This window comes from Paraburkholderia sp. Tr-20389, assembly GCF_017104565.1.
GTDB lineage: Bacteria > Pseudomonadota > Gammaproteobacteria > Burkholderiales > Burkholderiaceae > Paraburkholderia.
In genome coordinates this window covers 115,343-172,017 of sequence record NZ_JAAGPD010000005.1, presented here as the reverse complement: position 1 = coordinate 172,017, position 56,675 = coordinate 115,343, and the positions used below count along the sequence as shown (strand labels likewise).

Here is a 56,675-nt window from a genome sequence, read left to right as displayed (position 1 = left end):
GGCTGACGGTGCTGACGGCGTTCCAGGACGTCGAAGACAACCTGTCGTCGCTGCGCATCCTCGAACAGGAAATCACGGTGCAGGAACAGGCTGTCCAGTCCGCCCGGCAAGCGCTCGATATCGTCACGAACCAGTACAAGTCCGGCACCGTCGATTACCTGAACGTGCTGACGGCGCAGACCACCGCGTTCACCGCCGAGCAGAAGCTCGCGAGCATCGCGGGTCAGCGCATGGTGTCGTCGGTTGGACTCGTCAAGGCGCTTGGCGGCGGCTGGGATGCGTCGCAGATGAACCGCGAGACGGGCGATATCGCGGCGCCCGCGCCGGCTTCCGAGCCTGCGGCGCCCGCCACCCCCGTCGCGAAAGCATCTGCCGCAGCCGGCTGATCGCCCCCGTTATCCGCACCGACGCAAAACGGCCGCCATGCGCAAACATGGCGGCCGTCGTCTTTCGAGGCAGCGGAAAATTCAGTGCATGAAGGTCAGTGCGACCTGGCCCGGACCCATCGGACGTCCGAGCAGATTCAGCAGACCCGCTAGATTGTCGACGGCGTCGGGCGTCGTGCTCGCGATGCCCGTGAACGACGTCGACGCTTCGCTGACCGTGCCGTGACCGTTGAGCAGCAACGGACCCTTGGTCGTCGACAGATCGAGCGTGCCCGACGCGCCCTGCGCCTGAAACACCACGCGATACGATCCGAGCGGTTTCACGCGCGAGACGCGCGAACTCATGTCGCTCAGCGTGACGATCAACTGGCCGAATGCCTGGCGGTTGAAGCTGCGCCAGTCGGTCCATGTGAGCCGCACGTCGCCTTGCAGATCGAGTGTGTTGAACGGCGCGCCGAGGCCCGCGAGCAACGAGGCCGGCACCGCAATGCTGCCGCCCGACAGCGTCGCGCTGCGCAGCGTCGCATCGACGAAGACGGGGTCGGGCATCGCCTCGCTCTGCCGCATCTGCATCCGCACGCGACCCGTGAACAGCGGCCAGAACGACGTGCGCCATTCGATGCGTCCCGGCAGCAGCGTCGCCGCTTCCGCGCCCGGCCCGGCGGCGAGCATCAGCGAAGCTGAGCCATGCCACAGCGACCCCGACGGGTCGACGAGATTGACATGCCCTTTCGTCGCCTTCGTGAACTGGGGCGTGACCCACGCGGCGGGCGCCATCACCAGCAACACCAGTACGTTCGCGATCAGCGCGACGACGAGCCAAGGCAGCGCGGCGCGCAATCGCCGCATCCAGAAACTCATGCGTGATCCCGTGGCAGCGCCGTCATTTGATGATGGCCGGTTGCAGCGATGCCGTCAGATCGACCTGTCCGTCCTGCTTCAGCGCCGTCACGTGCGCCTCGGAGACCTGCACCTTGAACTGCTTGCGCGCGTCGTCGAGCCATTGCGTCCAGGCGGGAAACGACGCGTTCTTCAGCTGGATCTGCACCGCGTTGCCGAGCACCTGCACCTGCGTCGCCGACAGGCCGTGATCGCTCAGCGACGCAGTGAGCGCGTCCTTCAACGCGCCGCCAGTCGGCGCCACGCCCTGAGCCGCCGCCGACAGCGAGCGCGCCTCGTTCGCTTGCGCCGTCATCTGCGAAAGCTGCCGCTGCAGGCTCGGGATCGATTCGCGCAGCCGCGCGCGGCCGTCCTGCGCAGGCGCCCACAGCACCGACCAGACGATGACGACTGCCAGCACCGCGCCGCCCCACGTCAACAGCCCTTTTTCGCGTACCGTGCGCGCTTCCCAGAATCCGGCCCACGTGTTCAACAGTTCTGCTTTCATTGTCCGTTCCTGATGGTCCACTTGCCGGTGTTGCTGTCGATTGCACCGTTCAGGCCATTACGCATCAGACGCTGCTGGAAGTCCGGGTCGATCTTGACCTCGGGCTTGAACGTCACCTCGATGCGCCGGTCGTGATAATCGAGCGCGGCAAGGCTGTTGACGGGAATCGGCCCGAGCGAGCGCGCGAGGCCATCCGCCAGCGACAGAAAATCGTCCGGCGACAGTTCGCCCGCCGCCACCCGCAGTTGCTGCAACTGGCGCGCCATCTGATCAGGCGCATCGAGCACGACCGTCGTCTTCGGAAAGGTGTTGAGCAGCAGTTCCGTCATCTGCGCGCCGATCGCATCGCGCTGCCGCGACAGCATCAGCCATTGAACATTCGCACCGATGATCGCGACGACCACCGTGGCCGCCAGCAGCCACAGCGGCAAGCGCAGACGGCGCAGCGTCGCGCGATCGAGCCGCCACGGCTGCACGGCGAACTCGAACTGAGCAAGGTCGAACCGGCATTGGATGGCATTGCGCGCGAGCGTCTCGAACGACAGAGGCAATGCGCCCGCGACGGACGGACGTCCCTTCGTCGTCGACGACATGCGCGGCTCGCTGCCGGGCAGATCGACGAGCGTGTACAGCGTGACGGGCGCATTGCCCGCCAGCGCCGCGACCGTCGCGCCGACAGCCGCTTCGGGCACGGCCAGTCCTTCGCCGAGCGGGCCGCGCGCGAGCGCCAGTTCGACGCGAGGCGGAGCGGTATCGACGGCACCTTCGCCGAGCACGGCAGCCGTAGACGACACCACATGCCCGAGCACGGCGGCAACGACGGGCGCGATGCCGACAGCGGCCGGTTCGTCGAGCGGCGGGGCCGAATCCGCGCCGGCGGCCACGGCTTCTTCCGCGCGCGCTTCCGTCGCGGCCATCGTGCTCACCGCCGGCTGCGGCAGACAACGCGCGACGGGCACCGCCTTCACGTTGCGATGACCCGCCGCCGCGAATGTCTCGAGGACAAAGCGGAACCAGCCGCGGTCGACGATCGCGAGCACATGACGATTGCCGTCCAGCGGCTTCGGATCGAGCGCGATGTGCGTGGTCTGCGGATCCTGAATCAGTTGATCTTCGACGACGTTCGGCAATGCCTGACGCAAACGCGGACCTTTGAGCGGCGGCACGGTTGCGGCCAGCATCAGACAGTCGCGCGCGGCGAGCATCAGCACGGTCGCGCTTGCGCGCGGCAGCAGGCCGGGCGCCGAGCGGCCGGCGCGCTGGATGCGCCCCGATTTGTCGAGCAGCAGAAACGGCAACTCCGGCAGTTGCCATTCCTGCGACGGCACCGCCGGATCACGCGGCGGCAGAAGAACGATCAGCGTGCTCAAAGGCCACTCTCTCGGGAAAATGCGTGGTTCATAGTTGGTCTCGTCCCCATACGATACGCGTCGTATGCGTCAGTGCGTCGCGATAGACGAGGGTGGTGCGGTCGACTTCGGCGCGCTCGTGCTCGACGCGTCCGTGGACGAGGAAGTAGCTGGTATTGACGTCGAGCTGGTTCGGATCGAACACGAGCTGCTGCACGCCGGCGCCACGCAATGCGAGCTGCACATCGCCGACGTTGTGAAAGAACACCGTCTCGCGACGTGCGACGAAGGCCTGCGCACTCGACAGACTCATCCCCGGCACGACGGCCGCAACCACTTCCGCGGGCGCGGTATTCATGTTGACGGGCGTCGCCGTGGGCAGCACGGTCACGAAGGGACGCAGGCGCGCGACGGTCTCCGGCGTGAAGCCCGGCACATCGAGCAGCGAATCGACGCCCGTCATCTGGAGCGGCGCGACAGGCGCGTTCTCGTCGGCGTCTTCGAGGCCCGGCTGATTCGTGTAGTTGCCGCCGCCCGCCGCGCCGCCTTGCACTTGCGTGGGATCGACGGGCGTCGTGGGGTTGGCCGCCGTCTGAAAACGCGTCGCCGATTGCCGCAGTCCCGCGCGCAACTGCAGCGCGGTGTTCTTCGCGAGTTGTCCGTTGATGCCGAGCAGTTGCAGCAAGCGCTGAAACGCCTCGACCTGCTGGATGTTCAACGTCAGCGCGCCGGGCACGGCCGTCGACACCAGATTGCGCAGATTGAACTTGGCCTGCGCGTCCTCGATGGAGCCGGAGATATAGGTGGCCGCGCCTTCCTGTGCGCGCACCTCGCCGATCTGGCCGAGAAAATCCGAAAGCCGCGTCCGCGCAATCGGCACGCCCCAGACGCCACCGAGCCACGTAACTCCCGCCGATGTATCGCCTTCCGAACGCAGAATCAGGCGCGTCCAGTCGAGCGCGCCACGCGACACCCAATGCGCCTGCGCGAGCAGCCGCTGGTTTTCGATGCGCCGGATCTGCACCTGCTGCCGCCACAGCATGCCGGAGACGAGAATGGCGGACAGGGCGACGACCAGCAGCGCACTGATGATGGCAGCGCCGCGCTGAGCGGAAGGAGTCGAACGGGAACGGGCAGGGCGAAAGCGCATGATCGAATCTCACTCTCCCACGAGAAAAACCCGCGTCACGGGCCGCGCGAGCGAATTCGCGCCAATGCTCACCTCCAGCCCCGTCACCGACCTCGGCAACGGCGCATTGCCGAGCTGAGGCACCTTCAGATTATTGTCGTTCTCCGTGATCGCCGACTGCACGTCTTTCATCTGTGTCGTCCAGCCGATTTTGGGCACATACAGCCGCGCGGAAATCGCGCCGACACCGCCCATCAAAGGCACGGCGTTCCAGTCACCGTTTTCCGCCCCGCCGAGCGCGCGGCGTACGTCGCCGATATTCGCCAACGGCGGCGACGCATAGCGGATGATGCGCCCTTCCATGATCCGATACCGCACCACCACCAGCCGCGGCGGCGCACCCGGCGTGCGCATGTACCGCACGATCTGCAATGCATTGCCATTCACCGCGACGGCGGGTTCGCCCGCTTCGTCGTCGGAAGCGGCGTTGCGCACGTCGATGCGCATCTGATCGAAGAACTGCGCGAACACGCGCTCGTCTTCCATCGCATTCGTGATCGTCTGCCGCCCGCGAATGATCTGGTCCAGTCCGCGCCACGAGAGCACCGCGATGACGGCCAGAATCGCAATCGCGACGAGCAGCTCGATCAGCGTGAAACCGCCCGCTGTCTTTTTCGACAGCAGCGAACGGCGAACGCGCGGCACCTCGTGCTCAGAGCGAGCGATTCGTTTCATTCGCGATCACCGTCACCATCTGCGCGAGGTTGCCCGGCCGTCCGGGCGACGTCACCGACACCTCGACGCGTCGAAACACCGGATTCGGCGTCGCGCTCACGTTTTCCGTGCAAATCAGTTGCAGGTTGCCCTGCGAACAGTCGAAACTTTGCGACCCGATTTCAGGCCATCCGTGCGTCAGATGCAGCTGGGCGAGCGCGTTGTCCGCGCTCCAGCCCGCCAGCAGCCGCCGATGCAGATCCGCTTCGCCCGTCGCGAGACTGCCGACGGCGCGCAGCGAAGCGGCCAGCGCCACCGCGATGATCGTCAGCGCCACCAGCACTTCGATCATCGTGAAGCCTGCGGCCCGGCGTCCGCTCGCGTTATCCACAGCGCCGCGCAAGCGGCGAACCCGAAGCGCACGCACCATCAGCGCACCTCGTAACGGCCGTTGCCCGTGCCGACGATCGTCACGCGTCCCACGGCCGAAAACAGGGTGACCTGCACGGGCGTATCGATGCTCTCGGTGCCGAACACGATGCGATCCGACTGTGTGTCGGAACCGGGATAGTCGATCGCCACGCCCGTCACGCCACCTTCCCAGCGACGCGGTCCGAGCAGGTCATCGCGCAACGGCCGCCAGCCGTCGTTCGTGTGGATATCGAAACGAAAGCCGCCTTCGAGCGGCAACCACGAAATAGGGCGCGCGCGTACCTGAGCCTCGTCGCCCGCCGATTCGAACAGCAACGCGAGCCGCTGCGCTTCCTCGTTCAGATCCGTGCGCGGATTACGCGTCAGCGACAGCGACGCAAGCGACACCAGCAAGCCTGCGATCACCAGCACGACCAGCATTTCCAGCAGCGTGAAGCCGCGCTGGCGGCCGCCCGATGCCGTATGCGCCGGACGCGCCGGCATTCGCGACGCGTGCCGCCTCACGCAGCCGCCGGCGTCATCGACACTGACGGTCTCGATAAACGTGAGGGGCATGCAGTCGTGCAGTCGCATGGTGCCGGTAGCGATCTCTGTCGATGCAATGAGCGCAATGAATTCCGGCGCCGCTTATTGCCACGAGCCGACGTCGGCATCGTTGCCTTCGCCGCCCGGCTTACCGTCCGCGCCGTAGCTGAACACGTCGATCTCGCCATGCACGCCCGGGTTCAGGTACTGGTACTGATTGCCCCACGGGTCGTTGGGCAGGCGCTCGAGATAGCCGCCGTCCTTCCAGTTGTTCGGAACCGGGTCGGTCGACGGCTTTTCGATCAGCGCGCGCAAGCCTTGCTCCTGGCTCGGATAGCGGCCGTTGTCGAGACGATAGAGTTTGAGCGACTGCATGATGGTGCCGATGTCCTGCTTCGCGGCGACACGGCGTGCTTCGTCCGGACGGCTCATGATCTTCGGCACGATCAGCGCAGCCAGAATGCCGAGGATCGCAATCACGACCATGATTTCGATCAGCGTGAACCCGCGTTGACGACGTGTGCGCACGCCCGCGCGCAAGGCCGCGATCTCGTTGCGGCGAGTGGTCCACATTTGCATAGCTTGCTTCCTCTCCAGGATAAAGGGTCGATCGGTCGGGCGTCACGAAATGCGCTGAGAATGCGGCACTCTGCACGCCCGGTCGGTCATTTTAATGTCATGCAGTTGAAGGGTTTCCGTCCGCCGGTCCCTATACCGCAAAATTCACAATAATCCGTACAATGACACGCATGAACGCACTCCAGATCCGCCTGATTTCGCTCGCCGTCTTCGCCGTGTTCTGCGCGACGCTCACTTACTGGATCGTCGCGCTCACGTCGCATGGCGGCGCGCCCGTGCCCGCTGCCGCCGTGCGCGCGCCCGTGTCGACGGACCAGGCGGCTGTGCTGTTCGGCGGCCAGCTGACCCGCACTGCGAATCAGGACATCCATCTGTTCGGCATCCTCGCACTGCGCGAAGGCGCCGCTGCGATCATCAGCACGGGCGGCGAACCGCCGCGCGCCGTATCGCTGGGCAGCACCATCATGCAGGGCGTGAAGCTCGGCGAAGTGCGCGCCCGCTCGATCATCATCGACCGCAACGGCTCCCACTCCGAAGTGTTTCTTCCCCAGAACGCACCCGGCCCCACCATCTACGTGCGCTGATTTCATTCTCTGCCGCGCCGATGCAACCTGAAAGCGTCGGCCCGGCTTGCAACTCTTTCTCGCGCTTACGCCCGACGGCACCGCCGGCGCCGTCACTGCACCAGGTTGTTCAACTCGATGATCGGCAGCATCACGGCCAGCACGATCACCAGCACCACGCCGCCCATCGCCAGAATCAGCAGCGGCTCCAGCAGACTCGTCAGGAACATCGTGCGCCGCTCCAGTTCGCGCGCTTCGCCTTCGGCCGCGCGGTCGAGCATCGTCGTCACGTCGCCGGTCGCTTCGCCCGAACGGATCAGGTGCACGAGCACGGGCGGAAACGTCTTCGTGTTGCCGAGCGCGCGCGACAGCGACGTGCCTTCGCGCACGCGCACGATGGCATCGTCGATGTTGTCGCGCATCGCACGATTGCTGAGCGTTTCGCTCGCGGCCTGCAGCGCGCGCAGAATCGGCACGCCCGCCGCCGTCAGAATGCCAAGCGTGCTCGCAAAGCGCACCGTGTTGTAGCCGCGTACGAGCTTGCCGAAAAGGGGCGCCGTCAGCGTCCAGCGGTCGAACGCGAGGCGCGGTCCCGGCTGCGCGAGTATCGAGCGCACGACATACACGACGACGACCACGGCGATCAGCATCGCCCACCAGTAACTCCGCACGAAGCCTGAGAGCGCCATCATCATGATGGTCAGAAACGGCAGTTGCTGCTTCGTGCTCGCGAACACGTTGACGACCTGCGGCACCACATAGCTCAGCAGGAACGTGACGATGCCGAACGCGATGATGGTGACGATGGTCGGATACGTGAACGCTAGAACGATCTTCTGCTTGAGCGCGTTGCGTTGCTCGATGTAATCGGCAAGACGCGACAGCACGAGTCCGAGCTTGCCCGTATGCTCGCCCGCCGCGACGAGCGCGCGATAGATATCGGGAAAGTCTTTCGGATGCTGCGACAACGCATTCGCGAGCGAATGACCGCCCAGCACTTCCGCGCGGATCGCGGCCATCAGTTCGCGAATGTAGTCACGCTCGGATTGCTCGGTGAGCACGGAGAGCGCTTCATCGAGCGGCAGGCCGGCGATCAGCAGACTGGCGAGCTGCCGCGTGAGAATCGCCTGTTCGCGTTGCGACAGTTTGCGTCCCAGCGAAAGACGCTGGCTGCGTTCGCCGCGCGTGCGCGTCGCCGCGGGTTCGACGACGAGCGGCGTGAGACCTTGCGTGCGCAACTGCGTGCGTGCGCCGCGCGCGCTGTCGGCATCGAGCACGCCTTTTTGCGCCTTGCCTGCAGCGTCGATCGCTTCGAAGCGGAATGCCGGCATGCGCTCAGACCCCGCCCGTCACGCGTATCACTTCTTCGAGCGACGTCATACCCGACGCCAGCCACCGTTCGCCGTCCTCGCGCAAGGTGCGCATGCCTTGCTGGCGGCCGGCTTCGGCGATCTCGGCATCGGCGGCATTGCGGTGGATCAGCGCGCGAATCGGTTCGTCGACGTTCAGCAGTTCGTACACGCCGCGACGGCCCGCGTAACCCGAGTGCCCGCACTTATCGCAACCGACGGGATGCCACACCTTGCGGCCGCCTTCTTCCTCGCGCGGTTCCTTGCACACGGGACACAACCGCCGCACGAGACGCTGCGCCAGCACGCCGAGCAGCGACGACGCGAGCAGATACGGCTCGACGCCCATGTCGGTCAGACGCGTGACGGCGGAGGCGGCATCGTTGGTGTGCAGGGTGGCGAGCACGAGGTGGCCCGTCAGCGATGCCTGCACGGCAATCTGCGCCGTTTCCAGATCGCGGATCTCACCGATCATGATGATGTCGGGGTCCTGACGAAGAATGGAACGCAGCGCGCGAGCGAAGGTCATGCCGATCCGCTCGTTGACCTGCGTCTGGCCGATGCCCGACAGATCGTATTCGATTGGGTCTTCGACGGTCATGATGTTCGTCGTCGCCGTTTCGAGCCGCGACATCGACGCATAGAGCGTGGTCGTCTTGCCCGAACCTGTCGGGCCCGTCACGAGCACGATGCCGTGCGGACGCGAAATCAGCTTGTCGAATTGCCCGAGCGTGTCGGACGCCATGCCGAGCGCTTCGAGGTTCAAGCGCTGCGCGTCTTTTTCCAGCAGACGCAGCACGGCGCGTTCGCCATGGCCCGTCGGCAAGGTCGACACACGCACGTCAACGGGCCTTCCGCCGACGCGCAACGTGATACGGCCATCCTGTGGCAGACGCTTCTCGGCGATGTCGAGCTGCGCCATGATCTTGATCCGCGAAATGAGCGCGCCGTGCAGCGCCTTCTTCGGACGCACGACATCGCGCAACGTGCCGTCGACGCGAAAGCGCACCACCGATGCGTTCTCGAACGGCTCGATGTGAATATCCGATGCCTGTTCACGCGCTGCCTGCGTGAGCAGCGCATTGATCATGCGGATGATCGGCGCGTCGTCTTCGGATTCCAGCAGGTCTTCGACTTCGGGAATGTCCTGCATCAGACGCGACAGATCGACTTCGCCTTCCACTTCGCCGACCACCTGCGCAGCGCTGCCGTCCTGGCGCGCATACGCCTGGTTGATCGCTTGCGCGAGTTCGTCAGCCGGTATGCGCACGACGGATATCGCGCCGAAATTGCGCACGACTTCGGCAAGCGCCGCCTGGTTCGTGCGTTCGCTGATCCAGACTTCCATCGAATCGGCGTGCTGATGCGCGACGAGTATCTGGCCGCTTTTCGCGAAGCCGTACGGCACGAGCCGCGCGGCGAGCGGAGAGGGCGCTTCGCGTCCCGCCTCGGTGGCGGGCGTTTCCGGCACGCCGCGCGCGTCGTCCGATGATCCGGCAGACGCGTGCGGCCCGGAAAGCGGCGTCGAACTCACGGCTGCACCTTTTGCGTACCCGTGGCCGGTTGCGCCGGCACGGTTTGCGCGGGCTCGACCTGCAGCGGTTGCGGTTGCGCTTGTGGCTGGACTTGCGGCTGAACCTGCTGCTGCACTTGCGGTTGCTGCGGCACGCCCAGCACCTGTTCACGCCGCATCTTGTCGAGATCGAACAGATTCAACGTGGAACCACCTTCGTTCGGGCCAGCCGGCATCGGCGGCACCACGGGATCGTCCTTGTCCTTGATCAGGTTGTTGTCGGACTTGTACGCACCCGTCACACCCTGAATGTAGTCGTAGCGGTTCGCCGTCACCGCTTGCGCCGTCGCACGGTCGGCGATGATCACCGGACGCAGGAACACCAGCAGGTTTGTCTTCGCGCGGGTCTTGTTTTCCGAGCGGAACAACTGGCCGATCCACGGAATGTCGCCGAGCAACGGCACCTTGCTGTTGGTGACCTGGTAATTGTCCTGCATCAGGCCGCCCAGCACGATGATCTCGCCGTTGTCGGCGAGCACGGTCGACTGGATCGAGCGCTTGGTGAATTCCGGGCCGGCCGGATTGGTCGCCACGTTGGTCGTGCCTGCCACGATCGCCGAATCTTCCGTGTACAGCTGCAGCTTCAGGATGCCGCCGTCGGTGATCTGCGGCTTGATGTGCAGCGTCAGACCGACGTCGATACGATCGAACGTGTTGAACGCGGTGGTCGCCGTGCTGCTCGTGAGGTTCGAATACGAACCTGTCTGGATCGGCACGTTCGTACCGACGACGATCTTCGCTTCCTGGTTGTCCAGCGTGATGAGGTTAGGCGTGGACAGCACATTGGCGTCGGCCGTCTGGGACAGCGCCTGCAGCAACGCGCCGAGACCGTTCACGCCGAACAGGTTGTGCACCCAGCCTACGTTCAAACCCTGCTGGAGATTCTGCGCCGCCAGCGCACTCGCTATGCCGCCCGTGGCCGCTGCCGCCGTCAGGTTGACGATGCTGTTGCCGCTGCCCGTGGCAAGGTTGGTGCCCGCGAGCACGTTGCCGCTGCCGATCTGCCACTGGATACCCAGGTTGGCGTTCGTGTTCGAGTTCAGCTCGACAATCAGCGCTTCGATATAAACCTGCGGGCGGCGCACGTCGAGCTGGTCGATCACGGTGCGCAGGTTGCGGTACACGGGGTCGGACGCAGTGATGATCAGCGAGTTCGTCGACGCGTCGGCCTGGATCATGCCGCCGGGTTGATTGTCCTCGTTGTTGCTTCCTTCCTTTTCGCCGAGAAAGTCGTTGTTGTTGTTACCCTGGCCGCCATAGCCGCCGCCGGCGCCGCCACCCAGCGGATTGCTGCCCATCGACGACGACTGCCCGCCCATCGAACCCGACGGCAGCGGCGGGTTGCCGGCGGTGCCCGTCGACGACGGCGAGTTGTTCTGGTTGAACGAGTTCGCAGCGTTGTTGCCGCCCGAAGACGACGACGATTCGTTGCCGCCGCCGCCCTTGCCGAGCATGCCGCGCAGCGTCTTCGCAAGACGCACGGCGTCGGCATTGCGCAACGGCACGACGTGCATGTTGCCGGGCTGGCCGGTTGCGGCATCCAGCTGCTTCGCAAGCGACTTCGCCGCCGCGAGACGCCCCGCGTTCGACGCACGCAGCAACAGCGAATTGGTGCGCGGATCGGCCTGAACTGAAACCTTCAGCGTCGCGTCCGTGTTGCCGATTGTGCCGGGGTCGAGCATCTTCGCCATTTGCGTCGCGACGTCGATCGCGTTTGCATTCTTCAGCGGCACGACCTGCACCTGCTGGCCCGCTGCCGTATCGACGCCCGCGATGATCTGCGCGATGCGGCGCACGTTGTCTGCGTAGTCAGTGACGACAATCGTGTTGTTCGACGGATAGGCCGCAACCGTATTGTTCGGCGAGATCAGCGGACGCAGCACGGGCAGCAGGTTGTTCGCCGATTCGTTCCTCAGCTGGAACACCTGCGTGACGACCTGATCGCCGCGCGCCGCGGGTGCATTGCCGACATAGGTGGGTACGCCTTGCAGCTTCGCGTCGGCTTCGGGCACGACCTTCAGCACGCCATGATCCTGCACGAGCGAAAAGCCCTGCATCCGCAATGCGGACTGCAAGGTTTTCAGCGCCTGATCTTCCGGAACAGGGTTTTCGGAAACCAGGTTTAGTTGTCCTTTCACGCGCGGGTCGACGATGATCGTCTTGCCCGTGGCCGCGCCAATCGCCCGCGCCACCTGATCGATGTCGGCGTTCACGAAATTGAGCGTCACCTGTGCGTGAGCGATCTGCGAGGTGATCGTTCCAGCGACCAGCAACGCCATCGCGACGCGACGCAATGCCATACGATTTCTTCTCATGGATATGGTTTCGAAGCCGACGTTGTGATCCGCCGACGGTCATGCACAGTGGACGACCGGCCGACACCAATCGTCCTCGGTCTGAAAAGGCTCTTCGTGGCAATCAGTGCCAAGAATGCCTTGCCTCCCTGTAACCGAAAACAACGAACAGTAACAGCTTTTCGTGTCGGAAATGTCACAAAAGGGCCGAGCCTCGTGAGATTCCTCTAACGTTTGCGCTCTGGAGACCATCCAATTGCGCAAGTTGTTACGCCGTTGAAAGTTTTGCGCTTTCTCTGGTAACTATTTTCGGGCCCCCTTTGGCCGCAAGTTACTGACTTATGTCGGCTGGCCAACTTTGAGGCGCCGTGTCATGCCGGTATCATACGGGCGGATCGACAGTTCGAGTATCCCCTGCGCAACGGGTTTTCCCGAGGGGAAGCCCGCCAGATAAGGGTTTCGAGTCGTCTTTACCGTTCCATTGTTTAGGAATCAAATATAGTTCGTCATCTTGACCGATGAAGCTGACCGCCATCACTTTCGCCGTAGGATTCGCAGCGCTTTTAGGCGCCGGTTCCGCACGCGCCGACTGCTTCGACGAGGCGGCCAGCTACCAGAAGGTCAACCCATTGATTCTTCGCGCCATTGCCTGGCAGGAATCGCACAACCGTCCCGCAGCAGTCCACAAGAACGCCAATGGTTCAACCGACTACGGCGTCATGCAGATCAACTCCGTTCATCTACCTGTGCTGGCGCAATACGGCATCTCGCAAGGGACGCTGATGGAGCCGTGCAAGAACGTGTACATCGCCGCGTGGCATCTGCGGCAGAAGATGAACAAGTACGGCAACACGTGGGCGGCCGTCGGTGCGTACCATTCGGAAACACCGTCGCTGCGCGACGAATACGCGCGGCAGATCGTCGCCATTCTGCGCAAGTGGAACCTGATGCCGGCCCGATAGTTGGGCCTCTTCGTCCGGAAGCGCGGTCGCTGCATTCCAGTTGATGCACAATGCGGCTTCGTGCTGCTGCCGTCCCGCGTCCACTCGAGCGTCCGACGCGCGCATGCGTCATTCACCTTCAAGCTTTCCGTACCGCGATGAATCAGCCGCTTTTGCCCGTCACCGTGATCTCCGGTTTTGTGGGCGCCGGCAAGACCGCGCTCGTCGAACAGATTCTGTCGAACCGCAACGGGCCGCGCGTCGCCGCGATCGTCACCGATCTGGCCGCCGTGCGCCTCGATATCGACAATGCTGTGCCCGCATCCTCGCCGACGTTGCGGGTCGATTTGCCGAATGGTTGTGCCTGCGTCCAGGCCGATGAGGATCTGCTCGAACAGTTGGCCGGGCTCGCATCGGAAGATCGCTTCGACGCGTTCGTCATCGAAGCCGCCGCGACCGACGAGCCGATGAACGTCATCGAGTCGATGCTCGAGGATGAATCGTTGGCGACGCTCGTACGTGTCGACACCGCTGTGACCGTGCTCGACGCTGCCGGTTTTCTGCGCGACTATGCATCGACCGATGCGCTGTCCGAGCGCGGCCTCGCCGCTTACGAAGACGACGATCGCACGATCGTCGAAGTACTGATCGAACAGGTCGAGTTCTGCGACGTGTTCGTCATCAACAAGGCGGACCTCGTATCCGCCGACGATCTCGCGCATCTGCAAGCCGTGCTCGCCGCGCTCAATCCGCGTGCTGCGCAGATCGTGAGCAGCTATGGCAATGCGCCCGTCGAGGAAGTGCTCGGCACCGCGCGCTTCGATTACGATGCGACGTCGAACGCGGCAGGGTGGCTTGCATTGCTGCACGATCCGTCGAGCCATGCAGACGAAAGCGTTGGGCGAGGTGTCGGGCACGTCGTGTATCGCGCGCGTCGACCGTTCCATCCCGAGCGTCTCTGGGCGCTGCTGCACGAAGAGTGGAAGGGCGTGCTGCGCGGCAAAGGTTTCTTCTGGCTCGCGACGCGCAATGAGATCGGCGGCTCGCTGTCGCAAGCGGGCGGTGCTTGCCGGCCCGCGCCTGCGGGCACCTGGTGGGCTGCGCAGGATCGCAGTGAATGGCCCGAAGGCGATGACGAGCTACTCGAAGAAATCGCTGCGGACTGGTATGGCGATGCCGACGACTTCACGATCGGCGACCGTCGCCAGGAACTCGTGCTGATCGGCGTCGATATCGATCCGGCGCAATGGCGCGCGAAGTTCGATGCCTGCCTTCTGACCGACGGCGAATATGCGTTGGGCGCTGAAGGATGGCTCGCGCTCGCCGATCCGTTCCCCGCATGGGACCTCGAAGACGACGACCACGACCACGATCATCATCACCATCACGACGATGACGGCCATGATCACCATCATCATCACTGAGCGCGATGAAAGCGTGATTCCGCACGCATCATAGAAAACGCAGACGAAAAAAAACCCGCCAATGGCGGGTGTCAACAACTCAAGCTGCTGAAGCTTAGCGCTTGTTGACTGCGTCCTTGAACGCCTTGCCAGCCGTGAACTTGACGGTCTTTGCAGCCGGAATCTTGATGGTTTCGCCCGTCTTCGGGTTGCGGCCCGTACGTGCTGCGCGCTTGCCCGAACCGAAGCTGCCGAAGCCGATCAACTGGACTGCATCACCCTTCGCCACAGCCTTCTTGATGACTTCAAGCAGCGTGTCCAGCGTTTCGCCGGTTTGAGCCTTGCTGGCGCCCGTCTGACCTGCGACGGCGTCGATCAGTTCCTGTTTGTTCATTAAGGTTCCTTTCTGGTTTAGGTTGACACGAACAGCGCGAACGCGCCGATTATACGTGCGCGCGCCGCGCCGTCGAGCAGCGACGGCTCGGGAATACCCCCGACTCCCGCGGCGCGCCAGGCACCGCGCAGAGCACCGTGCTGCCGCTTCCCTCGCGGCGCTTGCTATGATAGCGCAGCGCAAACCCAATCTGGATAAGGGTTTCGAAGAATTACACGCTGCAACGCCTGATACAGCATGGAAAACAGCATTTTTGCCATGTCGGGCATCGAATAGATGCGATCCGCGTCGCCGGAAGCCCTGTCAGCGTTGGTTTTTGCCAACGTTCGGCGCCTGTCGAAGTGGCTCCGAACCCCGTCTGGAGGGGCTTTGACGGGTGCCGGCAGATCATCTGCGGTGCAGATCGATGCGTTCAGCCAGCGCTTCGATGCCGCCCGATTCTCTTCCTCGCATAGCATTTCATCGCGCATGACCGACCCGCTCGTTCCCGCCGTCCTTGCGTTTCGCGACAACGGCACGCCCTATTCGCCGCTCCACGACGACATCTATCACAGTGCCGTCGGCGGCCTCGCGCAGGCCGAATACGTGTTCCTGAACGGCAATGATCTGCCTTCACGCTGGCAGAAACGGCGCATCTTCACCGTGCTGGAGACGGGCTTCGGCATGGGCATCAACTTCCTCGTGACGTGGGCGGCGTGGCGTGCGGACCCCGATCGATGCGAGCGGCTGCACTTCGTGTCGACAGAAAAACACCCGCTTTCACGTAAAGATCTGATCGCGGCAACTACCGCGTCCGTTGCGGATGCATCGATCGCCGCACTCGCGCAGCAGCTCTCCGACGCATGGCCGACGCTCGTTCCGGGCACGCATCGGCTCGAGTTCGAAGAAGGCCGCGTGACCCTCACGCTGGTTTTCGGCGACGCCGTTCAGACGCTGCCCACGCTCTGGCTGCGCGCCGACGCGTTCTATCTGGACGGCTTCTCGCCCGTAAAGAACCCCGAGTTGTGGACGCCGGCGGTCTTCAAGTCGCTAGCCCGACTCGCCGGCGACCAGGCGACCTTCGCCACTTACACGAGTTCGGGCGATGTGAAACGAAGCTTGCAGCAAGCCGGTTTCGAGTACAGAAAAGTCGATGGCTTCGGGTGGAAACGCGCGATGCTCGTCGGACGCTTTGCGCCGCGCTATCGCGTGCGACGTCACGAACCGCCGCTGCCGCTTGCCGTCGACGAACGACACGCCGTCGTGATCGGCACGGGACTCGCGGGCTGCGCGGCAATCGACCGGCTCACGGCGCGTGGCTGGCGTGTCACGTCGCTCGAACGGCATGCGGGTGTCGCGCGCGATGCATCCGGCAATCCCGCAGGCGTGTTTCATCCGATGATGTCGCGCGACGACAGCGTCGGCTCGCGCATCACGCGCGCGGGCTTTCTATATGCGTTGCGGCAGTGGTCTGCGCTCGAGCGTCGCGGACATCGTCCATTGCGCGGTCCCGAAGGTCTGCTGCAAATTGCCGCCGACGAAGAGGAAGCGTCCGCGATGGCGCACACGTTCGCCTCGTTCGGCTGGCCGCGTGAGTACGTGACGCCCGTGACTCGCGACGATGCACAGCGCATCGCCAACATGCACGTCGCGCGAGGCGGCTGGCTGTTTCCACACGGCGGCTGGATCGATCCCGCATCGTTGTGCGCGGCACAGTGCGAGGCGGCGGGGGGCTTGCTCGAACGGCGCTTCAATGTCACCGCGGCGCGCATCGAACGCTTTGAAAATCAATGGATTGTGTTCGACGACGACGGCATCGCGATTGCGAGTGCACCCGTCGTCATCTTTGCGAACGCGCATGAAGCGGCGCGCATCGCCGGCTTGCGACATGCGCCGACACGCAGCGTGCGCGGCCAGTTGACGCTGTTGCCCGCCGACGCCACCAAGGCGCCGCGCCTGCCCGTTATCGGCGAAGGGTATGCGTTGCCGCTGCCTGGCGGCGTCACGCTGACGGGCGCGACGTACGACATCGACGATCCCGACACTCGCCTGCGCGACGACGCGCACATCGAGAACATCGAGCGGGTTGCGCAGATGCTGCCCGACATGCGCGACGCGATGAATACGCATGCACCTTCGACGCTAACCGGGCGCGTCGCGTTTCGCTGCGTGACGAGCGACCGTCTGCCGATGATCGGCACATTCGCCGACGAAGCCGCCGCAACCCGCGATGCCGGCAGATTATGCGGCGCCTGGCCGCTGGATCTGCCTCGCGCGACCGGATTGTACGGCGCGTTCGCATTCGGATCGCGCGGACTCGTGTGGGCGTCGCTCGGCGCGGAGCTGATTGCTTCGCAGATCGAAGGCGAGCCCTGGCCGATCGAGCGGGATCTCGCCGAGGCGCTCGACCCTGCGCGCTTTCTGCTGCGTGCGCTGCGTCAAGGCACGGCCTGCTGACTCGAATCCTGTGGAAAAGTTATCCACGGCGCACTGTGGATAACCTGGGAAATTGCAGGCGAAACTCGTGTGGAATCGATGTGGACGTAAACGGGGTAACTCGACAGACGTTAACGCAGCCCCAAAAGTTATCCTTCGAACCCAAACCGGCGCGCACATCAAACACATCCGGTTATGCGTTCGGCAAAGCGCTGATTCGTATCGGTAAACCGGGGTTATCCACAGAAAAGCAGGGGCTTTGTTAACTTCTACTACGTATACATACAGGTAAACCTATTGTTGAGAAGCCAGTGGCCGGTCGGCCGGCCGGCAGCGGGCATCATCCTTCTGTACAGAACCGCACTTCCCAGGCAAACCGTTCTGTCCATACTCGACCGATAACCGGAACGCTCGGGCGCAGCGAGACTCAAACGCAGACACCCGCCAGCTTGCTTTGGGAAGACGTATCCAGCCTTACCCACAGCGCCAGGAACGGGCCGTTTTCAGCCGAAATGCGCGCTTTTTCCGGTCGCTTTTTCCTGTTGTCATCTAGTTAGCGTACGTTTTACCGCTTTGAGCGCTTGTTCGACGCTTTTCCGTCAAGCGCAAAGAAGCTATGGCACAATCGCCGTTCTTTCGCGTCGTGTTTTGCCCCCGCAACCGACGCGCCAATGGAACGGTTGCCGGACCTCAAGAATCTGATTCAAAAGTCGACGGCGCTCTTTTCACTCACGTCGTGCCGCCCGTAGCCGTGCGGCATCGGCGTGGTCGTTTCAGTTTTTCATCCGATCGTTGACAACTCGCAACGCCGGCGAACGCGAACCGATCGCGGCAACGGATGCGGCCCGCGGCTTGCGTGCTGCCGGCGTCTGCCCGTTCGCGTTGTCTGCGGTTGCTGCAAAGGAGAAGCCACCACGATGAAGTCGGCGTTTTCATTTTTTCCAGGCTGGCCGCTCACGCCCGATGCGATTTTCTGGGCAGGCCTCGCGCTGCTTGCTGCCGGTCTCGTCGGCGAGCTGTGCTATCGCGCGTGGCATTTGCCGCGCATTTCCGGCTATGCGGTGATCGGTCTGATCGCCGGCGCGGCGGGATCGGGTGTGATCGACGCGGAATCGGCGAGCACCGCGCGTCCGCTGCTCGATGTCGCGCTCGGCCTGTTGCTGTTCGAGCTCGGGAGCCGGCTGGATCTGCGCTGGATTCGCCGCAATACATGGCTGATCGTGTCGAGCGTTGCGGAGTCGACGCTGACGTTCATCCTCGTGCTGCTGGTGCTGCTGTTCCTGAACGTGTCGACAGTGACGGCGCTCGTGCTCGCGTCGATCGCGATGGCGACCTCGCCCGCAATGGTGATCCAGCTGAAGACGGAGTTGCGCGCGGAAGGCCAGGTCACGCAGCGCCTGATGACGCTGACGGCGCTCAACAGCATGTATGCGGTGGTCATCGAAAAGCTCGCGGCGGGCTGGCTGCATCAGGAGGCGTACGGCAATCTGCTCGCGACGATTCTTCAGCCGCTTTATCTGCTGATCGGTTCGCTGATCCTCGCGTATCTGCTCGCGCGCACCATCACGTTCTTTTATAAGCGTGTGAATCTGCAGGACGAACACTCGTTCGTCGCGCTGTTCGGCCTCGTGCTGCTTGCAATCGCGCTGGCGCACATCTTCAAGTTGTCGACGATTCTCAGCCTGCTCGCTGCCGGCATCATCGTGAAGAATCTGGAAGCCCGTCCGCAATTGTGGCCGCAGCATTTCGGCACGGCCGGCTGGCTGCTGACGGTGATCCTGTTCGTGCTGACGCTGACGACCTTCGAATGGCGCGACATCGCGATGGGCGGGCTGGCCGCGTTGGGGTTGATCGTCGCGCGGCTGGTCGCGAAGCTGGTCGGCGTGCTCGCGTTCGCGAAACCGAGCGGATTGAACATGAAGCAGGGCGTGGCGCTCGGTCTTTCCCTGTCGCCGATGTCGGCGCTCGCCTATCTGCTCGTCGACGACACGTACCAGCTTTATCCGAATTTCGACCCGACGCTGCGCGCCGTCACGATGTGTTCCATCGTGGTGTTGCAGCTGGTCGGCCCGTGGCTCGTGTACCGCTCGCTGGCGCTCGTGGATGAACGCCGCGAGTGAAGCGGCGAGTCGAAACCCGCCGGTGCGATCCGGCACGACAGCACACAGGATTTTGATGCAGCTCGCGCGTCCGGCTGCAGCATTCGACAGTCACTCCGGCGAGGCGCCGCCAGCAACGGCTGCGCCTGCGCCGACATGAATCAGGAAACGCCATGTCACTCGAAGCCTTCGTCGATTCGAAACCGTTCACCTTCGGTGTCGAACTCGAGATGCAGATCGTCAACACCCATGACTATGATCTGACCAAAGCGGGAACCGACCTGCTCCGGCTCATCAAGGACGAAAAGATCCCGGGCAACATCACGCCGGAAATCACCGAAAGCATGATCGAGCTGTCGACGGGTATCTGCACGTCGCACGAACAGGCCGTCGCCGATCTGCGCACGATCCGCGACGTGCTGGTCGCCGCGGCCGACCGTCTGAACGTCGGGCTGTGCGGCGGCGGCACGCACGCTTTCCAGCAATGGAGCGAGCGGCAGATCGTCGACACGCCGCGCTTTCAATACCTTTCGGAACTCTACGGATACCTTGCGAAGCAGTTCACGGTGTTCGGCCAGCATGTGCACATCGGCTGCCCGGATGCCGACAGCGCGTTGTTCCTGCTGCATTCGATGTCGCGCTTCATTCCGCACTTCATCGCTTTGTCGGCTTCATCGCCGTTCGTGCAGGGCGTCGATACCGGCTTTCACTCGGCACGCCTGAATTCCGTGTTCGCATTTCCGCTGTCGGGCCGCGCGCCGTTCGTGCTCACGTGGGACAGCTTCGAAGAATACTTTTCGAAGATGGTCCACACGGGCGTCGTCAACAGCATGAAGGATTTCTACTGGGACATCCGGCCGAAGCCCGGCTTCGGCACCATCGAAGTGCGCGTGATGGACACGCCGTTGTCCGTCGATCGCGCGGCCGCGATTGCCTGCTACATCCAGACGCTCGCGCGTCACCTGCTGCTCGACAAGCCGTTGACGCCCAAGGAAGATGACTACCTCGTCTACACGTTCAACCGCTTCGAGGCTTGCCGCTTCGGTCTCGCCGGAACGTGTATTGATCCGCAGACGGGCGAGCGCCGCACGATTTCGGAAGACATCATCCACACCCTCGAGCGCATTGCGCCGCACGCGGACGCGCTGGGGTCAGGCAAGGCGCTCGAAGAAATCGGCGCGATTGCACGCGGTCAGGTGAACGATGCAACGTGGCTGCGCAGCGTGGTCGAACACGAAAAGTCGCTGCATGAAGCCGTTCGACAACAATGTCTGCAGTGGCGCGCGTGAGCCGGGCGATGCGGTGTGTTGCCTTTTTATCCGGCAAGCAACCGCGTTGCGAATGAGCGAACCTCGAATAAACCCGCTTTTTGCGGGTTTTTTTTATTTGCGCGATTTCCGGTAGCGCGTCCCTAAGCTTTTCTCAAAGTTTACGTATACAAACGTAGTAGTAGTTAACAAGCATTGCGTTTGCCTGTGGACAACCGAATAATTTCTAGCAAACTCAAGAGGCTGCGTAAACGATAACCACGCGGAACAGCCGTGCATCGCAAGCGGGAACCTGGGAGAATGATTCTCAGATTCGCTGCACCGCGCGTGTTATCAAGAATCGGCACACATGTCATCCCCTGTTTTATCCCGTAGTTATCCACAGATTGCATTGGATAACTTAGCTGTACGATTCGCCGCTCTCGAATAGAATGTCGTTTCTCGTCGTTGCGGCCTGCCTGAGATCACGCCGATGCGTGGCCTGACATGCAGGGATCGCAGCACATACGGAGCAGTGCAACGCCTGTGACAGCGGCCGGGACAGGTCCGCATCGCAGGAAATTTTTGAGATAGTAGGATTCGGCGAGCCGGATTTTCCGGCGAAGCTTCCCCCCACAGACTGCCGGCGCGCGGGCATCGGATATCGGGTGTCGACGGGCGACGGCATGCTGTCAACAACGAACGAAAGACTATGAGCGAAGGCGTATACGGAGAGCAGGCAACCGGGCGGGTGACCCACAGCCTGCTGCGACTCAGCACGGCCATGCGGAGCCAGGCATGGGAATGGGCGGAAGGCGCTGGTCTGACGCCTACCCAAGGCGAAATCCTGGTGCTGCTGATGCAGCGCAAGGGGCCGATGCGTCTCGGCGAAATCGCCCGTGAAACCGCGCTGACGGCCGCGACCACGAGCGATGCCGTGAGCACGCTCGAAAGCAAGGGCCTTGTGGAAAAGCGCCGAGCGCTCGACGACGGGCGGGCGCTTGCCGTGCGTCTGACGGCACGCGGCCGCACGGCTGCAAAGCGCGCCGCGCAATGGCCGGACTTTCTCGCGAAGGCGGTCGGCACGCTGCGCGACGAAGAGCAGTCGATTTTCTATCGCACGCTGCTGAAGACCGTGCGTCAGCTCGAAGTGCAAGGCCATATTCCGCCGCACCGGATGTGCGTGACCTGCACGCATTTCGAGGCGAGCAAGAACCCGAAGAAAACGCCGCATCGCTGCATGCTGCTCGATCTGTCGATGTCGGATACCGATCTGCGTCTGGATTGCTCGGTGCACGAAACGGCCGACGCCGCCACGCAGAAAAAGACCTGGAAGATCTTCGCGCAGCAAGGCTGAGTCGGCTAAACTGCGGAGCCGGCCGCCGCTCGCGGGTATTCGCGAACGGTGGCGGGTGAGCTTGCGCCGTCTTGCGCATCGGCAGACGACGTGTCTTCCGGCATGCCTTGGGGCGTGTCCAGTCAACCTGATGGTGGATTCGCCGATGCTTCACGAAGTTCTGGCCATACGCCACGTGCACTTCGAGGATCTGGGGAGTCTCGAACGGGTGCTCGGCGAACGCGGTCGTCCCGTGCGTTATCTCGACGTCGGCTTTGCGCGCATCGAGGCGCCCAACCCGGTGATGCCGTCGCTGATGGTGATACTCGGCGGCCCGATCAGCGCCTACGACGACGATCGCTATCCGACCATCGCGCCGCTCGTCGCGATGATCGAGAAACGCATCGCAGCCGGCCTGCCGACGCTCGGCATCTGCCTCGGCGCCCAATTGATCGCGCGCGTGCTGGGCGCGAAAGTCTATCCATCGGGGCAAACGGAAATCGGCTGGACACCGTTGACGCTCACCGATGCCGGCAAGCAGTCGCCGCTGCGTCATCTGGACGCGGCGCACACGTCGATGCTTCATTGGCACGGCGATACATTCGATCTTCCGCAAGGCGCCGTGCATCTCGCGTCCACGCCTGCCTGTGAAAACCAGGGGTTCGCGTGGGGCAAGCATGTGCTTGGCCTGCAATGCCACCCTGAAATCCGCACCGACCGTTTCGAGCCCTGGCTGATCGGCAATGCCGGCGAGATCGCGAGCCACGGCATCGATGTGCGCACGCTGCGCGCCGACACCGCGAAACACGGTCCGAAACTCGAAGTCGCGGCGACCCACATGTTCGGGGAATGGCTCGATCAAGTGGCCGGGAAATCCTGAACGTCGCCGATGAATGCCGTGGATCACCGTGTCTTGACCGTCGATGCCGTTTTGACCGGCAAAGTCGCGCCGCTCGGCGACGACGGCTCGAACAAGACGAGCGCGATCGCCAAGACGCGTGTGGATGGCCGCGTGTGGCTCGGAGAAACAGGACTCGAAGGTGATCAGCAGGCCGAACTCAAGATTCACGGCGGCCTGGAAAAGGCGCTGCATCACTATCCGTTCGATCACTACACGACCTGGCGACACGAATGGCAGTCAGGCGCATCCGGTCTCGCGACGCTCGCTCACCCCGGCGCATTCGGGGAGAACGTCAGCACGTCGGGACTGACGGAAGCGGATGTGTGCGTCGGCGATGTCTACCGCATCGGCGGGGCGATCGTGCAGGTTTCGCAGCCCCGGCAGCCGTGCTGGAAACTGAACCTGCGGTTCGCGCGCGCGGACATGTCGCGCGCCGTGCAGCACACGCGCCGCACGGGCTGGTACTACCGGGTGCTGGAAGCCGGCGAGATCGGTGCGGGCGACACGATCGAGCGGCTCGCGCGTCCGCATGCGCAGTGGAGTGTCGAGCGGCTGCTGCGCGTGCTCTATGTCGATCGCGACGATCGGCAGGCGTTGGAAAGCATGGCGCAACTCGACACGCTATCGCCGTCGTGGCGCAAGACGGCAACGAAGCGACTGGAGAGCGGCGAAGTCGAATCGTGGACGAAGCGTCTGGACGGACCTGCTGGCCAAAGCTGATTCGCGCCGCTGAAAACCGGTCATGGCGCGGCGCGCCAGGCCGTCTGCAGCATTTCAGACCCGGTGCTATGCTCGATCGCTCTTGAGTTTCGATGGGTAACACCCCAACCATGAGCGCACTTTTCACCCCGCTCACGCTGCGTAGCGTGACGCTGCCGAACCGCATCGTCGTGTCGCCGATGTGTCAGTACTCCGCCGAGCGCGGCGAAGCGACGGCATGGCACATGATCCACCTGGGCCATCTCGCTCTCTCGGGCGCGAGCATGCTGTGCATCGAGGCGACGGCTGTCGAACCCGATGGCCGGATCACACCTGCCGATCTCGGCTTGTGGGACGACAGGACGGAAGAAGCGCTTAAGCCGGTGATCGCCGCGATCCGCAAGCATTCGAAGGTGCACATCGCGATGCAGCTGTCGCACGCGGGCCGCAAGGCATCGAGCAATGTGCCGTGGGAAGGCGGACAACTGATTCCCGTCGCCGACGGCGGCTGGCTGCCGCACGCGCCGTCCGCGATTCCGCACAAGGCGGGTGAAGAAGCACCGCTCGCGCTCGACAACGCAGGTCTCAACCGGATTCGCGAAGCCTTCGCAGCGACGGCGCGACGTGCCGCGCGTCTCGGCATCGATGCGCTCGAAGTGCATGCCGCGCATGGCTATCTACTGCATCAGTTTCTGTCGCCGCTCGCCAACCAGCGCACCGACGAATACGGCGGCTCGCTCGAAAACCGCATGCGTTTCCCGCTCGAAATTTTCGATATCGTGCGGGCGGCATTTCCTGCCGACAAGCCCGTCGGCGTGCGCGTATCGGCTGTCGACTGGGTCGAAGGCGGCATCACGATCGAAGACACGATCGCGTTTGCGCAAGAGCTGAAGAAGCGCGGTTGCGATTGGGTCGATGTGTCGTCGGGTGGCGTATCGCCTTTGCAAAAGATTCCGCTCGAACCCGGCTATCAGGTGCCGTTCGCGAAGGCGGTCAGGGAAGCGACGGGCTTGACGACGGTGGCCGTCGGTCTGATCACGGACCCTGAGCACGCCAATCAATTGATCGAAAAGGGCGATGCGGATCTCGTCGCGATGGCGCGCGCGATGCTTTACGATCCGCGTTGGCCGTGGCACGCGGCCGCGAAGCTCGGCGCGACCGTCGAGGCGCCGCCGCAATACTGGCGCTCGCAGCCGCGCGACCAGAAAGCGTTGTTCGGCGACATTTCGTTCGGTCAGCGCTGACACGCGGCGTTCGATTGTCGATGCGGATCACGCATTGCACGCAATGCGATGCGGATCTGCGCGTCTGACGGTTGAACGAATCCACATCATCCGTGTACGATTTCGGTTGTGACGTTGCTTGCGTCACATGTCGACGCGGCGCCAGCAAGGCGCCGCGTTTGCTATCCGCGTCAGAAAAGCCATGCATCGCTGGAGATGGCGCGAAACGCGGAAGCATCGGCGAACAAGAGTTTGCTCATCCACCGTTCTACAAGGATTGATTCAATGAGTTCACGCAGGATCGCTGTGCGTCAATCGGGTGTGCACGGCAAAGGCGTGTTTGCACTCGAACCGCTCGCTGCCGGCGACCGGCTGATCGAATACAAGGGCGAACGGATCTCGTGGAAAGAAGCGCTGCGACGGCATCCCCATAACCCGGACGAACCGAATCACACGTTCTACTTCGCGCTCGATAGCGGTGACGTGATCGACGGCAAGGTGAAGGGCAACAGCGCGCGCTGGATCAACCACTCGTGCGCGCCGAACTGCGAAGCGGAAGAGATCGACGGGCACGTCTATATCGACGCGCTGCGCGATATCGAAGCCGGCGAGGAGCTGTTCTACGACTACGGGCTCGTGATCGACGCGCGTCAGACGAAGAAATTGAAGAAGGAATACGAATGCCGCTGTGGCGCGCGCAAGTGCCGCGGCACGATGCTTGCGCGGCCGGACAAGAAAGACGAGAAGAAATCGAAGAAGAAGAAGTGATTCAGGCGCCCTGCCGGACGTTCCGCAATGGTACGGCAGCGCGCTCTGGCGATGAACTTCAGAGATCGACCGGCGCATGCGCCGGTTTTTTTGTTTCGCGAGCCGGTTCGGCTTCGCGCAGCACGGCGCCCGTCGCGACGGGAAGCCGCACGATAAAGCGCGCTCCACCTTCGACGGCATCTTCGTAATGCACGCTGCCGCGATGCAGCGCCATGATGTCGTGCACGATCGCAAGGCCGAGGCCGGCGCCGCCGTCGACGCTGCTGTCGCTTTGCCCCTGACCGTCGCCGCGGAAGAAACGCTTGAACAGCTCGGGCTGCTGCTTGAGCGGCACGCCCGGACCGTTGTCCTCGACGGCGACTTCCGCCATCGCGACGCCATCCACGACCGATTGTGCGACCGTCATCGTGATGCGCGCGCCGTTGATGCGCGACGGCGGCACGTATTTCAGCGCGTTATCCAGTAGATTCGCGATCACTTCGCGCAGCAGCACAGGATTGCCGCGCGCGATCAACGGGTGATCGTTCGATGGATCGTCGAGCCGCTGGAAGCCGAGATCGACATGCACGGCGAGCGCACGCGGGACCCATTCGGCGCCCGTGTCGAAGGCGAGCGACGCGACGTCGAGATTGACGAAACGCGCGGCCTGTTCACCCGGCTCGGCGCGCGCGAGGGACAGCAGCTGGTTCGACAGACGTACCGCGCGATCGGCGGCGGCACGCAGCTCCTTGACGGCCGCGAGCGTCTGCTGCGGATCGCGCGCGATGGCAGCCTGCTCGGCGTGGAGCTTGATCGCGGTGAGCGGCGTACGCAGCTGATGCGCGGCGTCGGCGATGAACTTGCGCTGTGCATCGAGCGCGGACTTCAAGCGGTCGAGCAGGCCATTCAGCGCGCCCGTCAGCGGACGGATTTCGACAGGAACGAAGGTTTCGTCTACGGGTTCCAGCGACGTATGCGTCTGGCGGTTCAGCGAATCGGCGAGATCGGTCAGCGGGTTCAACTGCTGATTCACGACGCGCCACACGATCACCCAGCCCGCGAGCAGCAACAGCAGCAGCGGCATCATGATCGCAATCAGAAATTCAGCGGCGATGCGAAAACGATGATGCACCGGCTGGCCGACTTCGATGACGACGGGATTGCCCGTCGGCTGATCGACACGAACCTGCGCGACGCGCACCGCTGTGCCCTCGTGATGCGTCTCGAACACATACGCGTAGTGCATACGGCGCACGTTCGTGCCCTGCAGCGGCAACTTTGGGTCGCCGGCGATTTCGGTTTCGCCGTTGCTGATCCGGTAGACCAACTGTTCGACGGGGTCGGAGAACATCGCCTGCGCGAGAGGCGGCACGGTGATGGGCGCGTCGGGGCCGGCGATCTGGATCTGCTTCGAAATGGCTGTGGCGAGATCGGCGAGCGAACGGTCGACGACATGCTGCGTGTATTGCCACGCCAGCCAGTACGCGATGAGGCCGCTCATCAGCGCGAGCAGCGAAAGGGGAGCGGCGAGCCGGCGCAGCAACTGGCGGCGCAGGCTATTCGCGGCGGGATAGTTCATGGTCGAACCCGCGATAAAAGATTGACGCCGGCGGAGGATCTCGACGAACGCGCGACCCTGCCTCGCCGCTGCCGGGCTGAATGACACAGGCGGCCGCCGCGCATCGGCAGATGCGCTTGCGGCCGCCCGTCGGACAACCCGGACGCCGTCAGACCACAACGGTCTCGACGACTATTATGACGCCTGGCGGATTTCCTGGAGCAGATAGCCGAAGCCGCGCACCGTGACGATTTCGACGCGGCAGTTTTCGAGCTTCTTGCGCACACGGTGCACATAGACTTCGATCGCGGTGTCGCCGAGATCGCCGCCGAAGTGCGTCAGGTGATCCTGCAGTTGCGCCTTGCTGACCACGCGGCCATGACGCAGCAGCAGCATTTCGAGCACCGCGAATTCGCGCGGAGACAGTTCGAGCGGCTTGTCGTCGTTGAAAATGCGGCGATCGACACCCGACAGACGTACGCCGCCCAGCGACACTTCCGGACGCGGCATGTCGCCATGCGGTCCGCTGCGGCGCATCACCGCGCGAATGCGTGCTTCGAGTTCGGCGGGTTCGAACGGCTTCAGCATGTAGTCATCGGCGCCGGAATTGAGGCCCTGCACGCGGTCGTTCAGTTCGTCGCGCGCGGTCAGCACGATCACGGGCGTATGACGGTTGCTCTGGCGAAAACGCGAGAGCAGCGTCATGCCGTCGATGCCGGGCAGGCCCAGATCGAGGATCACGAGTTCGTGGCGGTTTTGCGTGAGGGCCTGTTCGGCGAAGATGCCGTCGTGAACCATGTCGACCGTGAAGCCGGCTTGTTCGAGACTGCTTTGGATGCCGCGTGCGATGGGGCGGTCATCTTCGATCAGAAGGAGTCGCATGGTTTTCGCTCAAGTACAATGGGTTTAGGCAAGAGGCACGCGGTTCGCCGGGGCGCCTGCTGCACAGAATGCCATGCGGCGTGCCGTTCGATGCGGCCTTCAACAGACCAGCCAGCCATGTCCGATATTACGATCTACGAACTGGAAGCCGCGATCAATTTCTGGCGTACCCGCTCGCCTTCAGCCGGCGACGAACTCGTTCTGTGCAAGGAGGCAAGCGCGCTCTCCAAGCCGTATGCGCTGATGATTGTACAGCGACAGACCACCGTGTCGCAGGAAGGTTTGGACGCGAACGCACGTACTGCATGGGATTCTTACGTGTCCCTTAAAAATGGCCTAAAGAAGTGAAGGTTTGGTGGCCTGATTACCTGCAATACGCTTTCAAATTCGGCGCAGCAGCATTTTTCGTGGATTCGACTGACTAGCTCGGTTGCATGGTTCTTGCCACTTCGTCTATGAACCGCGCAAGTTGCGCGTCGAGTTCAGTGACACCATCGAGGTCATGCGTTCGTAGCGTGATCTTCACCTCGTTGTAGACATTGAACCAATCTGGATGGTGGCCGATTTCCTCCGCCTTGATTGCAACCCGCGTCATAAAGCCGAACGCTTCGTTGAAGTCGCGGAACTTATATTCGCACTGAATCGCTTCGCGATCCGTGGATGCTCGCCAACCGTTCAATTCGCTCAAGAGCGCCGAGCGTTCGTCAACAGTCAATTTACGCGTCATCGTGCTTACCTGTGGTGTTGGCAGGAAGGGGCGTGTCAGTGGCGCCGACGGAGGCGTCAGACCGCACGTTCATTCTTCCACGAATACGCGCATGCCGTACGAGCCGCGAGTCTTCGATGTTGATCGCATCAGTTCGCAACTGCGCGAAACTGCGTGCGTAGCTCATCGAGGTAGGCAGCGAGCTCGAGGTCCAGGGTGGACGGTGTATGCCCGATGTCCCAGGTCGTTAGCCAGACGGAAACCGTGCGCCAAAGGTTCTGCCATCGAGGATGATGGTCGCGTCGGTCGATTTCCAAAGCAGCCTTCGACATGAATTCGACCGCGTCCAGAAAAGAAGCGAATACGAAGTTGCGGTGCAATTCGATGCGCTGACGACCCGGTGCGTTGGGAAGATCCGAAGTGAGGCACTGCCAGCCGGGTAGCCGGTTAAGTCCGGCTTGTAATTCGATAGGATCGAGTCCGCGGATTTTTAGCGCGGGCGTCGGGTACCGGACGGCATCTTGCGACAGACGCACAAAACCAAAACTTTCCATTTGCGTTAATAGCGCTTGCAGATCGCTTTCCCAGCGATCGTCACGCAACTCGAATCCCTGAAAATCCGCGAGTTTGCGGATTGCATCAGGAAGTGCGCCTTGCGTCGGCATAGGTGTCTTCGAAAGAAGCACGGGAGCGACGCGGGTCTTCGATTCGATGGCGTGGCGTATTTCGTTTCGCACCCAGTCGTCTTTTTTATCAATGCGCCGTTTGCTGTTTTCGTCTGCTGTGGAAAGCCATCTCGGCCCAATCACTGGGATCACGACGGTTGCCGAATCCAGAGCCTCTTTGATTCGATCCTTCCAGTTGTTGGACACACGGATCGCCTCGGAGTCAATGAATACGCTTTGTGGGCCGAATGTCCGGCCGATGCTGTCCGCGAGCCAACGAGACGCCGCCCAGCTATCGACGCGCCGATAGCTGATGAACGCTAAAAAGTCTTTGGAACCCATGACGCGCCCTCAATGTTTTATGCAATTGATGACGACCGCTTCGACCAAATCGATCAGGCAGTGGCCGACATGCTCACCGCGAAGTTCCGGCTTCGCTGAAGCATCATGGTTCTTGCGGCGAGGACTGGGCGTGAGACGAATGGAGCATGGTCGAGTTGGGTTGTCGACCGAGCTGAAAACATGCGTCTTGAATGTATTGATAGGTTGTTTGGTTATAGACGCCGACATGCCGCTTGTAAAGGATGTAGTGCGCCGAGCCGGCCCTTGGATGTCCCTGCCTGCGTAGGTCTCATTGCGCGTATGCGGCCGGAGGCACGCCCTTGCACGGAGGGCGAACCCATGCAATAAGATGCACGTTTGCCCTGTATTCGTGTAGGAACACCATGTTGGAACTCGATCACTTCGACCTCGCGCTGCTCGACGTCCTGCAGCGCTTCGGACGCGCGACGCATCAGCAGCTCGGCGAGCAGGTGCCGCTGTCGCCCTCCCAGATCGGGCGCCGGCTGCAGCGGCTGGAGGCGATCGGGGTGGTCGACGGCTATCGCGTCGTGCTGCGGCCAGAAAAGCTCGGGCTCGGCGTGACGGCGTTCACAAGCCTGAAACTGAAGCATCACGGAGATTCGATCATCGAGCAGTTTCAGCAGCAGATCGACGTGCTGCCGGAGGTGCTGGAATGTCACGCGGTGGTGGGCGATGCCGACTATCTGCTGCGCATCGTCGCGCCGGATCTGAACGCGCTGTCGTCGTTCGTGATGAAGAAATTGATGCGCGTGCCGGGCGTCGACAGCGTGCGCTCGAACATCGTGCTGACGACGTTCAAGCGCAACGGGCCGTTGCCGCTCGGTCATCTGGCGCCGGGCGCGCCCACTGAGTGACCGCGCGGTGTGAGATAAATCAGGCGGCCTTCAGCGGTTCCTCATTCAGCATATCCACATACGCGACGGCGACGAGGTCCGACTCGGGCACGCCGAGTTTCGCAAACACGGCATGCGCTTCGGCTTCGCCGCCTTCTTCGTCGTCATCCTGCGCGAGCACGACTTCGAGTTCGACGAAATCGCCAAGACCGTCGACACGATCCAGGTGAATCCGCGTGCGCCCGACGATATACACGTGGCGTTCCTTCGTGACGATGCCGCGCGTCGTGAGTGCGGTGGCGAGCAGCGAGTGCATCGCTTCGGGGTTCGTCACCGGGCTGCGCGTGTAGTAGGAGGCTTTGGGACCGTCGCGGTCGTCGCGCTGATAGAAGATCAGCTCGGCGGGCGTGCCGTCGTCGAACTGGCGCAGCTTCAAACGCCCGCGCGGTACGTCGTAGAAAAAGTCCTGCTGGCGGAAGATCAACGGAGCGTCAGGCGCAAGGGCGGCGGCGCGCTCGCGAAGCTGCTCGAACTGCTGCGCGCGGGCTTTGATTTCGATGTTGCGTGCCATGTGAAGCTCCTGTCGAAAGAGAACGTGGACGGCTTCTGACGACGACGGGACCGGCGTCGATGGCCTGCATGCGCAAGCCGCTCGTCAGGGGCCAAAGGGCATACGGAAGACAGCGGGGAAAAGCGGGCAAAGCGTCAATCTAGCAAAAAGCCCGTGACGATGTGGTTAAAGTCCACGGCGCGCGAAGGGGACCAAAAACGGGTGCCGAAACCGCAGCGTCATGAGGTCGGCTCATATCGCACGAAGTCAGTTACGTCGACCATTGCAACTCGATCAGCTTCAACGCCGCGGCGATCGCAGGCTCGTCCCGATGCGCGGCGAGCGTGATGAAAGTGAGTTCCGTCGGCACCGTGACGTCTTCGACGATCGTCAGCGCATGCGCGTGCGCTTCGGCGAGTGCAATCGAATCGCGCGCGAGCGTGAGCCCGATGCCGGATTTGACGAGATCGAGCATCGACGGTTCCTGATCGACTTCCGCGACCTTGATGGGCCTGACCCCGGCGTCGGCGAAACGGCGTGTCAGCAGCCGGTTGTGCGCGGACGCGGGCGGCGTCCAGATCCACGGAAACGAAGCCAGCGCGCGCCAGTCGCGCGCGCCTTTCATGCGGTCCTTCCAGCCGGGCGGCGCCAGCACGCGATACTGAAAGTGCGTGAGCGTGACGGCGTGAAAGATCGGCGCGTCGCGCGTGTCGTCGTCATCGGGCTGACCGATGTAATAGCCGACGTCGAGTTCGCCGGCACGCACCTGATCGCGCACCCAGCCCGACATGCCGTGCCTGAGCTGCGTTTCGACATGCGGCCACGTTTCGACGAGCTGTCTCAGGAAGCCGCCTAGCCGCAGGAAAGCGGGATCGAGAATGGTGCCGATGCGCAGACGTCCGCGCACTTCCTGACGCAGCGTCGCCGCCGCGCGTTCGACATCGCTTGCGGCCGCCAGCGCGCGCTCGGCATGAGGCAACAGCGCCTGGCCGTCGCGCGTCAGCGCGAGCCCGTGCGATGTGCGCGTGAAGAGGGTCACGCCGAGGGCTGTCTGCAGGTTCTTGATCTGCAGACTGACGGCGGGCTGGGTCAGATGCAACTGCGTCGCGGCGCGCGTGAGATTGCCTTCGCGTGCGACCGTTGCAAATGCGCGGAGCAGGGTGAGATCCATCCGCTGATATTAACGCGCCTTATATCGCATTTGAGCATTACTCATTGGATTTGCAGCGCACCCCGCGATTAACCTAAAGAACATCATGCGAAGGCGTGACGCATTGCGCTGCAGCATCGACCCTCACAAGTCCTACATCAGGAGACACCATGAGCGAGACAGATCAAGGCAAAGTGCGCGCGCTGACACACGTGATCAACGGCCGTTCCGTCGAGGGCACGAGCCAGCGCTTCGGCGACGTGTTCAATCCGGCGACGGGCGACGTGACCTCGCGTGTGCCGCTCGCGAGCGTCGCCGAAGTGGATGCCGCCGTTGCAGCAGCGAACGCTGCGTTTCCCGCATGGAGCGAAACGGCGCCGATCAAACGCGCGCGCGTGCTGTTCAAGTTCAAGGAATTGCTGGACCGTCATCACGACGAACTCGCCGAACTGATTACGCGCGAGCACGGCAAGGTGTTCTCCGATGCGAAGGGTGAAGTAATGCGCGGCATCGAGATCGTCGAATTTGCCTGCGGCATTCCGAATCTGTTGAAGACGGACTTCACCGATCAGATCGGCGGCGGAATCGACAACTGGAATCTGCGTCAGCCGCTTGGCGTGGTCGCGGGCATCACGCCGTTCAATTTCCCGATGATGGTGCCGTGCTGGATGTTTCCCGTCGCCATCGCATGCGGCAACACGTTCGTGTTGAAGCCGTCGGAGCGCGATCCGTCGGCATCCATTCGTCTTGCCGAGCTATTGAAGGAAGCGGGCTTGCCTGAGGGCGTATTCAACGTCGTGCATGGCGACAAGGTGGCAGTCGATGCGCTGCTCGCACATCCCGACGTGAGCGCGCTGTCGTTTGTCGGCTCGACGCCGATTGCCGAATACATCTACACGGAAGGCACGAAACACGGCAAGCGCGTGCAGGCGCTGGGCGGTGCGAAGAATCATCTCGTCGTGATGCCGGATGCGGATCTCGATCAGGCCGTCGATGCATTGATCGGCGCGGCCTATGGCTCGGCCGGCGAGCGTTGCATGGCGATTTCCGTTGCAGTCGCCGTCGGCCATATCGCCGACGAACTGATCGACAGGCTCACCCCCCGTGTGAAGTCACTGAAGATCATGAACGGCATGGAAGGCGAAGCGGAAATGGGTCCGCTCGTGACAGCGGCGCATCGCGAGAAAGTGTCGGGCTATATCGAGGCGGGCGTCGATGCAGGCGCGAAGCTCGTCGTCGATGGGCGCGGTCATCAGGTGACCGGTCATGAGAAAGGTTTCTTCCTCGGCGGCTCGTTGTTCGACGATGTGAAGACCGACATGAAGATCTATCGCGAAGAGATCTTCGGTCCCGTGCTGTGCGTCGTGCGTGTGCCCGATTTCGCTTCTGCCGTCGAACTGATCAACAAGAACGAGTTTGCGAATGGCGTGTCGCTGTTCACGTCGGATGGTGGCGTCGCGCGTGCGTTCTCGCGGCAGATTCAGATCGGCATGGTGGGTATCAACGTGCCGATTCCTGTGCCGATGGCGTGGCATTCGTTTGGCGGCTGGAAGAAGTCGCTGTTCGGCGATCACCATGCTTATGGCGAAGAAGGCGTGCGCTTCTATACGCGCTACAAGAGCGTGATGCAGCGTTGGCCGGACAGCATTGCAAAGGGCGCCGAATTCACGATGCCGGTTGCGAAGTAACGCGGGTTGGAAGGTAGTGATTCAAGCAACGGCATTGCCTCGTTCGATAGAGGCAATGCCGCGATAGCGGGCCAAACAAGAGCACTAGAACGATGCCCATGCGAAGGAGACAACGGTGAGCACGACAGCAAGAAAGCTCGAAGGCGAATTCGACTACATCATCATCGGCGCGGGCACAGCGGGTTGCGTGCTGGCGAATCGCCTGACGGAAGATCCCGATGTCACAGTGCTGCTGCTCGAAGCCGGAGGCAAAGACGACTATCACTGGATTCACGTGCCTGTCGGCTACCTCTATTGCATCGGCAATCCGCGCACGGATTGGCTCTATAAAACGCAGGCGGAACCGGGTTTGAATGGCCGCGCGTTGTCGTATCCGCGTGGCCGCGTGCTGGGCGGCTGCTCGTCGATCAACGGCATGATCTATATGCGCGGTCAGCGCGAAGACTACGACGAATGGGCGCGCGTGACGAACGATTCATCGTGGGCCTGGGACGCCGTGCTGCCCGTCTTCAAACGCAGCGAAGACCATCACGGCGGTGCGAATGAATTTCATGGTGCGGGTGGTCAATGGCGCGTTGAAAAGCAGCGGCTCAAATGGAAGATCCTCGAGACGTTCGCGCAAGCCGCAACGGAAACCGGCATTCCCGCCACCGACGATTTCAATCGCGGCGACAACACAGGTGTTGGTTACTTCGACGTGAACCAGAAGCGCGGCATACGCTGGAATGCATCGAAGGCATTCTTGCGGCCCGCGATGCAACGACCGAATCTCACCGTCATCACGGGCGCGCACACGCAGCGCGTCGTCTTCGAAGGCAAGCGCTGCGTGGGTGTCGAATATCGCGGCGACAGTGTCGAGTACATCGCGAAGGCGCGTATCGAAGTGATCATGAGTTCGGGCGCGGTGAACTCGCCGCAACTGCTCGAACTGTCGGGCATCGGGAATGGCGCACGCTTGCAGAATCTCGGCATTGAAGTCGTCAACGATCTGCGCGGTGTCGGCGAGAATCTTCAGGACCATTTGCAGTTGCGGATGGCGTATAAGGTGCACGGCGTGCGCACGTTGAACACGGCGTCGGCGCATTGGTGGGGCAAGATGATGATCGGTCTGCAGTATCTGCTGATGCAGAGCGGACCGATGTCGATGTCGCCGTCGCAACTGGGCGCGTTCGCGAAGTCGGATACGAACGATGGATCGCTGACGCGTCCCGATCTCGAGTATCACGTGCAGCCGCTTTCACTCGACAAATTCGGCGAGCCGCTGCATCGCTTCAATGCATTCACCGCGTCGGTCTGTCATTTGCGTCCCACCTCACGCGGCAGTGTGCATATCGGGTCGCGTGATCCGCATGTGGCGCCGTTGATTGCGCCGAATTATCTGTCGACGGACTACGACCGACATGTGGCCGCTAACGCATTGCGTCTTACGCGCCGTATCGCTGCCGCGCCTGCATTGAAGCGTTACCGGCCCGAAGAAATATTGCCTGGTATCCAGTTTCAGACCGAGGAAGAGTTACAGCTCGCAGCAGGAAACGTGGGCACGACCATCTTCCATCCTGTCGGCACGTGCCGCATGGGCACGGCAGACGATCCTGGCGCCGTCGTTGATAGCCGCCTGCGTGTGATCGGCGTCGAAGGTCTGCGCATCGTGGATGCGTCGGTGATGCCGACCATCACGTCAGGCAACACGAACTCGCCGACGCTGATGATTGCCGAGCGCGCGAGCGACATGATTCGCGCCGACCGTCGTGCGCGTGCAGACAGTCTCTCGATCGAGACACGCGTCGCGTCGCCGATGTCGGTTGCATGACACGCAACGTTTAACGTTTTGCGCGGCGAAGGTCGCATCAAACACTAAGTGCAAATCCCAATGATTGCGCTGCATCATTGGCGCGACAATGGCAGCCATGCTGCGTGGTGCGGCATGGATTACCGTCCTCATTGGTGCACCACGCCACGATTGGCACGGGGGTGTCATCGCCAATAACAGTCGCGCCGAATCTGCGCGGTATAAAACGCGGTAGTGCTTCGCCTTACTTCGCATGGAAGGGAACATGATTCTCGGCGATACGATACTCGAGACGCGCGGGCTCACACGTGAGTTCAAGGGTTTTACCGCAGTCAATGGCGTGAACCTGCGCGTGAAGCGCGGTTCGATCCATGCGCTCATCGGCCCCAACGGCGCGGGCAAGACCACCTGCTTCAATCTGCTCACCAAATTTCTCGTACCCACAGCGGGTCAGATCGTCTTTAACGGCATCGACATCACGGGCGAGCGTCCTGCGCAGATCGCGCGTCGCGGCATCATCCGCTCTTTCCAGATTTCCGCTGTATTCCCACATCTGACGGCATTGCAGAACGTTCGCATCGGTCTGCAACGTCAGCTCGGCACGGCGTTTCATTTCTGGAGAAGCGAACGCACATTGCGCCAACTCGATGACCGCGCAATCGATTTGCTCACACAGGTCGGACTGACCGATTTCGCCGATGTGCCCGCAGTCGAGCTGTCGTATGGCCGCAAGCGCGCGCTCGAAATCGCGACGACGCTCGGCATGGAACCCGAACTCATGCTGCTCGACGAACCGACGCAAGGCATGGGTCATGAAGACGTCGACCGTGTGACCGCGCTGATCAAAAAAGTATCGGCGGGTCGCACGATCCTGATGGTCGAACACAACATGAATGTGATTGCCGGCATCTCCGACACGATTACCGTCCTGCAACGCGGCGAGGTGCTCGCCGAAGGCACGTACGCGGAAGTCTCGAAGAACCCGCTCGTCATGCAAGCCTATATGGGCAGTGCGGACGCAGCGCTTGCCGGAGCGCATGCATGAGCACAGTGAGCGAACAGGAAAACGCCTCGGTCAGTGTCGTGAGCGGCGAGCCGGCGCTGGAGATCGCCGGATTGCAGGCGTGGTACGGCGAATCGCACATCCTGCACGGCGTCGATCTGACCGTGAGCCGCGGCGAAGTCGTTACGCTGCTCGGGCGCAACGGCGCGGGCCGCACGACGACGCTGCGCGCGATCATGGGCCTGACGGGGCGCCGCACGGGCTCGATTCGCGTCGGCGGACGCGAGACCATTTCGATGCCGACGCATCGGATCGCACACTGCGGTGTCGGCTATTGCCCGGAAGAGCGGGGCATCTTTTCGAGTCTGTCGTGCGAAGAGAATCTGCTGCTGCCGCCGCCCGTCGGCGACAAGTCGTTGATGATGTCGATCGACGAGATCTACCAGATGTTTCCCAATCTCCAGGAACGGCGGATGAGCCAGGGCACGCGTCTATCGGGCGGCGAGCAACAGATGCTCGCCGTCGCGCGCATCCTGCGAACGGGCGCGAACCTGCTGTTGCTCGATGAAATCTCCGAAGGTCTCGCGCCTGTGATCGTGCAGGCGCTCGCGCGCATGATCGTGACGCTGAAGGCTCGCGGCTACACGATCGTGATGGTCGAACAGAACTTCCGCTTTGCCGCGCCGCTCGCCGATCGTTTCTATGTGATGGAGCATGGACGCATCGTCGAGCACTTCGGCGCAAAAGAACTCGAAAGCAAAATGCCGGTGCTGCACGATTTGCTCGGGGTATGAGCCGGGGAGTGCGGACCTGATTGCCTCTGACAACCACAACGCAGAACGAAGGAGACAGTAATGAAAAGGAAGACACTCGCGCGGTTCGCATCCATTTGCTTTGCGGCCGCAGCAAGCGTCGCATTCACGGCGGGCAGCGCGCAAGCTGCCGACGATGCAGTGAAGATCGGTTTCATCACGGACATGTCGGGTCTTTACGCCGACATCGACGGGCAGGGCGGTCTCGAAGCGATCCGCATGGCAGTGGCCGATTTCGGCGGCAAGGTGAACGGCAAGCCGATTCAGGTCGTCTACGCGGACCACCAGAACAAGGCCGATATCGCAGCGTCGCGCGCGCGTGAATGGTTCGACCGCGATGGCGTGGACATGCTGGTGGGCGGCACGAACTCGGCAACGGGTCTGTCGATGAACCAGGTCGCGGGCGAAAAGCACAAGGTCTACATCAGCATCGGCGCGGGTGCCGATACGCTGACGAACGAGCAATGCACGCCGTACACGATCCACTATGCGTATGACACGACGGCGCTCGCAAAAGGCACGGGCTCGGCCGTGACGAAGCAGGGCGGCAAGACGTGGTACTTCCTGACGGCCGACTACGCGTTCGGCAAGGCGCTGGAGAAGAACACGGCCGACGTCGTCAAGGCGAACGGCGGTCAGGTGCTGGGCGAAGTACGTCATCCGCTGTCGGCATCGGACTTCTCGTCGTTCCTGTTGCAGGCGCAAGCATCGAAGGCGCAGATTCTCGGCCTCGCTAATGCCGGCGGCGACACGATCAACGCGATCAAGGCCGCGAAGGAATTCGGCGTGACGAAGACGATGAAGCTCGCCGCGCTGCTCGTCTTCATCAACGATATCCACAGCCTCGGGCTCGAGACGACGCAAAACCTCGTGCTGACGGACAGCTGGTACTGGAACAAGGACGCCACGACGCGCAAGTGGGCGCAGCGCTACTTCGACAAGATGAGGAAGATGCCGTCGAGCCTGCAGGCCGCCGACTACTCGGCCACGATGACGTATCTGAAGGCCGTGCAGACTGTCGGCTCGACGGATGCCGACAAGGTGATGGCGCAACTGAAGAAGCAGAAGATCGACGACTTCTACGCGAAGGGCTACATCCGTCAGGACGGCAGCATGATCCACGACATGTACCTGATGCAGGTGAAGACGCCGGCCGAGTCGAAAGAGCCTTGGGATTACTACAAGATCACCGCCACGATTCCGGGCGAACAGGCCTTTACGACCAAACAGGAAACGCGCTGCGCGCTGTGGAAATAAGCGGCGCCGAGGATCGCCTGCTGGTTCGTTTGCAATAGAGACAGCGGGCGTCGATGTTCTGCGTGCTGGACGTGTCGGGCCTTAATCGGCCTGACGCGTGCATGCCGCTTTCACTTTGACGACGGCTTCAATGGATATCTTTGGCATTCCGCTACCGGCGATGCTCAGCCAGTTGCTGCTCGGTCTCGTGAACGGTTCGTTCTACGCGATCCTGAGTCTGGGGCTTGCCGTGATCTTCGGGTTGCTCAACGTGATCAACTTCGCGCACGGCGCGTTGTTCATGCTGGGTGCGATGCTCACGTGGATGGGCCTGTCGTATTTCAGTCTGCCGTACTGGGTGATGCTGGTGCTCGCGCCGATCCTCGTCGGGCTGTTCGGCATCGCGATCGAACGCTCGATGCTGCGCTGGCTGTACAAGCTCGATCACCTCTATGGCCTGTTGCTCACGTTCGGACTGACGCTCGTCGTCGAAGGCGTGTTCCGTTCGATCTACGGTTCGTCCGGACAACCGTACGACGTGCCGTCGGCGCTGTCGGGCGCAACCAATCTGGGCTTCATGTTCCTGCCGAACTATCGGGCATGGGTCGTCGTCGCGTCGCTGATCGTATGTTTCGCGACGTGGTTCGTGATCGAGAAGACGCGCCTCGGCGCGTATCTACGCGCAGGCACGGAGAACCCGAAGCTCGTCGAAGCATTCGGCGTCAACGTGCCGATGATGGTCACGCTCACATATGGCTTCGGAGTCGCACTGGCGGCGTTTGCGGGCGTGCTCGCGGCGCCCGTGATCCAGGTGTCGCCGCTGATGGGGCAGCCGATGATCATCACCGTGTTCGCGGTCGTCGTGATCGGCGGTATGGGCTCGATCATGGGCTCGATTCTCACGGGCCTGCTGCTTGGCGTGATCGAAGGCTTCACACGCGTGTTCTATCCGGAAGCCTCGGCGACCGTGGTCTTCGTGATCATGGCGCTCGTGTTGCTCGTGCGTCCGGCGGGTCTCTTCGGCAAGGAAAAATGATGCAGAGAAAAGCGCTCTACGTTCTCCTGCTGATCGCGCTCATCGTTGCGCCGTTCGCCGGTGCGTATCCTGTGTTCGTGATGAAGGTGCTGTGCTTCGCGCTCTTCGCGGGGGCCTTCAATCTGTTGATCGGCTATACGGGCCTGCTGTCGTTCGGTCACGCGATGTTTCTCGCGACGGCCGGCTATGTCACCGGTTACGCGATCCAGACGCTCGCACTGTCGCCGGAACTCGGTGTAGTGGCGGGGACGGTGGCGGCGACGGTGCTCGGCCTCATCGTGGGATTGTTTGCGATCCGCAGACAGGGCATCTACTTCGCGATGGTCACGCTTGCGCTCGCGCAGATGGTCTACTTCGTGTTTTTGCAGGCACCGTTCACGCATGGCGAGGACGGGCTGCAAGGCGTGCCGCGCGGCAAACTGTTCGGCGTGTTGAGTCTGTCGTCGGATCTGACGCTGTACTTCGTCGTGCTCGCAGTGATGGTGCTCGCGTTCCTGCTGATCGTGCGGATCGTGCATTCGCCGTTCGGGCAGGTGCTGATTGCGATCAAGGAGAGCGAGCCGCGTGCCATCTCGCTCGGCTATGACACGAACCGCTTCAAGCTGCTCGCGTTCATTCTGTCGGCGGGTCTGGCAGGCCTCGCGGGGTCGCTCAAAGTACTCGTGCTGGGCTTCGAGACGCTCGGTGATGCGTACTGGACGATGTCGGGCCTCGTCGTGCTCATGACCCTGGTGGGCGGCATGGGCACGCTGTTCGGGCCGCTGCTCGGCGCGGCGTTGATCGTTGCTCTAGAAGACAGGCTCGGGGATATCGGCAGCGGGCTGGCATCGATGACAGGAGTCGAGTGGTTCCGCTCGTTAGGCGAATCCGCGACGATCGTGACGGGTCTCATCTTCATCGCATGTGTGCTCGCGTTCCGGCGCGGCATCGTCGGCGAGATCGTGCAGCGGGTCAAGCTGCTGCGGGCCTGAGCGGGCTGCGTATCTGCTTCGCCGTCCGAAGTAACGGCTAGCTGCTGCGAAATGATGCGAACGCGGAGCGAAACTACAAGAACGCGCCCCAATTTTGTGCGGCACTGCACCACTAGGGTAAATGCTAGTTGCTCGCGAAGCTGCCCCCGTTTAATCTTCACACAGTTCTGATGCACCGAATTTTGCAGGTGGAGAACGAGGAGACATGAGGCACAAAAGTGCCCATACGAAAGCGCTGTTGGACTGGGTCCAACAGCGCTTTTTACTTTTCTGCTCAAAACCAGGCTTCTCAGCGCTCAACTGCGCGTAGCGTCATGTTGTAAATCTGGCGCTTTTCCCTTCGCTCCGCACAGCATTTTTCCCCAAAGATTCAAAGCCTTCAAAGCGCTTGCCGCGCGTGGTATGCGTCCGCTACACTCGCCATTCACCGACCATCGGGTCGGCTTTCAAATACTCGAATCAATTCGAACATCGGGGCGTAGAGGAGCGGAATGAAGTCGGCATTGCGGTGGATCAGCGCGGCACTGGTCGCGACGGGCGTGTGCGCAACATATAGCGGCGCGGCATTCGCAGACGTGAAAATCGGCATGACGGTGTCGGCGACGGGCCCAGCGGCCTCGCTCGGCATTCCGGAGAAGAACACCAGCGCGCTTCTGCCGAAGGAAATCGCGGGCCAGAAAATCGACTACATCGTGCTCGACGACGCGACGGATTCGACGCAAGCCGTCAAGAACGCACGCAAGCTCACTAGCGAAGATCACGTCGACGCACTGATCGGTTCGACCGTCGTGCCGAACTCGCTGGCCATGATCGACATCGCGAATGAAACGCAAACGCCGATGATCTCGATGGCCGCGGCGGCATCGATCGTGGAGCCCATGGATGCGAAGCGCTCATGGGTCTTCAAGACGCCGCAGAACGACATTCTGATGGCGACTGCCATCGCGCAGCACATGTCGAATCACGGAGTGAAGACGGTGGCCTTCATCGGCTTCTCAGATGCATACGGCGAGAGCTGGTTCAAGGAATTCACCAAGGCCGCGGATCTGAAGAAGATCAAGGTCGTCGCCAATGAACGTTTCGCGCGCAACGATGCGTCCGTGACGGGGCAGGTGCTCAAGATGATGTCGCAGAACCCGGACGCCGTGCTGATCGCCGGCGCGGGCACGCCGGCGGCATTGCCGGAAAAGACGCTGCGCGAGCGCGGCTACAAGGGCAAGTACTATCAGACGCACGGCGTCGCGAATAACGACTTCCTGCGTGTGTGCGGCAAGGATTGCGAAGGCACGTATCTGCCCGCTGGTCCGCTGCTCGTCGCCGATCAGCTGCCCGATTCGAATCCTGTGAAGAAGGCTTCGCTTGCGTACAAACATGCGTATGAAGGCGCGAATGGCGCGGGCTCGATTTCGACGTTCGGCGGCCATGCGTGGGACGCCGGTCTGCTACTGCAACACGCCATTCCTATCGCATTGAAGAAGGGCCAACCCGGCACGCCGCAATTCCGCGAAGCGCTGCGCGCTGCGCTCGAAGGCACGAAAGATCTGCCGGGCTCGCACGGCATCTTCAACATGAGCGTGAACGATCACGCAGGCCTCGATCAGCGGGCGCGCGTGATGGTGCAGATCGTCGACGGCAAATGGAAGCTTGCTTCCGACTAAGCGAGGCGAATTGACGGATTCGAATTAACAAAAAGACGCGAGCAGTTGACGCGTCTTTTTTATTGCACGCGAGATGTTTGAATAAGGCAGCAGAAGGGAGATCGCTAAAGCGGTAGAGCCTGCGTTTGACGCTTCATTTGTCACGATTGCAACGAGCAGGGAAAACCATGCTTGGCAGGCTTATACCCGATAACTAGATTCAGTTACCCGGTTCTCGAACCGGATTACGACACGCATTTAAAGCGTTTGGAGACACGCAATGAAAATGACAAAACTGTGGGTCCGCACAGCGATCGCGATGGCGCTCGTGTGTGGGGCGAGTGCGGCGATCGCGCAGGTGAAGATCGGCGTGACGCTGTCGACGACGGGGCCCGCCGCATCGCTCGGCATCCCCGAGAAAAACACGATTGCGCTGCTGCCGAAAGAGATCGCAGGCAAGAGCGTGCAGTACATCGTGCTCGACGATGCATCGGACACGAGCCGCGCGGTGCAGAACACGCGCAAGCTGATCGACGAAGACCACGTCGATGCGATCATCGGCTCGACAGTCACGCCGAATTCGCTCGCGATGCTCGATCCCGTTTCCGAAGGCAAGACGCCGATGATTTCTCTCGCTGCGTCGGCTGCCATCATTTCACCGATGGATGCGAAGCGTTCGTGGGCATTCAAGACGCCGCAAAACGACGGCCTGATGGCCGATGCGATCGCCGAGTACATGGAGAAGCACGGCGTGAAGTCGGTGGCGTTCATCGGCTTCTCGGATGCATACGGCGAGAACTGGTACAACGTGTTCAGCCAGGCGGCCAATGCGCATCATCTGAAGCTGGTCGCAAACGAGCGCTATAACCGCACCGATGCATCGGTGACGGGGCAGGTGTTGAAGCTCGTCGCGTCGAACGCGGATGCGGTGCTGATCGCCGGTTCGGGCACGCCTTCGGCGCTGCCTGCAAAAGCGCTTAAAGAGCGCGGCTACAAGGGCAAGATCTATCAGACGCACGGTGTCGCGAACAACGACTTCCTGCGTGTGTGCGGCAAGGATTGCGAAGGCGAATTGCTGCCCGCAGGCCCGATTCTCATCGCCGATCAGCTGCCCGATTCGAACCCTGTGAAGAAGTCCTCTCTGGCGTACAAGAACGCTTATGAGAAGGCGTATGGCGCGGGTTCTGTGGCGACGTTCGGCGGCCATGCATGGGACGCGGGGCAGATGCTTCAGCGCGCGATTCCCGAGGCGTTGAAGAAGGGGCAACCGGGTACGGAAGCGTTCCGCGTCGCGCTGCGTGAAGCACTCGAGAACGTCAAGGACTTGCCACTCTCGCACGGCATCATGAACACCACGGCCACCGATCATAACGGTCTCGACAAGCGCGCACGCGTGATCGTCGAGATATCCGATGGCAAGTGGAAACTCCAAAACGACTAAGCAGGTACGCGCCTCTCGCGCAAGGCGTGACGACGAGCGTATGAGAAAGCTCTTAAGTCACACTGCCAATTCTGATCGATAACAATGGCAAGCTCTGCCGCGCCGTATCTTAGGCGCGGCAGTTGTTTTATGTGTTTCGGCTTTGCTTCGTGGCTGGTGGACGTTCAGCCAGCTCTCACTGTTTCTCAGTTTCGATTTCGACGTTCCAGGACGAGGAAGTATGGATCTATCAATTGCGGCGATCCTCGCGCAGGACGGCATCACGACCGGCGCGATCTACGCATTGCTCGCGCTCGCGTTGGTGCTGGTGTTCTCCGTGACGCGCGCCATTTTCATCCCGCAAGGGGAGTTCGTTTCGTACGGCGCGTTGACGCTCGCCGCATTGCAGACGCAAAAGTTTCCGGCGACGTGCTGGCTGCTGATGGCGATGGGGCTCGCGTGCTTCGTGGTCGACGTGGTCGGCATGGTGCGGCATGCGGAGCGGCGGCGGCATGCGGCGCGCACGCTCGCGACATTGGTCGGCAAGTATCTGCTGTTTCCGATTGCCGTCTACGCGGTCACGCGCGGCGTATTCATGCAGCCGCTGCCGATGATCGCGCAGATCGCCCTGACGCTGCTGATCGTTGTACCGATGGGGCCGTTCGTCTATCGCCTCGCCTACGAACCGGTTGCCGAAGCGACGACATTGCTTCTGCTGATCGTGTCCGTTGCCGTGCACTTCGCGATGGTCGGACTCGGGCTCGTGATGTTCGGTGCAGAAGGCTCGCGTACCAACGCCTTCACCGATTCCACGTTCAACATCGGCACGCTGTCGATCTCGGGGCAGAGCGTGTGGGTGATCGGCGTGGCCGTGGTGCTGATCGGCGTGCTGTACGTGTACTTCGACCGCTCGATCTCCGGCAAGGCGCTGCGCGCGACGTCGGTGAACCGGCTCGGTGCGCGACTGGTAGGCATCGGCACGACGCAGGCAGGGAGGCTCGCATTCACGCTCGCGGCCGGCCTCGGCGTGCTCTGCGGGATTCTCGTCGCACCGCTGACGACGATCTACTACGACTCGGGCTTCCTGATCGGTCTCAAGGGCTTCGTGGGCGCGATCATCGGCGGGCTGGTGAGCTATCCGCTGGCTGCCGCGGGTTCGATACTCGTCGGATTGCTGGAGTCGTATTCGTCGTTCTGGGCCAGCTCATACAAGGAAGTGATCGTGTTCACGCTGATCATTCCGGTGCTGCTCTGGCGGAGTCTCGCCAGCCCACACACGGAAGAAGAGGAGGAGTGACGCGATGAACCGCATCATGAAAAACAAGTTCTTCTGGCTTTTCCTCGTTGTGATGTTCGCGCTGCCCGTGCTCCCGCAGCCGATCCGCGTGCCCGAATATTGGGTGACGTTGCTCAACTACATCGGGCTGTATTCGATCGTCGCGATCGGTCTCGTGCTGCTGACGGGCATCGGCGGCATGACGAGCTTCGGGCAGGCGGCCTTTGTCGGCGTAGGCGCCTATACGACGGCGTATCTGACGACGCAGTTGGGCGTCTCGCCGTGGCTTGCGCTGATCGCCGGCGTCGTGCTGACGGCGTTGATAGCGCTGCTGCTGGGGGCAGTCACCATGCGGCTGTCAGGGCACTTCCTGCCGCTCGGAACGATCGCCTGGGGCCTCGCACTGTTCTTCCTGTTCGGCAACATGGAGATGCTCGGCAAGTACGACGGCATCAACGGGATTCCCGTGCTCAACGTGCTGGGCATCAACCTGGAATCCGGCCGCCATATCTATTACCTGATCTGGATCGTCGTGCTCGGTGCGGTCGTGTCTGTTCAAAATCTGCTTAATAGCCGGCCGGGTCGCGCGATTCGCGCGCTGCGCGGCGGTGGCCAGATGGCGGAGGCGATGGGCGTGAATACGGCGTGGATGCGGGTCGTGATCTTCGTCTATGCGGCGGTGCTGGCTGCGATTTCGGGCTTTCTGTACGCGCATTTGCAGCGTGCTGTGAACCCGACGCCGTTCGGTCTCAATCACGGGATCGAGTTTCTGTTCATGGCTGTAGTTGGCGGCGTCGCGCACGTGTGGGGCGCCGTGCTGGGCGCGGCGATTCTGACGTTCCTTCAGGACTATCTGCAGACTTTGCTGCCGAAGCTGTTGGGTGAGAACGGCAACTTCGAGATCATCGTTTTCGGCATTCTGATGGTGTTGCTGCTGCAGTACGCGCGCCAAGGCGTGTGGCCGTTCGTGGCGCGTATTTTCCCGCGCGGGCCGCGTGCGCATGTCCCCAATCACGCGGATGCGTTGCCGCAGCGCAGCAAGCCGGCGGCCGGCGAACCACTGCTGGTGGTCGATAAGGCGCGTAAGCAGTTCGGCGGCCTGGTCGCCGTGAATGACGTCAGCTTCGAAGTGAAGGCGGGGCAGATCATCGGTTTGATCGGTCCTAACGGCGCGGGCAAGTCGACCACTTTCAACCTGGTCACGGGCGTACTGCAAGCAACGAGCGGTGCGATCTCGTTCCGAGGCGAGCGTATCGATGCGCTCAATTCACGTGAAATTGTTAAACGCGGCATTGGGCGCACGTTTCAGCACGTCAAGCTGCTGCCGGGGATGACGGTGCTCGAGAACGTTGCGATCGGTGCACATCTGCGGGGTCATGCGGGCGTGTGGCGTAGCGTGGCTCGTCTGAATACGGCTGAAGAGGCGCGTCTGATGGCGGAAGCGGCGCGGCAGATTCGCCGTGTGGGCCTCGAAGAGCATATGTACGACGAAGCAGGCAGTCTCGCGCTAGGCAAGCAGCGGATTCTGGAAATCGCGCGAGCACTGTGCTGCGATCCGACGCTGTTGTTGCTGGATGAGCCGGCAGCCGGATTGCGCTATCAGGAGAAGCAGCAACTCGGGACGCTGCTGCGCAAGCTTCGGGAGGAGGGCATGAGCGTGCTGCTAGTCGAGCACGATATGGACTTCGTGATGAATCTGACGGATCGGCTGGTGGTGATGGAGTTTGGGACGCGAATTGCGGAAGGCTTGCCACAGGACGTGCAGAACGATCCTGCGGTGCTGGAAGCCTATCTGGGTGGGGTGGAATGATGGCAGATCAGCCGATTCTCGAAGTCAGCAGTCTTTCCGTTCGGTACGGGAAGGTGGAGGCGTTGCACGGCGCGAAAATAGCCGTACGGCCCGGGCAGATTGTCTCCGTGATTGGTCCGAATGGAGCAGGGAAGTCGACGCTGCTCAACGCGATCATGGGCGCGTTGCCGGTCACGGGACACGCAAAGGGCGCGGTTATGTATCGCGACGAAGACGTGAGCCATGTGCCGGTCGAGAAGCGCGTCGCGCGTGGTATGTGCCTCGTGCCGGAAAAGCGGGAGTTGTTCGCTGCGATGACCGTTGAGGACAACCTGATCCTCGGTGCGTATCGCCGCAAGCGCGCAGGGGAGCGCAATTATCTGGACCAGCTTGAACCGGTGTTTCAGCTATTCCCGAGGCTTAAGGAGCGGCGCAAGCAGGCGGCCGGAACATTGTCGGGTGGTGAGCGGCAAATGCTGGCGGTCGGCCGCGCGCTGATGGGCAAACCTGATCTGCTGATGCTCGACGAGCCGAGCTTGGGGTTGGCGCCGTTGATCGTGAAGGAGATTTTTCACATCATTAGCGCGCTGCGACAGACGGGCGTCGCGACGCTGTTGATCGAGCAGAATGCACGGGCCGCGCTGCAGATTTCGGACTACGGCTATGTACTTGAGACAGGAGAGCTTGCCTTGGAAGGGGAAGCCAAAGCATTGGCCCAGAACCCACGCGTGATTGAAACTTATCTGGGACTGACGAAAAAAGTCGCCTAGTCGACGAAATTTTCAGCGAGTTGGCTGTCAAACGAGCGGCGTGTTTCACGTGAAACACGCCGTTTTTTTGTCTTATGCCGTTCGGACGGAATTCGGGCCAAAAGCGAAACCGCTATAATTTCGCCCATACTTTTCTTTTTAAGGCTCACGCGGGATCCAGCGTGAGATCCGCGATGCTTTATCCCACAGAGTTTGACGTAATCGTCGTTGGCGGCGGTCATGCCGGCACGGAAGCCGCGTTGGCGTCCGCGCGTATGGGCAATAAGACGCTCTTGCTGACGCACAACATCGAAACCCTCGGTCAGATGAGCTGCAATCCGTCGATTGGCGGCATTGGCAAAGGTCATTTGGTAAAGGAAGTCGACGCGCTTGGCGGCGCAATGGCAGCTGCCACCGACGAAGGCGGCATCCAGTTCCGCATCTTGAACTCGTCGAAGGGGCCCGCCGTTCGGGCCACTCGTGCTCAGGCTGACCGTATTCTCTATAAGGCTGCGATCCGGCATCGGCTCGAAAATCAGCCGAATCTCTGGCTTTTCCAGCAGTCCGTCGACGATTTGATGGTCGAAGGCGACCGAGTCGTCGGGGCTGTGACGCAGGTCGGCGTCCGTTTTCGTGCGCGTGCAGTTGTTTTGACCGCCGGCACCTTCCTCGATGGGAAGATCCACGTCGGTCTCAATAACTACACCGGCGGGCGGGCAGGGGATCCGGCTGCGGTGTCGCTGTCGGCGCGTCTGAAGGAACTGAAGCTCCCGCAGGGGCGGCTGAAGACGGGGACTCCGCCGCGAATCGACGGTCGCACGATCGATTTCTCGAAGCTCGAAGAGCAACCGGGCGATCTGGATCCGATCCCGGTTTTCTCGTTTCTCGGGCGAGTCGAGCAGCATCCGCGACAAGTGCCTTGCTGGGTTACGCATACGAACGCTCAGACGCACGACATCATCCGCAGCGGTCTCGACCGTTCGCCGATGTACACGGGCGTGATCGAAGGCGTTGGCCCGCGGTATTGCCCGTCGATCGAGGACAAGATTCACCGTTTCGCATCCAAAGAGTCGCATCAGATCTTCCTGGAGCCGGAAGGGCTGACGACCAATGAGTTCTATCCGAACGGAATTTCGACGAGCCTGCCTTTCGACGTCCAGCTGGACTTGGTTCGTTCGATGGTGGGGCTGGAGCACGCTCACATCCTGCGGCCCGGATACGCCATTGAGTACGATTATTTCGATCCGCGTGGGCTGAAGGCGTCGTTAGAAACGAAGGTGATCAATGGGCTCTTCTTTGCCGGCCAGATCAACGGCACGACGGGCTACGAAGAGGCCGCTGCACAGGGTTTGCTGGCGGGTATCAACGCCGGACTGTTCGTTCAGGGTAAGGAAGCATGGTGTCCACGTCGCGATCAGGCGTATCTCGGCGTGCTGGTGGACGATCTGGTGACGCGTGGCGTCTCTGAGCCATATCGGATGTTCACGAGCCGCGCAGAGTACCGCTTGAGCCTGCGTGAAGACAATGCCGACATGCGGCTGACCGAGATTGGTCGCGAATTGGGTGTGGTCGATGACATCCGTTGGGATGCATTCTGCCGCAAGCGTGATGCTGTTTCACGTGAAACAGAGCGGCTCCGGACCACTTGGGTCAATCCGAAGACGCTTTCGTCTGAGGAAGCAACTGCGTTGCTAGGCAAGCCGATCGACCACGAATACAGTCTTGCTGATCTTTTGCGGCGCCCTGGCGTTTCCTACGACGGCATTTGCGCGTTGCGCGAAGGCGCCTGCGGACCCGTCGAAGCTTTGGCGGACGACAAGGTGCTGCTGGCGCAGATCAAGGAGCAGATCGAGATCGGCGTCAAATACCAAGGGTACATTGAGCGGCAAGCCGGCGAGATCGAGCGCAATGAAGCACACGAGAACACCCGCCTGCCGGAAAACCTCGATTACGCGGAGGTTCGCGGATTGTCGTTCGAAGCCCGCCAGAAGTTGACGCAATACCGACCGGAAACGATCGGTCAGGCGTCGCGTATTTCGGGCATTACGCCGGCTGCGATCTCCTTGTTGATGGTTCATCTCAAGCGCGGACTTGGCCGACGAAACCAGAAGCCCGCAGGCGCCGGCAACGACAACTCGCCGGTGGCTCAATGACGACGCGTACCAATGCAGTGGCGGAACGTGAGGCGCTCGCCGGTTTGCTGGAAGAGGGTGTGCGAGAACTGGGCATTGGCCTGACCTTGGATCAAAAAGCCAAGCTACTCGACTACGTCGCGTTACTGGCGAAATGGAACGCCGTCTACAACCTGACCGCGATTCGCGATCCGCGGCAGATGTTGATTCAGCACATCCTGGATTCACTCTCGATCGTTCCGCATCTGGCTCCGCTCGGGCAGGCGTCAGCGCTCGACGTCGGCTCAGGCGGCGGGCTGCCCGGCATCGTGCTGGCCATCGTATTTCCCGAATGGACGATCACGGTCAACGACATCGTCCAGAAAAAATCGGCTTTTCAGTCGCAGGCCAAGGCCGAACTCGGACTGACGAACCTGTCCGTGGTGACAGGGCGTGTCGAAACCTTGCAGCCGGGCGTTGAGGTTCCAGGAAAGTTTGATGTGATCGTCTCGCGCGCATTCGCAGAGCTCGCAGATTTCGTTACACTGGCCCGTCACCTCGTTGCGGACAATGGCGCGATCTGGGCGATGAAGGGTGTGCGGCCCGATGGGGAAATCGAGCGCTTGCCCGAAGGCGCACAAGTCAAGCAGGTGATTCGTCTCAAAGTGCCATCGCTGGAAGCCGAACGGCATCTGGTCGAAGTCGCGGTAGGCTGAATTCCAATCGGGATTTCATTAAACAGGCTGCAAAGGGGCACCTAAAAGATGGCAAAAATCTTCTGCGTTGCGAACCAGAAGGGTGGAGTCGGCAAAACGACGACTGCGGTCAATCTCGCCGCGAGCCTCGCATCGCAGGGACAGCGGGTCCTGCTCATCGATCTCGATCCGCAAGGCAACGCCACGATGGGCAGCGGCATCGACAAGGCCGCTTGCGAGAACACGGTTTATGAAGTGCTGGTCGACGGCGTATCGGTCGCCGATGCTCGAGTGAAGCCGGAATCCGTTTCGTATGACGTATTGCCGGCGAATCGCGAACTGGCGGGCGCGGAAGTCGAACTCGTCAGCATGGAAAACCGTGAGCGCCAGCTCCGAGAGGCGCTCGCACACGTCGTGGAAGACTACGACTTCGTGCTGATCGACTGTCCGCCGGCGCTGTCGCTACTGACGCTCAACGGCCTCTGTGCCGCGCATGGCGTCGTGATCCCGATGCAGTGCGAATACTTCGCGCTCGAGGGCTTGTCGGACCTCGTCAACACCATCAAGCAGGTTCACGCGAATCTGAATCGCGACCTGAAGGTAATCGGCTTGCTGCGCGTGATGTTCGATCCGCGCATCACGCTGCAACAGCAGGTGTCGGACCAATTGAAGGAGCACTTTGGCGACAAGGTGTTCGACGTCGTCATTCCGCGGAACGTGCGACTTGCCGAGGCGCCGAGTTACGGCTTGCCCGGCGTCGTGTTCGACCGCGCGTCGCGCGGTGCACAGGCTTATGTGCAGTTCGGTGCGGAAATGATCGAACGGGTGCGTGCGCTATGACGCTGCGCCAATCATCCAAAGCGGATCGAGGAACCACGATGAACGCAGTAGCACGGAAGAAGGGGTTGGGCAGGGGCTTGGAGGCGCTGCTCGGCGGAAGCGCGGACATCACGGAAGCGGTAAAGATCGACGGCGCGCCTCACACCTTGCCGCTCGACAAGATGCAGGCAGGCAAGTACCAGCCGCGCACCCGCATGGACGAGGGCGCGTTGCAGGAACTGGCGGCCAGCATCCGTGCACAAGGTTTGATGCAGCCGATTCTCGTGCGTCCGGTTTCACCCGAAAAATTCGAGATCATTGCCGGCGAGCGGCGCTTTCGCGCGGCGCGCCTTGCCGGTCTCGATGAAGTGCCTGTGCTGGTGCGCGACGTGCCCGATCAGGCCGCGGCCGCGATGGCGCTCATCGAGAACATCCAGCGTGAGGATCTGAATCCGCTCGAAGAGGCGCAAGGCATCCAGCGTCTGCTCGACGAGTTCAGCTTCACGCATGAGCAGGCGGCCGAATCGGTTGGCCGCTCGCGCAGTGCGGTGTCGAATCTGCTGCGTCTGTTGAACCTGGCTTCGCCCGTGCAGACGATGCTGCTCGCCGGTGACCTCGACATGGGCCACGCACGTGCGCTGCTCGCTGTCGATGCGGCCACTCAGATCACGCTTGCGAATCAGGTGATCAACAAGCGGATGTCGGTCCGCGAAACCGAAAAGCTGGTCACGGCGACGACGAAGGCCGCGCCTGCCGTGAAGGCGAAAGCGAATAACGATGGCGGCCGCGACACACGCCGACTCGAAGAGGAACTGTCGGATCTGCTCGCCGCAACGGTGAAGATCAAGCTAGGACGCCGCGGGCGAGGGCAGGTGCTGGTCGATTTCGGCGACCTCGATGCGCTCGAAGGCATTCTTGCCCGTTTGCGGGGCAACGCAACGCCTGCATAAGAAGCCTTTCCAATGCCGGCTGCCGAGCGAGCACTAAAGCCAAACCGAAACCTGCTGCGCACGATCATTCACTATGTAGCGAAAGAGCCGGTGCTTACCGTGCTCGTCGCTGCATTGATCGCGCTGCAGGTGTTTCATCCGCGTCCATTCGCATCTCTGCCTGCGCTGGTCGATTGGCAGACAGTGATGACGCTCGCGGGACTTCTGATTTTGACGAAGGCCGTCGAATATTCAGGATTCCTGATGTGGCTCGCACATCGAGTCGTCCATCGCATTCGATCGCAGCGGGCGTTGGCTTATTTGCTGATCGCGCTTGCGGCTGCGCTGTCGACGTTGCTGACCAACGATGTCGCATTGTTCGTCGTCGTGCCGCTTGCGTTGTCGTTGAACGATTTGACGCCGCTGCCGCTCAAGCGACTCGTCATTTTCATCGCTATCGCCGTCAACGCGGGTTCGATCCTCACGCCGTTAGGTAACCCACAAAATCTGTTTCTTTGGCAGACGAGCGGCGTTTCATTCGGCGGATTCGTGGTCGCGCTCGCGCCGTTGTGTCTTGTGCTGATGGTGTTGCTGTACGCGGTGGCCACGGTGTCATTCAAACGCATCCCGCTGGATCTGTCGAAGGACACGGAACCGCATCCCGTCGATCGCCCATTGCTCGGCGTTGCGGCGCTACTGTTTGCAGCGTTCGTGCTGCTCGCCGATGCTCATCGCGCGGGCATTGGATTGATTGGCGTCGCAGTGGGATTCATCTTCTGGCGCCCGCGAATCGTTCTGAAGATCGACTGGCTTTTGCTGCTGATCTTCGTGTTCATGTTCATTGTGTTAAGAAGTGTCGCAGCGTTGCCTTGGGTGCACGACGCCATTGGGCAATTGCATCTCGCGACGCCACTACGTGCCTATGCTGCGGGCGCAGTGCTTTCCCAGTTCATCAGCAATGTACCCGCGGCCATCATGCTGGCCGAATTCTCGAAAGACTGGCGCGCGCTCGCGTTCGGCGTCAGCATCGGCGGGTTCGGATTCGCGATCGGTTCGCTCGCGAATCTGATTGCAATGAGGCTTTCAGGAGAGCGCGGCATGTGGACGCAGTTCCACCTCTTTTCGATCCCGTTCTGGGTCGTCAGCGGCATCGTCGGCGGATGGCTGCTGTTGCATTTTTGACACTTGTGCAGACGGCGAAAATGCGCATCAAAGTGCGTCGCCTTGGCACAGTCCGACACCCATTTCCCGGTCTCCCGCGACCGCCTTACATTTCTCGTCTGATGCCCTGAAAATAGGCATTTTCCCGTATCCTGAAGTGCCATTTCATGCTGGTTATTGGTTGGGCTAAAGTCTTGAATTGCCTGCAACTATCGCTTACAATCGCCCGGATTTATTTGCTAGGCAATCCCGTAAGCGGTGCGAAAGCCCGCCGGCTGAACAGAACTCTGCGGAACACTGCAATGGCGGTCAAAGCGTCGAACCAAACGCCGCAACAACGGCACGACGAACACCGCGAAAATCGCAGCGGTTCGCAGGCGCCCGATGGCCAGCGCGCCGCGCATGACGACGCGTGGGATGCCGAGCAGCAAGATAACAATATCGTTCCGCTCACGCGGGCTGAGGCCGAAAAGCTGTTTGGCCCGAATGTGAGTCGTCCATCGCGCGTTACACCGGTCAAGGTCGTGATTGCGCAAATGGTTTTGTCCCTGGGTGCGACGCTGTTGTGGTGGCTGTTCTACAAGCCGCCGGGCGACGCTGCGCTGTCCGCATTCCTGGGAGGAGCGATTTGCTGGGTGCCGAGCGCATTGTTCGCGGCACGTCTTAAGAAGTTGAGCGGCGCCGAAACGGTGATGAGCTGGATGATCGGCGAAGCGCTCAAGATGGGGACAACGATTGCGATGTTCATTGTCATCGCATTCTGGTATCACGACGTACGGTGGATTCCGTTGCTCGTCACCTACCTCATCGCTCTCAAGACGTACTGGATCGCGCTCGCCTGGCGGTGAAGCAAGCGAAATACTAGGCTGACGCAAGGCGTCAGCAACGAGGCGCGCGGGTTGGACAGAAGCCCGCGCTGGCGTGTTCCCGCAATACAGTATTGCGGCGGGAGCGGCCCGGAACGATTTTCGACAATTTGGGTGGCATTAACGATATGGCAGCTAGCGAAGGAACGCGCGCTCTGGATCCGTCCGAGTACATTGCGCACCACTTGCAGAATTTTTCCACCGCTCATCAGACGTCGATCTTCGACATCCACGTCTGGAATATCGATACGCTTTTCTGGTCGATCGTGTGCGGTCTCGTCACCATCCTCATTCTGCGTCTCGCCGCGCGTAAGGCGACGTCCGGCGTGCCGGGCCGGTTCCAGTGCGCGGTCGAAATGCTGGTCGAAATGGTCGAGGATCAATCGAAGTCGATGATCCACGGCAACCGCGCTTTCATCGCACCGCTCGCGCTGACCGTGTTCGTCTGGGTCGCGCTGATGAACTCCCTCGACTTTCTCCCTGTCGACCTGCCGGGCCGCGTGATCGACCTGCTCGGTCTGTCGGGCGTCATCTCGCACCACCGCATCGTTCCGACAGCCGACCTGAACGGCACGCTCGGCATCGCGCTCGGCGTGTTCGCGCTGATGATTTACTACAACTTCAAGATCAAGGGCGCCGGCGGCTTCGTGCACGAACTGCTGTCCGCTCCGTTCGGCTCGCATCCGCTGCTGTGGATCCCGAACCTTGCACTGAACATCATCGAGTTCGTCGCGAAGACGGTTTCCCTCGGCATGCGGCTGTTCGGCAACATGTACGCGGGCGAGCTGTTGTTCCTGCTGATTGCCCTGCTCGGCAGCATCTGGAACTTCGGTGCGGACACGACGGTGCTTGGCTTCATCGGCCACGTGATCGCAGGCAGCGTGTGGGCGATCTTCCACATCCTGATCGTTCTGCTGCAGGCGTTCATTTTCATGATGCTGACGCTGGTGTACATCGGCCAGGCACACGACGCTCACTAACCGGCGCGTCGCCAAAGAATCAGAGTTTCAAGAATCGTAGTTTTTTAAATCCCAGTTCCAAAAAGACTTTTCACAAGGAGTGATCATGCAAGCTTTCATCGCCAACATCCAGGGTCTGACCGCCATCGGTATCGGCATCATCATCGGCCTGGGTGCTATCGGCGCCTGTATCGGTATCGGTCTGATGGGCGGCAAGTACATTGAAGCATGCGCTCGTCAGCCGGAACTGATGAACCCGCTGCAAACCAAGATGTTCCTGCTGGCTGGTCTGATCGACGCGGCGTTCCTGATTGGCGTTGGTGTGGCAATGCTGTTTGCGTTCGCGAACCCGCTGCTGTCGAAGCTGGCAGGCTGAGGTTCCTCGGAAGTGCGCGCCTGACCTATAACTGGTAAGAGCGCCAAGCGGAACGGGCACTAAGGCGCTGATCGACCACTGAATCGATGAGCGCCTTGCCGTTTCCCCCTCCGATCAAGCAACGTTTAAGGAAACACCGTGAATCTCAACGCAACCCTGTTTGCGCAAATGGTCGTGTTCCTGATCCTCGCGTGGTTCACGATGAAGTTCGTGTGGCCGCCGCTGATCAACGCCCTCGACGAGCGCTCGAAGAAGATCGCCGACGGTCTTTCGGCCGCTGAAAAGGGCAAGCTGGAACTCGAAGCCGCGCACAAGCGCGTCGACCAGGAACTCTCCCAGGCACGCAACGAAGGCCAGCAGCGCATTGCTGACGCCGAAAAGCGCGCAGTCGCGGTCGCCGACGAAATCAAGGCACAGGCTCAGGCTGAAGCTGCGCGAATCATCGCTCAGGCAAAGGCCGACGCCGACCAGCAGATCGTGAAGGCGCGCGAAGCGCTGCGTGGCGAAGTCGCCGCGCTTGCCGTGAAGGGTGCCGAACAGATCCTGAAGCGCGAAGTCGACCAGGCGGCTCACGCCGACCTGCTGAATCAACTCAAAGCCGAGCTCTGATCATGGCCGAACTTGCAACCATCGCCCGTCCGTACGCAGAAGCGCTGTTTGGCGTGGCCGAAGCTGGTGACATCGCCGCCTGGTCCACGCTCGTGCAGGAGCTGGCACAGGTTGCGCGTCTGCCCGATGTGCTGTCGATTGCCTCGAGCCCGAAAGTCAGCCGTGCACAGATCAGCGACCTGCTGCTGGCCGCGGTGAAATCGCCGCTCAAGGACAATGCGCAAGCGAAGAATCTGGTTCAGATGCTGGTCGACAATCATCGTCTGCCGCTCTTGCCGGAAATCGCCACGCAGTTCGAAGAGTTGAAGAACGCCCGCGAAGGTGCGGCCGATGCGCTGATCGTCAGCGCATT

Annotated in this window: 55 protein-coding genes (2 of these 55 running past the window's edge); 36 read left to right on the top strand and 19 right to left on the bottom strand. The window is 61.8% G+C overall.

Going from position 1 to position 56,675, the window contains the following annotated elements; translation table 11 throughout:
• Positions 1-386, top strand: the 3' end of a protein-coding gene (locus tag G3N95_RS08195) for an efflux transporter outer membrane subunit (protein WP_205969497.1). The gene continues 1,216 nt to the left of window position 1, outside the view; 386 of the gene's 1,602 nt are visible here — the last part of the coding sequence; its start codon lies beyond the left edge, outside the window; its stop codon occupies positions 384-386.
• Between the two features lie 81 nt (positions 387-467).
• Here G3N95_RS08195 and G3N95_RS08190 read toward each other — a convergent pair whose 3' ends face one another.
• The 8 genes from G3N95_RS08190 to gspG form a co-directional block, all read right to left on the bottom strand.
• Positions 468-1,247, bottom strand: a complete 780-nt coding sequence (locus tag G3N95_RS08190; protein ID WP_205969496.1) for a type II secretion system protein N — start codon at positions 1,245-1,247, stop codon at positions 468-470.
• A 22-nt stretch (positions 1,248-1,269) separates the two neighbouring features.
• Complete coding sequence (locus G3N95_RS08185; RefSeq protein ID WP_205969495.1) at positions 1,270-1,773, bottom strand: type II secretion system protein M; 504 nt, start codon at positions 1,771-1,773, stop codon at positions 1,270-1,272.
• Positions 1,770-3,143, bottom strand: coding sequence for a type II secretion system protein GspL (gene gspL, locus G3N95_RS08180; protein ID WP_205969494.1), 1,374 nt, complete (start codon positions 3,141-3,143; stop codon positions 1,770-1,772). The genes G3N95_RS08185 and gspL overlap by 4 nt, the downstream gene beginning before the upstream one ends.
• A 28-nt stretch (positions 3,144-3,171) precedes the next feature.
• Complete coding sequence (gene gspK / locus G3N95_RS08175; RefSeq protein ID WP_205969493.1) at positions 3,172-4,272, bottom strand: type II secretion system minor pseudopilin GspK; 1,101 nt, start codon at positions 4,270-4,272, stop codon at positions 3,172-3,174.
• Between the two features lie 9 nt (positions 4,273-4,281).
• Positions 4,282-4,986: a prepilin-type N-terminal cleavage/methylation domain-containing protein gene (locus G3N95_RS08170; protein WP_205969492.1), complete on the bottom strand. Its 705-nt coding sequence runs from the start codon at positions 4,984-4,986 to the stop codon at positions 4,282-4,284.
• Positions 4,964-5,395, bottom strand: a complete 432-nt coding sequence (gene gspI, locus G3N95_RS08165; RefSeq protein ID WP_205969491.1) for a type II secretion system minor pseudopilin GspI — start codon at positions 5,393-5,395, stop codon at positions 4,964-4,966. Before gspI ends, G3N95_RS08170 begins: the two co-directional genes overlap by 23 nt.
• Positions 5,395-5,880 carry a GspH/FimT family pseudopilin gene (locus G3N95_RS08160; RefSeq protein WP_241018322.1) on the bottom strand — a complete coding sequence of 162 codons (486 nt, stop codon included), beginning with the start codon at positions 5,878-5,880 and terminating at the stop codon, positions 5,395-5,397. Before G3N95_RS08160 ends, gspI begins: the two co-directional genes overlap by 1 nt.
• 144 nt (positions 5,881-6,024) lie before the next feature.
• A complete protein-coding gene (gene gspG, locus G3N95_RS08155; RefSeq protein WP_277397998.1) occupies positions 6,025-6,501 on the bottom strand; it encodes a type II secretion system major pseudopilin GspG in 477 nt (158 codons plus the stop codon).
• Between the two features lie 170 nt (positions 6,502-6,671).
• Between gspG and G3N95_RS08150 the strand changes: the two genes are divergently transcribed.
• On the top strand, positions 6,672-7,085 hold the full coding sequence (locus G3N95_RS08150) for a type II secretion system protein N (protein WP_205969489.1): 414 nt from the start codon (positions 6,672-6,674) through the stop codon (positions 7,083-7,085).
• A gap of 92 nt (positions 7,086-7,177) precedes the next feature.
• Here G3N95_RS08150 and gspF read toward each other — a convergent pair whose 3' ends face one another.
• Genes gspF through gspD form a run of 3 tightly spaced genes read right to left on the bottom strand, consistent with a single transcriptional unit; the run spans position 7,178 to position 12,286 of the window.
• Positions 7,178-8,395, bottom strand: a complete 1,218-nt coding sequence (gspF, locus tag G3N95_RS08145) for a type II secretion system inner membrane protein GspF (protein WP_205969488.1) — start codon at positions 8,393-8,395, stop codon at positions 7,178-7,180.
• 4 nt (positions 8,396-8,399) lie between these two features.
• On the bottom strand, positions 8,400-9,884 hold the full coding sequence (gene gspE, locus G3N95_RS08140) for a type II secretion system ATPase GspE (protein ID WP_346778366.1): 1,485 nt from the start codon (positions 9,882-9,884) through the stop codon (positions 8,400-8,402).
• Positions 9,885-9,943: 59 nt separating this feature from the next.
• The gene (gene gspD, locus G3N95_RS08135; RefSeq protein ID WP_205969486.1) at positions 9,944-12,286 is read right to left on the bottom strand and encodes a type II secretion system secretin GspD; all 2,343 of its coding nucleotides are present in this window, start codon (positions 12,284-12,286) and stop codon (positions 9,944-9,946) included.
• Positions 12,287-12,798: 512 nt separating this feature from the next.
• Between gspD and G3N95_RS08130 the strand changes: the two genes are divergently transcribed.
• Both G3N95_RS08130 and G3N95_RS08125 read left to right on the top strand, forming a co-directional pair.
• Entirely contained in the window at positions 12,799-13,242 is a 444-nt protein-coding gene (locus G3N95_RS08130; protein WP_205969485.1) for a lytic transglycosylase domain-containing protein, read from the top strand.
• 137 nt (positions 13,243-13,379) lie between these two features.
• The gene (locus G3N95_RS08125; RefSeq protein ID WP_205969484.1) at positions 13,380-14,645 is read left to right on the top strand and encodes a GTP-binding protein; all 1,266 of its coding nucleotides are present in this window, start codon (positions 13,380-13,382) and stop codon (positions 14,643-14,645) included.
• Between the two features lie 94 nt (positions 14,646-14,739).
• Here G3N95_RS08125 and G3N95_RS08120 read toward each other — a convergent pair whose 3' ends face one another.
• Together G3N95_RS08120 and G3N95_RS08115 are read right to left on the bottom strand one after the other, a co-directional pair.
• Positions 14,740-15,018, bottom strand: a complete 279-nt coding sequence (locus G3N95_RS08120) for an HU family DNA-binding protein (RefSeq protein ID WP_007581741.1) — start codon at positions 15,016-15,018, stop codon at positions 14,740-14,742.
• Positions 15,019-15,182: 164 nt separating this feature from the next.
• Positions 15,183-15,488, bottom strand: a complete 306-nt coding sequence (locus G3N95_RS08115) for a hypothetical protein (protein WP_205969483.1) — start codon at positions 15,486-15,488, stop codon at positions 15,183-15,185.
• Here G3N95_RS08115 and mnmC point away from each other — a divergent pair.
• The 8 genes from mnmC to G3N95_RS08075 all read left to right on the top strand — a co-directional run bounded on the left by mnmC (position 15,487) and on the right by G3N95_RS08075 (position 25,706).
• The gene (gene mnmC / locus G3N95_RS08110; RefSeq protein WP_205969482.1) at positions 15,487-17,454 is read left to right on the top strand and encodes a bifunctional tRNA (5-methylaminomethyl-2-thiouridine)(34)-methyltransferase MnmD/FAD-dependent 5-carboxymethylaminomethyl-2-thiouridine(34) oxidoreductase MnmC; all 1,968 of its coding nucleotides are present in this window, start codon (positions 15,487-15,489) and stop codon (positions 17,452-17,454) included. The two genes, G3N95_RS08115 and mnmC, sit on opposite strands and share 2 nt — an antisense overlap.
• An 896-nt stretch (positions 17,455-18,350) precedes the next feature.
• Positions 18,351-19,553 (top strand): cation:proton antiporter, encoded by a 1,203-nt coding sequence (locus G3N95_RS08105; protein ID WP_205969481.1) that lies wholly within the window; start codon positions 18,351-18,353, stop codon positions 19,551-19,553.
• Between the two features lie 152 nt (positions 19,554-19,705).
• Positions 19,706-20,821, top strand: coding sequence for a YbdK family carboxylate-amine ligase (locus G3N95_RS08100; protein WP_205969480.1), 1,116 nt, complete (start codon positions 19,706-19,708; stop codon positions 20,819-20,821).
• Positions 20,822-21,491: 670 nt separating this feature from the next.
• Positions 21,492-22,136, top strand: a complete 645-nt coding sequence (locus tag G3N95_RS08095) for a MarR family winged helix-turn-helix transcriptional regulator (RefSeq protein ID WP_205969479.1) — start codon at positions 21,492-21,494, stop codon at positions 22,134-22,136.
• 145 nt (positions 22,137-22,281) lie between these two features.
• Complete coding sequence (locus G3N95_RS08090; RefSeq protein ID WP_205969478.1) at positions 22,282-22,995, top strand: glutamine amidotransferase; 714 nt, start codon at positions 22,282-22,284, stop codon at positions 22,993-22,995.
• A 9-nt stretch (positions 22,996-23,004) separates the two neighbouring features.
• The gene (locus tag G3N95_RS08085) at positions 23,005-23,736 is read left to right on the top strand and encodes an MOSC domain-containing protein (protein ID WP_205969477.1); all 732 of its coding nucleotides are present in this window, start codon (positions 23,005-23,007) and stop codon (positions 23,734-23,736) included.
• Between the two features lie 110 nt (positions 23,737-23,846).
• Positions 23,847-24,959, top strand: a complete 1,113-nt coding sequence (locus tag G3N95_RS08080) for an NADH:flavin oxidoreductase/NADH oxidase (RefSeq protein ID WP_205969621.1) — start codon at positions 23,847-23,849, stop codon at positions 24,957-24,959.
• Between the two features lie 264 nt (positions 24,960-25,223).
• Positions 25,224-25,706 (top strand): SET domain-containing protein-lysine N-methyltransferase, encoded by a 483-nt coding sequence (locus G3N95_RS08075; protein ID WP_205969476.1) that lies wholly within the window; start codon positions 25,224-25,226, stop codon positions 25,704-25,706.
• A 58-nt stretch (positions 25,707-25,764) separates the two neighbouring features.
• Here the strand turns inward: G3N95_RS08075 and G3N95_RS08070 are convergent, their stop codons facing one another.
• Positions 25,765-27,264: a sensor histidine kinase gene (locus tag G3N95_RS08070; protein ID WP_205969475.1), complete on the bottom strand. Its 1,500-nt coding sequence runs from the start codon at positions 27,262-27,264 to the stop codon at positions 25,765-25,767.
• Positions 27,265-27,438: 174 nt separating this feature from the next.
• A complete protein-coding gene (locus G3N95_RS08065; protein WP_007581727.1) occupies positions 27,439-28,125 on the bottom strand; it encodes a response regulator transcription factor in 687 nt (228 codons plus the stop codon).
• Between the two features lie 117 nt (positions 28,126-28,242).
• On the opposite strand from G3N95_RS08065, the gene G3N95_RS08060 reads away from it, so the two are divergent.
• Positions 28,243-28,473: a DUF3717 domain-containing protein gene (locus G3N95_RS08060; protein ID WP_205969474.1), complete on the top strand. Its 231-nt coding sequence runs from the start codon at positions 28,243-28,245 to the stop codon at positions 28,471-28,473.
• A gap of 73 nt (positions 28,474-28,546) precedes the next feature.
• On the opposite strand, the gene G3N95_RS08055 is transcribed toward G3N95_RS08060, so the two are convergent.
• Together G3N95_RS08055 and G3N95_RS08050 are read right to left on the bottom strand one after the other, a co-directional pair.
• On the bottom strand, positions 28,547-28,852 hold the full coding sequence (locus G3N95_RS08055) for a 4a-hydroxytetrahydrobiopterin dehydratase (protein WP_205969473.1): 306 nt from the start codon (positions 28,850-28,852) through the stop codon (positions 28,547-28,549).
• Positions 28,853-28,980: 128 nt separating this feature from the next.
• Positions 28,981-29,838: a 4a-hydroxytetrahydrobiopterin dehydratase gene (locus G3N95_RS08050; protein ID WP_205969472.1), complete on the bottom strand. Its 858-nt coding sequence runs from the start codon at positions 29,836-29,838 to the stop codon at positions 28,981-28,983.
• 383 nt (positions 29,839-30,221) lie between these two features.
• Between G3N95_RS08050 and G3N95_RS08045 the strand changes: the two genes are divergently transcribed.
• The gene (locus G3N95_RS08045) at positions 30,222-30,713 is read left to right on the top strand and encodes an Lrp/AsnC family transcriptional regulator (protein ID WP_205969471.1); all 492 of its coding nucleotides are present in this window, start codon (positions 30,222-30,224) and stop codon (positions 30,711-30,713) included.
• 19 nt (positions 30,714-30,732) lie between these two features.
• Here the strand turns inward: G3N95_RS08045 and G3N95_RS08040 are convergent, their stop codons facing one another.
• Together G3N95_RS08040 and G3N95_RS08035 are read right to left on the bottom strand one after the other, a co-directional pair.
• Entirely contained in the window at positions 30,733-31,263 is a 531-nt protein-coding gene (locus G3N95_RS08040) for a class IV adenylate cyclase (protein WP_205969470.1), read from the bottom strand.
• A gap of 250 nt (positions 31,264-31,513) precedes the next feature.
• Complete coding sequence (locus tag G3N95_RS08035) at positions 31,514-32,413, bottom strand: LysR family transcriptional regulator (RefSeq protein ID WP_205969469.1); 900 nt, start codon at positions 32,411-32,413, stop codon at positions 31,514-31,516.
• A 149-nt stretch (positions 32,414-32,562) separates the two neighbouring features.
• On the opposite strand from G3N95_RS08035, the gene G3N95_RS08030 reads away from it, so the two are divergent.
• The 22 genes from G3N95_RS08030 to G3N95_RS07925 all read left to right on the top strand — a co-directional run.
• Positions 32,563-34,080, top strand: a complete 1,518-nt coding sequence (locus G3N95_RS08030; protein ID WP_205969468.1) for a CoA-acylating methylmalonate-semialdehyde dehydrogenase — start codon at positions 32,563-32,565, stop codon at positions 34,078-34,080.
• Positions 34,081-34,195: 115 nt separating this feature from the next.
• A complete protein-coding gene (locus G3N95_RS08025) occupies positions 34,196-35,890 on the top strand; it encodes a choline dehydrogenase (RefSeq protein WP_205969467.1) in 1,695 nt (564 codons plus the stop codon).
• Positions 35,891-36,134: 244 nt separating this feature from the next.
• Positions 36,135-36,914, top strand: coding sequence for an ABC transporter ATP-binding protein (locus G3N95_RS08020; RefSeq protein ID WP_205810370.1), 780 nt, complete (start codon positions 36,135-36,137; stop codon positions 36,912-36,914).
• Positions 36,911-37,666: an ABC transporter ATP-binding protein gene (locus G3N95_RS08015; RefSeq protein ID WP_012402394.1), complete on the top strand. Its 756-nt coding sequence runs from the start codon at positions 36,911-36,913 to the stop codon at positions 37,664-37,666. Before G3N95_RS08020 ends, G3N95_RS08015 begins: the two co-directional genes overlap by 4 nt.
• 60 nt (positions 37,667-37,726) lie before the next feature.
• A complete protein-coding gene (locus G3N95_RS08010) occupies positions 37,727-38,941 on the top strand; it encodes an ABC transporter substrate-binding protein (protein WP_205969466.1) in 1,215 nt (404 codons plus the stop codon).
• A 130-nt stretch (positions 38,942-39,071) separates the two neighbouring features.
• A complete protein-coding gene (locus G3N95_RS08005) occupies positions 39,072-39,956 on the top strand; it encodes a branched-chain amino acid ABC transporter permease (RefSeq protein WP_205969465.1) in 885 nt (294 codons plus the stop codon).
• Positions 39,956-40,927 carry a branched-chain amino acid ABC transporter permease gene (locus G3N95_RS08000; protein ID WP_205969620.1) on the top strand — a complete coding sequence of 324 codons (972 nt, stop codon included), beginning with the start codon at positions 39,956-39,958 and terminating at the stop codon, positions 40,925-40,927. The genes G3N95_RS08005 and G3N95_RS08000 overlap by 1 nt, the downstream gene beginning before the upstream one ends.
• 491 nt (positions 40,928-41,418) lie before the next feature.
• Positions 41,419-42,585, top strand: a complete 1,167-nt coding sequence (locus tag G3N95_RS07995) for an ABC transporter substrate-binding protein (protein WP_205969464.1) — start codon at positions 41,419-41,421, stop codon at positions 42,583-42,585.
• A gap of 259 nt (positions 42,586-42,844) precedes the next feature.
• On the top strand, positions 42,845-44,005 hold the full coding sequence (locus G3N95_RS07990; protein WP_205969463.1) for an ABC transporter substrate-binding protein: 1,161 nt from the start codon (positions 42,845-42,847) through the stop codon (positions 44,003-44,005).
• 220 nt (positions 44,006-44,225) lie between these two features.
• A complete protein-coding gene (locus G3N95_RS07985; protein WP_205969462.1) occupies positions 44,226-45,281 on the top strand; it encodes a branched-chain amino acid ABC transporter permease in 1,056 nt (351 codons plus the stop codon).
• Positions 45,282-45,285: 4 nt separating this feature from the next.
• Complete coding sequence (locus tag G3N95_RS07980) at positions 45,286-47,070, top strand: branched-chain amino acid ABC transporter ATP-binding protein/permease (RefSeq protein ID WP_205969461.1); 1,785 nt, start codon at positions 45,286-45,288, stop codon at positions 47,068-47,070.
• Positions 47,067-47,819 (top strand): ABC transporter ATP-binding protein, encoded by a 753-nt coding sequence (locus G3N95_RS07975; protein ID WP_205969460.1) that lies wholly within the window; start codon positions 47,067-47,069, stop codon positions 47,817-47,819. Before G3N95_RS07980 ends, G3N95_RS07975 begins: the two co-directional genes overlap by 4 nt.
• A gap of 173 nt (positions 47,820-47,992) precedes the next feature.
• Entirely contained in the window at positions 47,993-49,951 is a 1,959-nt protein-coding gene (gene mnmG, locus G3N95_RS07970; protein WP_205969459.1) for a tRNA uridine-5-carboxymethylaminomethyl(34) synthesis enzyme MnmG, read from the top strand.
• A complete protein-coding gene (gene rsmG / locus G3N95_RS07965; protein ID WP_205969458.1) occupies positions 49,948-50,625 on the top strand; it encodes a 16S rRNA (guanine(527)-N(7))-methyltransferase RsmG in 678 nt (225 codons plus the stop codon). The genes mnmG and rsmG overlap by 4 nt, the downstream gene beginning before the upstream one ends.
• 48 nt (positions 50,626-50,673) lie before the next feature.
• A complete protein-coding gene (locus G3N95_RS07960) occupies positions 50,674-51,444 on the top strand; it encodes a ParA family protein (protein WP_012402384.1) in 771 nt (256 codons plus the stop codon).
• A 38-nt stretch (positions 51,445-51,482) separates the two neighbouring features.
• Positions 51,483-52,373 (top strand): ParB/RepB/Spo0J family partition protein, encoded by an 891-nt coding sequence (locus G3N95_RS07955; RefSeq protein WP_205969457.1) that lies wholly within the window; start codon positions 51,483-51,485, stop codon positions 52,371-52,373.
• 12 nt (positions 52,374-52,385) lie between these two features.
• The gene (locus G3N95_RS07950; RefSeq protein WP_205969456.1) at positions 52,386-53,534 is read left to right on the top strand and encodes an SLC13 family permease; all 1,149 of its coding nucleotides are present in this window, start codon (positions 52,386-52,388) and stop codon (positions 53,532-53,534) included.
• Positions 53,535-53,815: 281 nt separating this feature from the next.
• Positions 53,816-54,361, top strand: a complete 546-nt coding sequence (locus tag G3N95_RS07945; protein WP_205969455.1) for an ATP synthase subunit I — start codon at positions 53,816-53,818, stop codon at positions 54,359-54,361.
• 146 nt (positions 54,362-54,507) lie between these two features.
• The gene (gene atpB / locus G3N95_RS07940) at positions 54,508-55,359 is read left to right on the top strand and encodes a F0F1 ATP synthase subunit A (protein ID WP_205969454.1); all 852 of its coding nucleotides are present in this window, start codon (positions 54,508-54,510) and stop codon (positions 55,357-55,359) included.
• An 85-nt stretch (positions 55,360-55,444) separates the two neighbouring features.
• Entirely contained in the window at positions 55,445-55,714 is a 270-nt protein-coding gene (atpE, locus tag G3N95_RS07935; protein WP_007180033.1) for a F0F1 ATP synthase subunit C, read from the top strand.
• A 138-nt stretch (positions 55,715-55,852) separates the two neighbouring features.
• A complete protein-coding gene (locus G3N95_RS07930; protein ID WP_012402379.1) occupies positions 55,853-56,323 on the top strand; it encodes a F0F1 ATP synthase subunit B in 471 nt (156 codons plus the stop codon).
• Between the two features lie 2 nt (positions 56,324-56,325).
• Positions 56,326-56,675, top strand: partial view of a F0F1 ATP synthase subunit delta gene (locus G3N95_RS07925; protein WP_205969453.1) — the 5' portion only. The gene runs 190 nt beyond the window's last position; only the first 350 of its 540 coding nucleotides appear in the window; its start codon is at positions 56,326-56,328; its stop codon lies off the right edge, out of view.

What these genes read in the sequence shown, in the direction of transcription:
- G3N95_RS08190 (WP_205969496.1), bottom strand. Translation starts at nt 1,247, where the DNA reads ATGAGTTTCTGGATGCGGCGATTGCGCGCCGCGCTGCCTTGGCTCGTC.
- G3N95_RS08185 (WP_205969495.1), bottom strand. Translation starts at nt 1,773, where the DNA reads ATGAAAGCAGAACTGTTGAACACGTGGGCCGGATTCTGGGAAGCGCGC.
- gspK (WP_205969493.1), bottom strand. Translation starts at nt 4,272, where the DNA reads ATGCGCTTTCGCCCTGCCCGTTCCCGTTCGACTCCTTCCGCTCAGCGC.
- G3N95_RS08170 (WP_205969492.1), bottom strand. Translation starts at nt 4,986, where the DNA reads ATGAAACGAATCGCTCGCTCTGAGCACGAGGTGCCGCGCGTTCGCCGT.
- gspI (WP_205969491.1), bottom strand. Translation starts at nt 5,395, where the DNA reads ATGGTGCGTGCGCTTCGGGTTCGCCGCTTGCGCGGCGCTGTGGATAAC.
- G3N95_RS08160 (WP_241018322.1), bottom strand. Translation starts at nt 5,880, where the DNA reads ATGCCGGCGCGTCCGGCGCATACGGCATCGGGCGGCCGCCAGCGCGGC.
- gspG (WP_277397998.1), bottom strand. Translation starts at nt 6,501, where the DNA reads ATGCAAATGTGGACCACTCGCCGCAACGAGATCGCGGCCTTGCGCGCG.
- G3N95_RS08150 (WP_205969489.1), top strand. Translation starts at nt 6,672, where the DNA reads ATGAACGCACTCCAGATCCGCCTGATTTCGCTCGCCGTCTTCGCCGTG.
- gspF (WP_205969488.1), bottom strand. Translation starts at nt 8,395, where the DNA reads ATGCCGGCATTCCGCTTCGAAGCGATCGACGCTGCAGGCAAGGCGCAA.
- gspD (WP_205969486.1), bottom strand. Translation starts at nt 12,286, where the DNA reads ATGGCATTGCGTCGCGTCGCGATGGCGTTGCTGGTCGCTGGAACGATC.
- G3N95_RS08130 (WP_205969485.1), top strand. Translation starts at nt 12,799, where the DNA reads ATGAAGCTGACCGCCATCACTTTCGCCGTAGGATTCGCAGCGCTTTTA.
- G3N95_RS08125 (WP_205969484.1), top strand. Translation starts at nt 13,380, where the DNA reads ATGAATCAGCCGCTTTTGCCCGTCACCGTGATCTCCGGTTTTGTGGGC.
- G3N95_RS08120 (WP_007581741.1), bottom strand. Translation starts at nt 15,018, where the DNA reads ATGAACAAACAGGAACTGATCGACGCCGTCGCAGGTCAGACGGGCGCC.
- mnmC (WP_205969482.1), top strand. Translation starts at nt 15,487, where the DNA reads ATGACCGACCCGCTCGTTCCCGCCGTCCTTGCGTTTCGCGACAACGGC.
- G3N95_RS08115 (WP_205969483.1), bottom strand. Translation starts at nt 15,488, where the DNA reads ATGCGCGATGAAATGCTATGCGAGGAAGAGAATCGGGCGGCATCGAAG.
- G3N95_RS08105 (WP_205969481.1), top strand. Translation starts at nt 18,351, where the DNA reads ATGAAGTCGGCGTTTTCATTTTTTCCAGGCTGGCCGCTCACGCCCGAT.
- G3N95_RS08100 (WP_205969480.1), top strand. Translation starts at nt 19,706, where the DNA reads ATGTCACTCGAAGCCTTCGTCGATTCGAAACCGTTCACCTTCGGTGTC.
- G3N95_RS08095 (WP_205969479.1), top strand. Translation starts at nt 21,492, where the DNA reads ATGAGCGAAGGCGTATACGGAGAGCAGGCAACCGGGCGGGTGACCCAC.
- G3N95_RS08090 (WP_205969478.1), top strand. Translation starts at nt 22,282, where the DNA reads ATGCTTCACGAAGTTCTGGCCATACGCCACGTGCACTTCGAGGATCTG.
- G3N95_RS08085 (WP_205969477.1), top strand. Translation starts at nt 23,005, where the DNA reads ATGAATGCCGTGGATCACCGTGTCTTGACCGTCGATGCCGTTTTGACC.
- G3N95_RS08080 (WP_205969621.1), top strand. Translation starts at nt 23,847, where the DNA reads ATGAGCGCACTTTTCACCCCGCTCACGCTGCGTAGCGTGACGCTGCCG.
- G3N95_RS08075 (WP_205969476.1), top strand. Translation starts at nt 25,224, where the DNA reads ATGAGTTCACGCAGGATCGCTGTGCGTCAATCGGGTGTGCACGGCAAA.
- G3N95_RS08070 (WP_205969475.1), bottom strand. Translation starts at nt 27,264, where the DNA reads ATGAACTATCCCGCCGCGAATAGCCTGCGCCGCCAGTTGCTGCGCCGG.
- G3N95_RS08065 (WP_007581727.1), bottom strand. Translation starts at nt 28,125, where the DNA reads ATGCGACTCCTTCTGATCGAAGATGACCGCCCCATCGCACGCGGCATC.
- G3N95_RS08060 (WP_205969474.1), top strand. Translation starts at nt 28,243, where the DNA reads ATGTCCGATATTACGATCTACGAACTGGAAGCCGCGATCAATTTCTGG.
- G3N95_RS08055 (WP_205969473.1), bottom strand. Translation starts at nt 28,852, where the DNA reads ATGACGCGTAAATTGACTGTTGACGAACGCTCGGCGCTCTTGAGCGAA.
- G3N95_RS08050 (WP_205969472.1), bottom strand. Translation starts at nt 29,838, where the DNA reads ATGGGTTCCAAAGACTTTTTAGCGTTCATCAGCTATCGGCGCGTCGAT.
- G3N95_RS08045 (WP_205969471.1), top strand. Translation starts at nt 30,222, where the DNA reads ATGTTGGAACTCGATCACTTCGACCTCGCGCTGCTCGACGTCCTGCAG.
- G3N95_RS08040 (WP_205969470.1), bottom strand. Translation starts at nt 31,263, where the DNA reads ATGGCACGCAACATCGAAATCAAAGCCCGCGCGCAGCAGTTCGAGCAG.
- G3N95_RS08035 (WP_205969469.1), bottom strand. Translation starts at nt 32,413, where the DNA reads ATGGATCTCACCCTGCTCCGCGCATTTGCAACGGTCGCACGCGAAGGC.
- G3N95_RS08030 (WP_205969468.1), top strand. Translation starts at nt 32,563, where the DNA reads ATGAGCGAGACAGATCAAGGCAAAGTGCGCGCGCTGACACACGTGATC.
- G3N95_RS08020 (WP_205810370.1), top strand. Translation starts at nt 36,135, where the DNA reads ATGATTCTCGGCGATACGATACTCGAGACGCGCGGGCTCACACGTGAG.
- G3N95_RS08015 (WP_012402394.1), top strand. Translation starts at nt 36,911, where the DNA reads ATGAGCACAGTGAGCGAACAGGAAAACGCCTCGGTCAGTGTCGTGAGC.
- G3N95_RS08010 (WP_205969466.1), top strand. Translation starts at nt 37,727, where the DNA reads ATGAAAAGGAAGACACTCGCGCGGTTCGCATCCATTTGCTTTGCGGCC.
- G3N95_RS08005 (WP_205969465.1), top strand. Translation starts at nt 39,072, where the DNA reads ATGGATATCTTTGGCATTCCGCTACCGGCGATGCTCAGCCAGTTGCTG.
- G3N95_RS08000 (WP_205969620.1), top strand. Translation starts at nt 39,956, where the DNA reads ATGCAGAGAAAAGCGCTCTACGTTCTCCTGCTGATCGCGCTCATCGTT.
- G3N95_RS07995 (WP_205969464.1), top strand. Translation starts at nt 41,419, where the DNA reads ATGAAGTCGGCATTGCGGTGGATCAGCGCGGCACTGGTCGCGACGGGC.
- G3N95_RS07990 (WP_205969463.1), top strand. Translation starts at nt 42,845, where the DNA reads ATGAAAATGACAAAACTGTGGGTCCGCACAGCGATCGCGATGGCGCTC.
- G3N95_RS07985 (WP_205969462.1), top strand. Translation starts at nt 44,226, where the DNA reads ATGGATCTATCAATTGCGGCGATCCTCGCGCAGGACGGCATCACGACC.
- G3N95_RS07980 (WP_205969461.1), top strand. Translation starts at nt 45,286, where the DNA reads ATGAACCGCATCATGAAAAACAAGTTCTTCTGGCTTTTCCTCGTTGTG.
- G3N95_RS07975 (WP_205969460.1), top strand. Translation starts at nt 47,067, where the DNA reads ATGATGGCAGATCAGCCGATTCTCGAAGTCAGCAGTCTTTCCGTTCGG.
- mnmG (WP_205969459.1), top strand. Translation starts at nt 47,993, where the DNA reads ATGCTTTATCCCACAGAGTTTGACGTAATCGTCGTTGGCGGCGGTCAT.
- rsmG (WP_205969458.1), top strand. Translation starts at nt 49,948, where the DNA reads ATGACGACGCGTACCAATGCAGTGGCGGAACGTGAGGCGCTCGCCGGT.
- G3N95_RS07960 (WP_012402384.1), top strand. Translation starts at nt 50,674, where the DNA reads ATGGCAAAAATCTTCTGCGTTGCGAACCAGAAGGGTGGAGTCGGCAAA.
- G3N95_RS07955 (WP_205969457.1), top strand. Translation starts at nt 51,483, where the DNA reads ATGAACGCAGTAGCACGGAAGAAGGGGTTGGGCAGGGGCTTGGAGGCG.
- G3N95_RS07950 (WP_205969456.1), top strand. Translation starts at nt 52,386, where the DNA reads ATGCCGGCTGCCGAGCGAGCACTAAAGCCAAACCGAAACCTGCTGCGC.
- G3N95_RS07945 (WP_205969455.1), top strand. Translation starts at nt 53,816, where the DNA reads ATGGCGGTCAAAGCGTCGAACCAAACGCCGCAACAACGGCACGACGAA.
- atpB (WP_205969454.1), top strand. Translation starts at nt 54,508, where the DNA reads ATGGCAGCTAGCGAAGGAACGCGCGCTCTGGATCCGTCCGAGTACATT.
- atpE (WP_007180033.1), top strand. Translation starts at nt 55,445, where the DNA reads ATGCAAGCTTTCATCGCCAACATCCAGGGTCTGACCGCCATCGGTATC.